The 57,671-nt window shown below is 39.7% G+C and carries 53 protein-coding genes and 1 tRNA gene (2 of these 54 cut by a window edge); 23 read left to right on the top strand and 31 right to left on the bottom strand.

Features of this window, described 5'->3' with window-relative positions; all coding sequences use genetic code 11:
* Nucleotides 1-1,264 precede the first annotated feature (1,264 nt).
* Nucleotides 1,265-1,981, top strand: coding sequence for a DUF6445 family protein (locus OCI93_RS09925; protein WP_261626305.1), 717 nt, complete (start codon nucleotides 1,265-1,267; stop codon nucleotides 1,979-1,981).
* A gap of 95 nt (nucleotides 1,982-2,076) precedes the next feature.
* Here OCI93_RS09925 and OCI93_RS09920 read toward each other — a convergent pair whose 3' ends face one another.
* The 5 genes from OCI93_RS09920 to pgi all read right to left on the bottom strand — a co-directional run bounded on the left by OCI93_RS09920 (nucleotide 2,077) and on the right by pgi (nucleotide 11,235).
* Nucleotides 2,077-3,612 (bottom strand): tryptophan halogenase family protein, encoded by a 1,536-nt coding sequence (locus tag OCI93_RS09920; protein ID WP_261626304.1) that lies wholly within the window; start codon nucleotides 3,610-3,612, stop codon nucleotides 2,077-2,079.
* 100 nt (nucleotides 3,613-3,712) lie between these two features.
* Nucleotides 3,713-6,343 carry a TonB-dependent receptor gene (locus tag OCI93_RS09915; protein WP_261592274.1) on the bottom strand — a complete coding sequence of 877 codons (2,631 nt, stop codon included), beginning with the start codon at nucleotides 6,341-6,343 and terminating at the stop codon, nucleotides 3,713-3,715.
* A 721-nt stretch (nucleotides 6,344-7,064) separates the two neighbouring features.
* The gene (gene pgl / locus OCI93_RS09910; protein ID WP_261592273.1) at nucleotides 7,065-7,772 is read right to left on the bottom strand and encodes a 6-phosphogluconolactonase; all 708 of its coding nucleotides are present in this window, start codon (nucleotides 7,770-7,772) and stop codon (nucleotides 7,065-7,067) included.
* Nucleotides 7,772-9,244 carry a glucose-6-phosphate dehydrogenase gene (gene zwf, locus OCI93_RS09905; protein ID WP_261592272.1) on the bottom strand — a complete coding sequence of 491 codons (1,473 nt, stop codon included), beginning with the start codon at nucleotides 9,242-9,244 and terminating at the stop codon, nucleotides 7,772-7,774. Before zwf ends, pgl begins: the two co-directional genes overlap by 1 nt.
* Before the next feature lie 353 nt (nucleotides 9,245-9,597).
* Nucleotides 9,598-11,235, bottom strand: coding sequence for a glucose-6-phosphate isomerase (gene pgi, locus OCI93_RS09900; protein ID WP_261626303.1), 1,638 nt, complete (start codon nucleotides 11,233-11,235; stop codon nucleotides 9,598-9,600).
* Between the two features lie 298 nt (nucleotides 11,236-11,533).
* Here pgi and OCI93_RS09895 point away from each other — a divergent pair, with 298 nt between their 5' ends.
* Nucleotides 11,534-12,565 carry a LacI family DNA-binding transcriptional regulator gene (locus OCI93_RS09895; protein WP_261592270.1) on the top strand — a complete coding sequence of 344 codons (1,032 nt, stop codon included), beginning with the start codon at nucleotides 11,534-11,536 and terminating at the stop codon, nucleotides 12,563-12,565.
* 11 nt (nucleotides 12,566-12,576) lie between these two features.
* Here the strand turns inward: OCI93_RS09895 and OCI93_RS09890 are convergent, their stop codons facing one another.
* On the bottom strand, nucleotides 12,577-13,662 hold the full coding sequence (locus OCI93_RS09890; RefSeq protein WP_261592269.1) for an AI-2E family transporter: 1,086 nt from the start codon (nucleotides 13,660-13,662) through the stop codon (nucleotides 12,577-12,579).
* On the bottom strand, nucleotides 13,655-13,885 hold the full coding sequence (locus tag OCI93_RS09885) for a hypothetical protein (protein ID WP_261592268.1): 231 nt from the start codon (nucleotides 13,883-13,885) through the stop codon (nucleotides 13,655-13,657). Before OCI93_RS09885 ends, OCI93_RS09890 begins: the two co-directional genes overlap by 8 nt.
* A 142-nt stretch (nucleotides 13,886-14,027) precedes the next feature.
* Here OCI93_RS09885 and OCI93_RS09880 point away from each other — a divergent pair, with 142 nt between their 5' ends.
* From OCI93_RS09880 to OCI93_RS09860, 5 genes are read left to right on the top strand one after another with little or no spacing between them, the layout of a single operon-like run.
* A complete protein-coding gene (locus OCI93_RS09880) occupies nucleotides 14,028-14,693 on the top strand; it encodes a hypothetical protein (RefSeq protein ID WP_261592267.1) in 666 nt (221 codons plus the stop codon).
* Between the two features lies 1 nt (nucleotide 14,694).
* On the top strand, nucleotides 14,695-16,149 hold the full coding sequence (bepA, locus tag OCI93_RS09875) for a beta-barrel assembly-enhancing protease (RefSeq protein ID WP_410007623.1): 1,455 nt from the start codon (nucleotides 14,695-14,697) through the stop codon (nucleotides 16,147-16,149).
* Nucleotides 16,150-16,197: 48 nt separating this feature from the next.
* Entirely contained in the window at nucleotides 16,198-16,548 is a 351-nt protein-coding gene (gene arsC, locus OCI93_RS09870; protein WP_261626302.1) for an arsenate reductase (glutaredoxin), read from the top strand.
* Nucleotides 16,545-17,096 (top strand): NAD(P)H:quinone oxidoreductase, encoded by a 552-nt coding sequence (gene wrbA / locus OCI93_RS09865; protein WP_261592265.1) that lies wholly within the window; start codon nucleotides 16,545-16,547, stop codon nucleotides 17,094-17,096. Before arsC ends, wrbA begins: the two co-directional genes overlap by 4 nt.
* Complete coding sequence (locus OCI93_RS09860; RefSeq protein WP_261626301.1) at nucleotides 17,093-17,533, top strand: DUF2069 domain-containing protein; 441 nt, start codon at nucleotides 17,093-17,095, stop codon at nucleotides 17,531-17,533. Before wrbA ends, OCI93_RS09860 begins: the two co-directional genes overlap by 4 nt.
* 26 nt (nucleotides 17,534-17,559) lie before the next feature.
* Here OCI93_RS09860 and OCI93_RS09855 read toward each other — a convergent pair whose 3' ends face one another.
* A complete protein-coding gene (locus OCI93_RS09855) occupies nucleotides 17,560-18,894 on the bottom strand; it encodes an ankyrin repeat domain-containing protein (RefSeq protein ID WP_261626300.1) in 1,335 nt (444 codons plus the stop codon).
* A gap of 216 nt (nucleotides 18,895-19,110) precedes the next feature.
* Here OCI93_RS09855 and OCI93_RS09850 point away from each other — a divergent pair, with 216 nt between their 5' ends.
* Nucleotides 19,111-19,278, top strand: a complete 168-nt coding sequence (locus tag OCI93_RS09850; RefSeq protein ID WP_261592262.1) for a DUF2897 family protein — start codon at nucleotides 19,111-19,113, stop codon at nucleotides 19,276-19,278.
* 34 nt (nucleotides 19,279-19,312) lie between these two features.
* Here the strand turns inward: OCI93_RS09850 and OCI93_RS09845 are convergent, their stop codons facing one another.
* Nucleotides 19,313-20,686: a YjiH family protein gene (locus OCI93_RS09845; RefSeq protein WP_261592261.1), complete on the bottom strand. Its 1,374-nt coding sequence runs from the start codon at nucleotides 20,684-20,686 to the stop codon at nucleotides 19,313-19,315.
* 68 nt (nucleotides 20,687-20,754) lie between these two features.
* A complete protein-coding gene (gene bamC, locus OCI93_RS09840) occupies nucleotides 20,755-21,816 on the bottom strand; it encodes an outer membrane protein assembly factor BamC (protein ID WP_261626299.1) in 1,062 nt (353 codons plus the stop codon).
* Between the two features lie 360 nt (nucleotides 21,817-22,176).
* Between bamC and OCI93_RS09835 the strand changes: the two genes are divergently transcribed.
* The 3 genes from OCI93_RS09835 to OCI93_RS09825 all read left to right on the top strand — a co-directional run bounded on the left by OCI93_RS09835 (nucleotide 22,177) and on the right by OCI93_RS09825 (nucleotide 25,000).
* Nucleotides 22,177-22,710 carry a glycine cleavage system transcriptional repressor gene (locus tag OCI93_RS09835; RefSeq protein WP_261592259.1) on the top strand — a complete coding sequence of 178 codons (534 nt, stop codon included), beginning with the start codon at nucleotides 22,177-22,179 and terminating at the stop codon, nucleotides 22,708-22,710.
* An 8-nt stretch (nucleotides 22,711-22,718) separates the two neighbouring features.
* Nucleotides 22,719-23,189, top strand: a complete 471-nt coding sequence (gene bcp / locus OCI93_RS09830; protein ID WP_261592258.1) for a thioredoxin-dependent thiol peroxidase — start codon at nucleotides 22,719-22,721, stop codon at nucleotides 23,187-23,189.
* Nucleotides 23,190-23,407: 218 nt separating this feature from the next.
* Complete coding sequence (locus tag OCI93_RS09825; protein WP_261626298.1) at nucleotides 23,408-25,000, top strand: tetratricopeptide repeat protein; 1,593 nt, start codon at nucleotides 23,408-23,410, stop codon at nucleotides 24,998-25,000.
* A gap of 7 nt (nucleotides 25,001-25,007) precedes the next feature.
* Here OCI93_RS09825 and OCI93_RS09820 read toward each other — a convergent pair whose 3' ends face one another.
* Nucleotides 25,008-25,469 carry a hypothetical protein gene (locus OCI93_RS09820; RefSeq protein ID WP_261592256.1) on the bottom strand — a complete coding sequence of 154 codons (462 nt, stop codon included), beginning with the start codon at nucleotides 25,467-25,469 and terminating at the stop codon, nucleotides 25,008-25,010.
* Nucleotides 25,470-25,829: 360 nt separating this feature from the next.
* Between OCI93_RS09820 and OCI93_RS09815 the strand changes: the two genes are divergently transcribed.
* Together OCI93_RS09815 and OCI93_RS09810 are read left to right on the top strand one after the other, a co-directional pair.
* Nucleotides 25,830-27,455, top strand: a complete 1,626-nt coding sequence (locus OCI93_RS09815) for a hypothetical protein (RefSeq protein WP_261626297.1) — start codon at nucleotides 25,830-25,832, stop codon at nucleotides 27,453-27,455.
* Nucleotides 27,456-27,514: 59 nt separating this feature from the next.
* Entirely contained in the window at nucleotides 27,515-29,503 is a 1,989-nt protein-coding gene (locus tag OCI93_RS09810; protein ID WP_261626296.1) for a fibronectin type III domain-containing protein, read from the top strand.
* A gap of 109 nt (nucleotides 29,504-29,612) precedes the next feature.
* On the opposite strand, the gene queE is transcribed toward OCI93_RS09810, so the two are convergent.
* Nucleotides 29,613-30,278, bottom strand: a complete 666-nt coding sequence (gene queE / locus OCI93_RS09805) for a 7-carboxy-7-deazaguanine synthase QueE (RefSeq protein WP_261592253.1) — start codon at nucleotides 30,276-30,278, stop codon at nucleotides 29,613-29,615.
* 122 nt (nucleotides 30,279-30,400) lie between these two features.
* Between queE and queC the strand changes: the two genes are divergently transcribed.
* Nucleotides 30,401-31,060, top strand: a complete 660-nt coding sequence (gene queC / locus OCI93_RS09800) for a 7-cyano-7-deazaguanine synthase QueC (protein WP_261592252.1) — start codon at nucleotides 30,401-30,403, stop codon at nucleotides 31,058-31,060.
* A 133-nt stretch (nucleotides 31,061-31,193) separates the two neighbouring features.
* Nucleotides 31,194-31,418, top strand: a complete 225-nt coding sequence (locus OCI93_RS09795; protein WP_261592251.1) for a hypothetical protein — start codon at nucleotides 31,194-31,196, stop codon at nucleotides 31,416-31,418.
* 17 nt (nucleotides 31,419-31,435) lie between these two features.
* Here OCI93_RS09795 and OCI93_RS09790 read toward each other — a convergent pair whose 3' ends face one another.
* The 9 genes from OCI93_RS09790 to rlmE form a co-directional block, all read right to left on the bottom strand.
* Complete coding sequence (locus OCI93_RS09790; RefSeq protein WP_261592250.1) at nucleotides 31,436-32,725, bottom strand: Glu/Leu/Phe/Val family dehydrogenase; 1,290 nt, start codon at nucleotides 32,723-32,725, stop codon at nucleotides 31,436-31,438.
* Nucleotides 32,726-32,835: 110 nt separating this feature from the next.
* Nucleotides 32,836-34,821, bottom strand: a complete 1,986-nt coding sequence (locus tag OCI93_RS09785) for a UvrD-helicase domain-containing protein (protein ID WP_261592249.1) — start codon at nucleotides 34,819-34,821, stop codon at nucleotides 32,836-32,838.
* A 135-nt stretch (nucleotides 34,822-34,956) separates the two neighbouring features.
* Nucleotides 34,957-35,041, bottom strand: a tRNA-Leu gene (locus tag OCI93_RS09780).
* A gap of 64 nt (nucleotides 35,042-35,105) precedes the next feature.
* Entirely contained in the window at nucleotides 35,106-35,456 is a 351-nt protein-coding gene (gene secG / locus OCI93_RS09775) for a preprotein translocase subunit SecG (RefSeq protein ID WP_261592248.1), read from the bottom strand.
* A 1-nt stretch (nucleotide 35,457) separates the two neighbouring features.
* Complete coding sequence (tpiA, locus tag OCI93_RS09770; protein ID WP_261592247.1) at nucleotides 35,458-36,207, bottom strand: triose-phosphate isomerase; 750 nt, start codon at nucleotides 36,205-36,207, stop codon at nucleotides 35,458-35,460.
* 79 nt (nucleotides 36,208-36,286) lie between these two features.
* Complete coding sequence (glmM, locus tag OCI93_RS09765; RefSeq protein ID WP_261592246.1) at nucleotides 36,287-37,627, bottom strand: phosphoglucosamine mutase; 1,341 nt, start codon at nucleotides 37,625-37,627, stop codon at nucleotides 36,287-36,289.
* Nucleotides 37,624-38,472 carry a dihydropteroate synthase gene (gene folP, locus OCI93_RS09760; protein WP_261592245.1) on the bottom strand — a complete coding sequence of 283 codons (849 nt, stop codon included), beginning with the start codon at nucleotides 38,470-38,472 and terminating at the stop codon, nucleotides 37,624-37,626. The genes glmM and folP overlap by 4 nt, the downstream gene beginning before the upstream one ends.
* A gap of 157 nt (nucleotides 38,473-38,629) precedes the next feature.
* Nucleotides 38,630-40,567, bottom strand: coding sequence for an ATP-dependent zinc metalloprotease FtsH (gene ftsH, locus OCI93_RS09755; protein ID WP_261592432.1), 1,938 nt, complete (start codon nucleotides 40,565-40,567; stop codon nucleotides 38,630-38,632).
* A gap of 68 nt (nucleotides 40,568-40,635) precedes the next feature.
* Nucleotides 40,636-41,265: a 23S rRNA (uridine(2552)-2'-O)-methyltransferase RlmE gene (gene rlmE / locus OCI93_RS09750; RefSeq protein ID WP_261592244.1), complete on the bottom strand. Its 630-nt coding sequence runs from the start codon at nucleotides 41,263-41,265 to the stop codon at nucleotides 40,636-40,638.
* An 83-nt stretch (nucleotides 41,266-41,348) separates the two neighbouring features.
* Between rlmE and yhbY the strand changes: the two genes are divergently transcribed.
* Nucleotides 41,349-41,642, top strand: a complete 294-nt coding sequence (yhbY, locus tag OCI93_RS09745) for a ribosome assembly RNA-binding protein YhbY (protein ID WP_261626295.1) — start codon at nucleotides 41,349-41,351, stop codon at nucleotides 41,640-41,642.
* Nucleotides 41,643-41,665: 23 nt separating this feature from the next.
* On the opposite strand, the gene OCI93_RS09740 is transcribed toward yhbY, so the two are convergent.
* Nucleotides 41,666-42,805, bottom strand: a complete 1,140-nt coding sequence (locus OCI93_RS09740; protein WP_261626294.1) for a serine hydrolase domain-containing protein — start codon at nucleotides 42,803-42,805, stop codon at nucleotides 41,666-41,668.
* A 148-nt stretch (nucleotides 42,806-42,953) separates the two neighbouring features.
* Here OCI93_RS09740 and OCI93_RS09735 point away from each other — a divergent pair, with 148 nt between their 5' ends.
* The 5 genes from OCI93_RS09735 (at nucleotide 42,954) to OCI93_RS09715 (ending at nucleotide 48,436) form a co-directional block, all read left to right on the top strand.
* Entirely contained in the window at nucleotides 42,954-43,706 is a 753-nt protein-coding gene (locus OCI93_RS09735; protein WP_261592241.1) for a hypothetical protein, read from the top strand.
* Nucleotides 43,707-43,778: 72 nt separating this feature from the next.
* Nucleotides 43,779-44,618, top strand: a complete 840-nt coding sequence (locus tag OCI93_RS09730; protein ID WP_261592240.1) for a MipA/OmpV family protein — start codon at nucleotides 43,779-43,781, stop codon at nucleotides 44,616-44,618.
* Between the two features lie 233 nt (nucleotides 44,619-44,851).
* Nucleotides 44,852-45,559 carry a response regulator gene (locus tag OCI93_RS09725; RefSeq protein WP_261592239.1) on the top strand — a complete coding sequence of 236 codons (708 nt, stop codon included), beginning with the start codon at nucleotides 44,852-44,854 and terminating at the stop codon, nucleotides 45,557-45,559.
* Nucleotides 45,560-45,569: 10 nt separating this feature from the next.
* The gene (locus OCI93_RS09720) at nucleotides 45,570-46,856 is read left to right on the top strand and encodes a sensor histidine kinase (RefSeq protein WP_261626293.1); all 1,287 of its coding nucleotides are present in this window, start codon (nucleotides 45,570-45,572) and stop codon (nucleotides 46,854-46,856) included.
* Nucleotides 46,857-47,089: 233 nt separating this feature from the next.
* On the top strand, nucleotides 47,090-48,436 hold the full coding sequence (locus OCI93_RS09715; protein ID WP_261626292.1) for a sodium-dependent transporter: 1,347 nt from the start codon (nucleotides 47,090-47,092) through the stop codon (nucleotides 48,434-48,436).
* An 18-nt stretch (nucleotides 48,437-48,454) separates the two neighbouring features.
* On the opposite strand, the gene OCI93_RS09710 is transcribed toward OCI93_RS09715, so the two are convergent.
* Nucleotides 48,455-48,907 carry a GNAT family N-acetyltransferase gene (locus OCI93_RS09710; RefSeq protein ID WP_261592236.1) on the bottom strand — a complete coding sequence of 151 codons (453 nt, stop codon included), beginning with the start codon at nucleotides 48,905-48,907 and terminating at the stop codon, nucleotides 48,455-48,457.
* Between the two features lie 134 nt (nucleotides 48,908-49,041).
* Nucleotides 49,042-49,785: a sporulation protein gene (locus OCI93_RS09705; protein WP_261592235.1), complete on the bottom strand. Its 744-nt coding sequence runs from the start codon at nucleotides 49,783-49,785 to the stop codon at nucleotides 49,042-49,044.
* A gap of 201 nt (nucleotides 49,786-49,986) precedes the next feature.
* Between OCI93_RS09705 and OCI93_RS09700 the strand changes: the two genes are divergently transcribed.
* Both OCI93_RS09700 and OCI93_RS09695 read left to right on the top strand, forming a co-directional pair.
* Nucleotides 49,987-51,558 carry a cation:proton antiporter family protein gene (locus OCI93_RS09700; protein WP_261592234.1) on the top strand — a complete coding sequence of 524 codons (1,572 nt, stop codon included), beginning with the start codon at nucleotides 49,987-49,989 and terminating at the stop codon, nucleotides 51,556-51,558.
* A 275-nt stretch (nucleotides 51,559-51,833) separates the two neighbouring features.
* Complete coding sequence (locus OCI93_RS09695) at nucleotides 51,834-52,127, top strand: hypothetical protein (protein WP_261592233.1); 294 nt, start codon at nucleotides 51,834-51,836, stop codon at nucleotides 52,125-52,127.
* An 81-nt stretch (nucleotides 52,128-52,208) separates the two neighbouring features.
* Here the strand turns inward: OCI93_RS09695 and OCI93_RS09690 are convergent, their stop codons facing one another.
* Entirely contained in the window at nucleotides 52,209-52,940 is a 732-nt protein-coding gene (locus OCI93_RS09690) for an MlaA family lipoprotein (RefSeq protein WP_261592232.1), read from the bottom strand.
* A complete protein-coding gene (gene ccmI / locus OCI93_RS09685) occupies nucleotides 52,941-54,203 on the bottom strand; it encodes a c-type cytochrome biogenesis protein CcmI (RefSeq protein ID WP_410007622.1) in 1,263 nt (420 codons plus the stop codon).
* 2 nt (nucleotides 54,204-54,205) lie between these two features.
* Entirely contained in the window at nucleotides 54,206-54,661 is a 456-nt protein-coding gene (locus OCI93_RS09680; RefSeq protein WP_261626291.1) for a cytochrome c-type biogenesis protein, read from the bottom strand.
* Nucleotides 54,658-55,230, bottom strand: coding sequence for a redoxin family protein (locus OCI93_RS09675; RefSeq protein WP_261592230.1), 573 nt, complete (start codon nucleotides 55,228-55,230; stop codon nucleotides 54,658-54,660). The genes OCI93_RS09680 and OCI93_RS09675 overlap by 4 nt, the downstream gene beginning before the upstream one ends.
* Nucleotides 55,227-57,191 carry a heme lyase CcmF/NrfE family subunit gene (locus tag OCI93_RS09670; RefSeq protein ID WP_261626290.1) on the bottom strand — a complete coding sequence of 655 codons (1,965 nt, stop codon included), beginning with the start codon at nucleotides 57,189-57,191 and terminating at the stop codon, nucleotides 55,227-55,229. Before OCI93_RS09670 ends, OCI93_RS09675 begins: the two co-directional genes overlap by 4 nt.
* Before the next feature lies 1 nt (nucleotide 57,192).
* Nucleotides 57,193-57,671 carry the 3' portion of a cytochrome c maturation protein CcmE gene (ccmE, locus tag OCI93_RS09665; RefSeq protein WP_261592228.1) on the bottom strand. It continues 1 nt past the right edge of the window, so only the last 479 of its 480 coding nucleotides appear in the window; the start codon is cut by the window's right edge — 2 of its three bases fall inside, at nucleotides 57,670-57,671; its stop codon occupies nucleotides 57,193-57,195.
* Nucleotides 57,669-57,671: the end of a heme exporter protein CcmD gene (gene ccmD, locus OCI93_RS09660; RefSeq protein ID WP_261592227.1), read on the bottom strand. The gene runs 201 nt beyond the window's last position; 3 of the gene's 204 nt are visible here — the last part of the coding sequence; its start codon lies beyond the right edge, outside the window; the stop codon is at nucleotides 57,669-57,671. Before ccmD ends, ccmE begins: the two co-directional genes overlap by 4 nt.

Below are 57,671 nucleotides of genomic sequence, written 5' to 3'. Positions count from 1 at the left end.
GCCCCAGGTTTGCCTGAGACTAAAGAAACTGGAACAATGTCGTTATACACAGCAGCTTGAATACACTTCTCTTTGGGCTTCGCTAGTATCTATTTCAAATAAACTGGGGGAACTCCAGAAGTTCTCCAAACAATGGGTTAAAAAGTCTCAAACTCAATTGATGGAATAACCCCCTAACAGCTGAAAAGTAACTCGCAGCTTTAGAAAAAAACTAAAGCGAACTAATAATATTATGAGGTAAACCGTCGCTTTTTTCGCTCAGGAAAAACTAGGCCGCAAACAAAAATAATCGCGAGTTTATTGATACGTGTAGAGCATTATTGTGTGGGGTCTATTTGTAATGGGCAGCCTATTGCACCTTTAAACTATTATGCTCACAAACTGCTACAGCACATACCAGAGCGTCTATCTAACCGCAAGAAACATGATGCTGAATTGATGATACTCATTCGAGGAGTCAAGTTGCACACCGTACTGTTGAGCGATGGATAAGAGGTATGGATATTCAAGGTGTTCGCCTTGCTAAAGCATGCTAAACAACCTGATCAGCTTTGAGTCGCTAATATTACCTATACTGGCACTTGGAGCGAGTTTGTTTATATTGCTTTGTGGTAAATGTTTTCTCTCGATATATTGTAGGTTGGTATCAACGGCAATGAATATGGCCTTATCCTTGATGCGTTAGAACAAACAATTTGGCATCGAAGCGGGCTCTAAAAACTAATTCATCATAGCAATAAGATAAACAGAGCAACTTGCTGAAACGATAAATAGATTATTTAATAACAGAAATTATCCTCCGTAATGGCGCAAGAAAAAATATTGATACTGTTGAATATGACACCTTATAATGGGTTAATTGGTTTAATCATAAACGTTTACTCTCTTCAATTGGCTATGTGCCACCAGCACAATATGAAGTAGACTACTATGATAATTTAATGGTGTCAGGTAAAGTGGTCTGACTTACACAAAACAGTCTCCGATGAAATCGGGGCTACCCAGTGTTTTAAATCGGTAAATTTGATAATGTTAAATTATCACCTTTTATATCCAGCTAAAATTTAAGCTGTTATATCAACTTTATTAATTAAGTGTTCTATTCTGAGGCAAGGAAACCTTGTCGATAGCAAGCTAAGGGTTTCGCTATTTATTTTTCTAAATAGCGAAATTTATAACGCAACTTACGTAAGGTTTAGCCCCTCTAAGTGATGAAGTATTACTTAAGATTGGTTTAATTTAGACATAAATCATAGAGAGCAGTATGAATGAGTTAAAAATACACAAAAATATCACTATTAATAAGTTAAAAGTGCCTGGAACCGATAAAAAGGTTTACATTATTGATAACTTTTTACATGATTTGGATAGTATTTTAAATTTTGCTTATAACATTGCTTATTTTAACCCTATGTTTTCTGATAACTCCTTTTACCCTGGCATTAGAGATCACATGCCACAACCTTACCTAAGGATCCTGAAAACTTTTTTCTTAGAGCATATACTTCCCGATTTAGGTTCACAGTATAATGAAGTAAAGCTTCACCGAAGTTTACTTTCACTTGTAACATGTAAACCAGAGCAGTTAATTATTCAACAAAAAATGCCTCATATTGATACTTTTGATCAACAGCATTACGCATTTGTACATTATCTATCTCAGCAAGATTTTGGTGGTACGAGCCTTTATAAATACAAGCCAGATAATATCATCGAATTTCACGAAGAACATTCACCTATTCTAGAAAAGATGGTTAACGACATTAAAAATACACCAGAAGAGCACTCTGGTTATATCAATAATAGTACAAGTATTTTTGAAAGAGTGCTCAAAGTTGATGCTAAGCCTAACCGCTTAGTTATTTATCAAGGAAACCTGTTACACAGTGCCAATATTTTATTAGATGATAACGGCTACAATAAAGATCCTAAATGTGGAAGGCTTGCAATTTCATCCTTTGCAACTCTTATTAAGGGCTAATTTAGGGTTACAGTTAATATATTATAACGTTTAAAGTACTTATAAAGCTGTATAGATGAGAAACATATTATATAATATTGTTTCTCATCTATGCATTAGATATTTTGAAGGCCAAACTTTTTTATCTTCTCTAATAAATCCCTATGTTTTGGCAGCTTATTTTTAAGAAACTCATCTATTTTTTCCTTTCTTTCAAAATATTCAGCCATGTCACTATCAGTGGCCTTTCTTTCCCCAATTACATCTGTGCTATAACCCATACCGTAGAGCACGAATAAAAAGTTTTCTAAATAAAAAACCTCAAACTGGCTAAAAAAATCGTCTTTCACTGGTACAAAGTCTTTCCAAAGGGTAAGCCTATCTTTTAGCGTTTGAGGAATAGTATGACTTTCTTTATTTTCAATCCAAAATGAGGAGTCGGTTCGATCAGAGATACAGTAATGTAGCTTGATAAAATCCACAACCCTTTGCCATGCATATTGCATTGAATGGTTAAAACGCTGCTCTAAATATTCAATTTGTGATCTATTATGTGGGAAACGTTGAGTCAAAAATTTAGCACAAAAGTCTGTAAGTAGAATAGATGTAGCTTCTAATGGCTCCAAAAAGCCTTGTGCCAAACCTAAAGCTACACAGTTTTTATGCCAAAACTTTTCTCTAAAGCCTACCTTCATTGAAATCTTTCTATAGCTAAGATCTTGGCATTTCTCGCCCAAATACTTATCAAATTTTAACTTCGCTTTTTCATCTGTGATATGTTTGCTGGAATAAACAAAGCCCACGCCTCTGCGCGAAGATAAAGCAATATCCCAAATCCACCCTGCTTGATGTGCCGTTGCAATAGTGTAAGGAGGAATATTGTCTTCAGGCTGCGTAGGAACTTGCACAACAAGTGCGCTATCTACGAGTAGTGAATCAGCAACACTGATAAAAGGAATATTAAGCGTTTTGCTAAGCAAGATTGAATCAAAACCAGAACAATCAATATAAAAATCGAATGCGAGTTCTCCATGTACATCTGTGATCAGATTAGATATAAATCCATTATTGTCACACTTTACAGCTTTTACATTCGCTAAAATATGCTCTACTTGGTATTTTTCTTTTGCATTTTTGGCAAGTAGCTGAGCAAATTTTCCAGCGTTTAAATGATATGCATATGCTAAGTCAGCTTGATATTCAGGTGTAGTAATATCTTTTGGCGCGAGTCCATGTTCACAAATTAGATGTTGAGATGACAAATTGTGCGCATAATGTTTATCCGTATTCTTCTGATTTAGCCAATGCTCTGTTAAAATCTTAGCATGACTTGAATTGGGGACATCAAACAAATGATGATAAAAATTTCCATCTCCATAAGTATTTTTATCCATCCAATTTACAAACTTAATTGACTGCTTAAATGTCGCATCACACTCTCGAATAAAATCGGTTTCACTAATTCCAAAGTTTAAAAGTGTTTGACGAATATCCGGTACAGTGCCTTCACCAACACCTATTGGAGGAATATCGGGTGATTCGATGAGTGTTACTGATACCCCCTCTCTTTTTAATAACTCTTTACCTAAGTGGTTTGCAGCTAACCATCCCGCCGTTCCACCTCCCACAATGACAACTTTTTTAATATCCATAAAACACCTAATGGCTATATGTAGAAACTATAAATGAACACTCAACTTATAATAATAAAAAAGCCCAGCAAATGCTGGGCTTTTCTAGTTACATTTCCAATTAGAAACGAACTGCTACGCCCACTTTGTAACGCGCTTCACCTTCAAAACTCCAAACTGGGAAGTCATTTAACAAGTCAGGGTTAGGTAACGTTGTTGACTCATGGTTGTTACCAAGCTGAACGCTATCTTCTTCTGTTAGATTTATACCTTCAAATGTAACATCTAAATAATCAGTCACTGAGTAAGTTGCACTGAAGTCTAACTGACCGTATGCCTTATGCTCACGGTTACCATACCAACCTGGTGCTTCACGAATAATAAATTCTGAACGCCAGTTGTAAGCTAAACGAGCAGAAAAGTTATCTTGCTCATAGAAACCAACTAAGTTGTACGTATTCTTTGATGAATCAGAGAATACACCCACTCTGTCTGGATAATTTTCAGCTGGAGCTTCTGTATCAGCATATGTGTAGTTAAATGAGTAACCAAATCCATTATCGAATGCATCTTGTACTTGGAACTCAATACCTTCGATTGAGCCACCACTACCATTTGTTGATTTACTGACAGTCCAGCAGTCATATACACCAGCACCACAAGGCGGTTCGCCTGCATCTGGGTTGTTTTGGTAAACAGGAATATCAATACCAATTTGCTGGTTAGTTTGTTGCTGCGTAGAAATAAATGAACTTACATCTTTAGTGTAATAAGTTAGGCTTAATAGACCATCAGCGCTAAAGTACCACTCAACACCAATATCTGCTTGAAATGCTTTAAATGGATTTAGACCAACATTACCAGATTGTAATACTTCATTAAGTGGACGGTTATCTGTGTAACCCGCTAAGCTTCGTGTTGCAAATAGGTCAGCATAGTTTGGACGAGAGATAACTTGTGCCGCTGAAGTACGTAAAATTACATCTTCAGTTACATCAATAGCCATATTGAAGCTTGGTAAAAACTCACTGTAATCAGCTTTATCGGTTGTTAACGTTGTCGCGTACTCACCAGTTGCACTTAGGTCATAGTAATCAGACTCAATATCTGTTGATATATAACGTAAGCCAACATTACCGCGAATACTATCATCACTAAACTCAGCCATTACATAAATTGCTGTATTCTCTTCCTCGACAGTTCCATACCCTTGAGGTCGTTGAGTATACCCTTCTGTCATAGCTAGAGAATCTGCAATCATGAGCTCCATATTTGGCTCAGGTAATACAAAACCACCACCTGCAGATACTGTTCCAGGGTAGTATTCAGAAGCGCTTCTCATTGGACGAAGGTCTGCATTTACGTTTGCGCCATTCTGGTCTTGCGTTACTTTATGATCAGCATAGCGGAAGCCAGTTTTAATACCGGTGATCACACCTAAATCTAACGGAATTTCAAAGTCTAGGTTGAGGTATGTTTCTTCATCGTTATCAGGGTTAAACTCTGGCGCCCAAGTTTGCGGCCCAATGCTTGCAGGAAGGATGCTTGCGTTATAACTCTTATTCGCAATATTGTAATTAACAACATCGCCAGTCATATCAATTGTGCCATTGAAATCTGCAGGATTAGTCGAGTACTCTCCAAAGTTTGCTGTCGTTACAGCACTTTCCGCCTCGGTTTTACCAATGCGGCCTTTGAAAATAAAGCTATCAGCTTCATATTGCCAATCGAAATCAATGGTATCTGATTCCATGCTTGCTTTACGTGCCCAAGTTTGGAAAAAAGCAGGGCCACTGCCATTGCCAGCATTTGTTACGTTTGCATATACACAGTTACCAGAAAGGTTTTGCTTTTCACAAGACCCTTCACCAGGGAAAATAATAATTTGCGTATTTGCGTTATTAGCACCTAATTCAAGGCTTGTTAAATTCAAACCTAATAGCAGTGATTCACTAGGTTGATACTGGAATGCAGCATAAAGTGCAGTTCTTTCTCGATCTTGCTGGAAAGTTGTTGGTGCCATCGCACCACTCCAACCACCTGAAGACTCGATACCATTACGCTGATAGTCAATTTCAGATTTTGCACCTGAGATTAAAACACCAAAGCTTTCGTCTTCATTTTTCCAGCTATACAATCCAGAAACTTCAGGGTCGGTTTTCTCGGAAACTGAGCCGTAGTCACCTTTAAGGCTACCAAATATTGTGTTTGCATCAAGGTCAAAAGGCTTACGCGTTTTAACAATTACAGTACCACCGATGCCACCTTCAACAATGTTCGCCTGTGAAGATTTGTATACTTCTAATCCACCAACTAACTCAGAAGGTAATAAAGAGTAGTTAAAGCTTCTATCAACCGCCTGTTGATCAAACCAACTTGTTGAGGCAATAGAATGGCCATCTAATAATGTGCGCGTTAATTGTGCTGATGCACCACGAATTGAAACTTGTTGGCCTTGACCGAATTGACGAGAAACACTCACACCTGAAATACGTGCTAATGATTCACCTACATCTCCGTCTGGAAACTTACCAACATCTTCAGCAGTCACAACGTCTACAACTGAATTCGCAAAGCGTTTGCCGTTGATGTTCTCTTTATTTGAAGCGCGAATACCACGCACTTCAATTACTTCAACATCTTCTTTTACTTGATTTTCGTCCGCAGCATAAGCAATGCCAGATACGCTCGCACTAAGTACAAGACCGACATTAACTGCTAGTAAGCTTTTCTTAAAATTATTAGCTAACACAGGATTCCCCTTGAATCATTTTGTTGGAATTTTATATCACTTCTGCCCAGTGATGATGACAACGCTGTCATCTAATAACAAACCATACACCGTAAATTACAAATTCGCTACATGTTTTTTGCTGAATTAATCAAATATTCTTCAACAATAAAAACAAAGTATTGATTTTATTAGCTTTAAAATTTACGTAGTTATGGTTTGTTACAAAACCAAGGGAAATATAGCATAAATACTTACTTTTTGGGGACAGAAATTTGCTTGTTAGAACAAAATAGAACCGATGTTATGACTTATATATCAATATTGTTCTATTTGCGAATAGATTCAGAAACTTTGGCAGAAGTGTTCAAGGGTGACAATACGCAAAATGACAACGCTGTCATTATAAATTTTCATGTGGCCTTTGTCCATTAGAATCACCTATTACCATACAAAAATAACCATAATCTCCAAAACAGCATAGCTCACCACTGCTCTAGATAAGCAAGTTTTTCCAAACAAGCCTGCTTTTAAAAGTAATACTGGCTGACAAAGTGTTTTCTATTTCAAAACCCTTACCGAAACCTGAGTTTAGATGTGTATTGTGAAAAAGGTTTGCGATGAGAGTGCTATCAATCAGATTAAATATGTAAGGAACTAGCTATAAAGAGCATTATGTTATTGAGGAAGTAGCAGCACCTTACCTATTAAGACCAGCAAAGTGCTATATTTTACAAATGTACTATGGGCACCAAAATACCATAAGGTCTATGTCTGAATGATTAATAACCGCACGTAGTGGGATATCAAACTCAGAGCCTGGCTGCTTAGCCAACTCATACATTGCACGCTTTTCTTCACCACTAATAAGAAGCACAACTTGCTTAGCATTCGCAACACCATTTAAAGTAAGTGTCATACGCTCAGTAATACTACCTGTCACTTCACTTTGTTTTGCATTAATAGCGCATACAATATCAGTTGTAGTTAAAGCTTTCTCTAACCCATCTGCATGAGGAAACAAAGAAGCCGTATGTCCATCAGGCCCCATGCCTAAGATGGTTACATCTGCCTTACCTAATGACTGATATTGTACTTCACATTCAGTTTGTCCTGCCTGCGCTGTTGTAGCAGAATTTTTCATAGTGACAAAGTGCGCTTTTGAGGCATGATTTTGTAAAAGTGTCTCGTTAATAAATGCTTCGTTGGATTTTTCATGACTTGCATCCACCCAACGTTCATCAACCATAGCAACCGACACTTTATTCCAATCAAGCGATAAACCCGATAAATGACGATATGCAGGTGCGGGAGACGAACCACCAGAGACCATTAATACGGCTTTGCCTTTTTGTTCAATACCAGCCACTAAACTTGACTCAAGTAGTGCTGATAGCGCAGATGTTAATTCTTCTTTAGAATCAAAAAATCGCTCAGTTAGATGTGCCATTATGCTTTCTCTCCTACATTAAACCAAGCATGTTTGTTTTCTTGTAATAATTCATCCGCATCTTCTGGCCCCCAAGAGCCTGCTCTATAAAGTGCTGGCGTGCCTTTTTCTTGCCAACGTTCAACAATTGGGTCAATCCACTTCCATGCTTGACGCACTTCATCACGGTGTATAAACAGCGCAGGGTTATTTGCGGCAGCATCTAACATTAAACGCTTGTAGGCATCAGAGTGAAAACTCGAACCATATTGTTCACTCAACTCGATATTAAGCGTAACAGGCTGCAATTGCATATCTAAATTGTCCATGCGCTTTGACATCAATGTAAGCTGTATTGTTTCTTCTGGTTGCAAACGAATAACCAAACGATTTGGCTGAATTGGGCCCACAGATTCATCGTAAACGTTATGAGATACAGGCTTATACTCTACTACAATCTCTGCACAGCGTTGCTTCATACGCTTACCCGTTCTCAAATAAAACGGTACACCTGCCCAACGCCAATTATCAATATGCGCTCGAATGGCCACAAAAGTTTCAGTAATACTTGAACCTTCAGCTAGCTCTTCAAGATATCCAGGTACTATCTTAGAATTTAATTCTCCTGGTACATATTGACCGCGTACCGTGTTTTCATCAACCTGCTCTGCAATAAGCGGGCGAAGCGCTTCTAGTACTTTAAGCTTCTCTGTGCGAATACTGTTGGCATTTAGCTTATGAGGAGACTCCATGGCAACCAAACACAATAACTGCAGTAAATGGTTTTGCACCATGTCTCTGAGTGCACCAGCTTTATCATAAAAGCCTGCTCGAGATTCTAAACCGACCGTTTCTGAAATGCTGATTTGAATATTATCTATGGATTTTGCATCCCATAAGTTTTCAAAGAGCGCATTTGAAAATCTCAATGCCATTAGGTTTTGTACGGTTTCTTTACCTAGGTAATGGTCTATACGAAAGATTTGTTCTTCTAAAAAATACTGTGCTATTTTTCCATTAATTTCTTCTGCAGACGCACCACAGTAGCCAATTGGTTTTTCAACAACAACTCGTGATGTATCTGTTATCAACTGCTTAGTCGATAAGATTTCACAGCAGGTGCCATAAACCGCAGGGGGAAGTGACAAATAAAATACTCGAGATTTATCAAGTGCATCTTGCGCTAATATTGTGCGTAACTCATCCCAGTGTTCATCAGGTTCTGTGACATTGACAACCACGGGAACTAGAAATTTAGCAAAGGCTTTCCAATCTTGACTATTAAACTCCCCTTCACCTAAAAAAGACTTCAATGCTTGCTCTGCTGTTTCGATATATTCTTGTTGTTTACTTTGTTCACGAACAGTTGGCAAAATACGAGAGCCTTCAGGAAGGTTACCTTCTTGATATGCGCGATACATTGCAGGCAACAACTTGCGCAATGCCAAATCTCCGCCGCCACCAAAAATTATAATATCAAAAGGATTAAGCATAAATTACTCTCTACAAGGTTAAGCGCAGCAAAGCCGTTCTTGTGCACTGACTGCGCATTTATTATTAATGTCTGGCAATACCATATCTTAGCTTACCAGAGCGCCGCATATTCGCGGTATTGAATTCGATTGTAACAGTTCAAGCCAAGGTTAGCTGGCAATTCAAACCTAAAAATCATCTTTGAAGAGTGGCCATTGGAAGAAATACATTAGCCAGAAAATGAGCCTTAGGGGCACTGTAATTCCTCTCACAAAAATACAGGCCCTAAGAACTCCAGCGCTACCCGTTCAAAGGTATTTTTTTTCACATCAAGTGAACTGGTTGCCTCTACTAAAAGGCTAATTTTTTTCAATTATCGATTGTTTTTATAGTAGCTAATTAAACCAGCAGTTGAGCTATCATGAGGGTAGTTTACATCGTTTTGGGTCAACTCTGCCTCTATCGCAGATGCTAACCCTTTTCCAAGTTCTACACCCCATTGGTCAAATGAGCAAATCTGCAATAAAATGCCCTGACAAAAAATCTTGTGCTCATACATTGCAATTAAACGACCGACAGCTTTAGCATCCACGGTATCTAACAAGATAGAAGTCGTTGGCCGATTACCTTGATGAATTTTATGTGCAATTACAGCGTCAATTTGCGTGCTTGTTTTACCTTTCGCTGTTAAATCTGCACGTATTTGCAACTCATCAACACCACTCATCATCGCTTCTGTTTGTGCAAAAAAGTTCGATAATAAAATATCGTGGTGCTTATCCATAACAACTTGCGGTTTAACCGATGCAATAAAATCTGCTGGCACAATATTGTTACCTTGGTGCAAATACTGATAAAAAGCATGTTGACCATTGATACCCGTCATGCCCCAAATTAGCGGTACTGTTGTATAAGGCACAGGTTCACCAGTGAATGTAACGTGCTTACCATTACTTTCCATCTCACCTTGCTGTAAGTAAGCAGGCAACATATGTAATGCCTGATCGTACGGTAAAATAGCTTGTGCTGTGTGGCCTAAAAAGCTGGTATTCCAAACACTTAACAATGCCATAATTAGCGGAATGTTATTTTCAAATGATGCGGCTTTGAAGTGCTCATCTACTTCAAATGCGCCCTCTAGCACCTCAACAAACTTATCAAAGCCCAAATATAAGGCAATAGGTAGGCCAATTGCACTCCACAATGAGAACCGACCTCCGACCCAATCCCACATGGTAAATACATTGTCATCAGCAATACCAAATTCACGGGTTTTTTCTAAATTAGTACTCACTGCTACAAAATGCTTAGCAATCGCATCTTGCGGTGCATATTCTAAAAACCACTTAACAGCTGAGCGCGCATTTGTCATTGTCTCTGAGGTTGTAAACGTTTTTGACGATACAACAAACAATGTTGTTTCAGCCTGCAAGCCATCAAGCACAGTTGCTAATTGCACCCCATCGACATTAGATACGTAGTGCACATTAAGTGTGTTATCTGCGTAATTTGAGAGCGCTTCGGTAACCATTTGAGGACCTAGATTTGATCCACCCACACCGATTGCCACAACATTTTTAACAGGCTTACCAGTATGTCCTACCCACTCGCCACTGCGCACTTTTTGGGTAAATGATTTTAACTTATCAAGTTCTCTATTCACCAGTGGCATAACGTCGTTATCGTCAACAAAAATCGCTGAATTACTTCTATTTCTTAACGCTACATGTAGTACAGCTCTATTTTCAGTGAAGTTAATTTTTTCACCGCTGAACATTTTATCACGCCACGCTGCTATATCAGCTTGTTCTGCAAGCGCGATGAGTTGAGAAAAACTTTCTTCATCAATAAGTTGTTTTGAGTAATCGAATAAAACACCAGGCATTTGACAAGAGAACTTTGCAAAACGTGAGGTGTCTTTGGCAAACAAAGTTTTTAATTGTTGTTGCTTCAATTTTGTTGCAGATTGCTCTAATGCCTGCCAGCTACTCAAATCACTACGGCAACTCATACTCATCCCCTAACATAATTTATGGCTCGCCACGCAGCTTATACACTGTTTAAACAAGCAAAAGACTATTCACAACGTCTACCATATGCCACAATGACAACGCTGTCAATTTTCTTATTTTCAATTTTACGATGTGAATAATAACGCAATTTATTCCTTTTGACACCGGTATCATTCATTTATTTATGATATTTAGGCTGCTATTTTTAATTTAGATTAGATAGACTAAGCTATTCACATGATCATTTAATGAATTTTGAGCAATTTTTAAAGCTCTCTCAAATAAAAGAATAAAAACATGAAAGTCACCATAAACGATGTCGCTAAGTTAGCCGGTGTATCAATGAAAACCGTCTCGCGGGTGATCAACAAAGAGCCTTCAGTTCGCAAAAAAACATATGACTTGGTAATGAGTGCTGTAAATGAGTTGAATTATCAGCCGAATATCGCAGCGCGAAACCTCGCAGGTACCTCTTCATTTGCTATTGGTTTAGTCTATGACAACCCAAATGCGTACTACGTGATAGATATGCAAAATGGTGTGCTCTCACGATGTAAAGAAGAAGGGTATGAACTGGTCATTCACCCTTGTAGTTATCATGACGATAATATGCAAGAAGAGTTCAAGACGATGATTAAGCGATCACGTTTAGCTGGGCTAGTTTTAACACCTCCTTTATCAGAGCAGCAGAGTATTATCGATATGCTTGACGAATTAGGTGTTCATTATGTGCGCTTGCTGTCAGGGCGGGACACTGATATAAATGAACGCAACAATTGTATTCTAGTAAATGACTATGCTGCTGCTTATGAGATCACTGAACATTTGATTTCTTTAGGCCACAAGCGCATCGCTTTTGTACTGGGTGACAAAGAGCACAAATCAACCTCAGAACGCCTAGCTGGTTATCATAAAGCATTAAAAGCACATAATATTGAGCGATCAGATTCATTGATTTACGAAGGGAGTTATTCGTTTGAGTCCGGCGTGAACGGAGCAAAAGAACTACTCAAAAATGGTAATCCTAATAATATTACAGCAATCTTAGGCGGTAACGATGAAGTTGCCGCAGGGGCATTGTTTGCAGCTAGATTAATGAACATAGATATTCCTGCGGAACTGTCTATTACAGGGTTTGAAGATTCCCCCTTCTCTCGCCAAACTTGGCCTAAGCTGACAACTGCCCATCAGGCTAATAATGTTATTTCTGAACACGCAGCGAGGTTACTATTTAGTAAAGCTCGTGGTTCAAGACAACAAGATAAAGATGTTAAAACTACTTTTACGCCAAGCTTAGTGGTACGAGAAAGTACCGGTTACGCAAAATAACAGAAAAGGCACTATTTAGTGCCTTTTTCAATCGCTCCATTCTCATCATGATGCTGAGTTGACCATGCATTAACTAACGCTTTAACCAGTGATGCCAGTGGGATTGCAAAAAATACTCCCCAAAAGCCCCATAACCCACCAAAAAATAGCACAGCGACAATAATATATACTGGGTTTAAATCAATCGCTTCAGAAAATAATAAGGGCACTAATACATTGCCATCAAGGGTTTGGATGACCCCATAAACAATAATCACGGTCCAAAACTGAGCTTCTATACCAAATTGAAACATAGCCACAGCTGCAACTGGAATAGTAACTAATGCGGCACCAACAAATGGTATCAAAACAGACAGCCCCACTAGTGCGCCTAATAACGCTGCATAACGAAGATCCATCACAGAAAAAGCCACAAAACTAGCACTGCCAACAATCACAATTTCAAATACTTTACCACGTATATAATTCATGATTTGATGATCCATTTCAGACCAAACTTGACTTATCAACCGACGTTCTTTTGGAATTAAGCTTTCTATACCCCGAGTTAACATGACTTTATCTTTGAGCATAAAAAAGACCAGTAACGGCACAAGTATTAAATAAATAAGCCAAGCCACTGCATCTTTTAGTGAAGTTAAAGAAACAGATACAATCATTTGTCCCAATTCAATGACTTTTGACTCTACACTTGCAACTAACGTTTTAACTTGCTCAGCAGAAATAAGCGCAGGATAGTCTTGTGGTAAATGAAGCAAGAATGCTTTGCCCTGTTCTATCATATGTGGACTTTCTTGAAATAGATTACTGGTTTGTTGCCAAAGTACAGGTACAATGCCTAAGAGCATGGCAAGGCATAACCCTAAAAACAGAAAAATAACTAAAGTTGTTGCCAATGCACGATTCGGCACAAATCTTTGTAAGCGTGTAACAGGCCAGTCGAGTAAGTAGGCAATAACCAACGCTATTAGCACTGGTACTACAAATGGGCCAAAGAAATATAATATAGCCACTGATGTGATCAACATCAAAAGCAAAGTAACCGAATGCGGGTCTGAAAATTTATTTTGGTACCAGGCTTTTACAATATCAAACATGGTTGGTGTTCACCTCTAGAAATGGCGCTATGCCTTGATGATGTGAAAAGATAAATCGATGTTGTTCAAGGTAACGTACTATATCACTAATATCTTGCTCCGTTAGATAATAAAATTGTACTTTTGTAGTTTGTTGTTGAGCCTGACGTAAATGCCACTTAAATTGTACAAATAACTGTGGGCATTTAAAAAGTGATAAGTCCACCTTATGTACTGCTGCCATACTGCTTTAAACCTCAGACCTATTCATGCTAAGCCATTATGTTAACATTAAGCTATTACAACTTAAAATATAGAACCAGTGGCTTGAACGCACACAATGGTTTATTCTTTTACATAGAAATACAATTGGAGTACGGCTTGTCATGCCTAAAGCAAATGGCAAGGCTTCTTTGCCTGCCAACCCCACACTTAAAGAAATCAACTGGTATAAAAAGCAGATAAACTGGGGCGAACTTCCCCCATTTTATCATATGATTGCGTCTTCTATCAGTGAGGCAGAGGGTATACTTCACCATGGCTTTGATAACGCAGTAAAACGAGTACTAGACAAGCGAAACTGGAACTTAGACCTACTCAATGGATACGAAGATGAAAATGGCCTCATTCATTGCGAAGAACGCCCTCGCCTAGCGCTTCATCAAGTATTTACTGACCGAGGTTTTGAATTATGGGCATGCCCATTTGCCAAAAATGTACAAATTGACCAATACATTAAAGATAATAAATTTATAGAATTTAACGTTTGGGACCCTCACTCTATGAAAAACTTAATAAGAATCAATCAACTACATAAGTTTATAGGCTTTTATTTTGAAAGGGGTGATGCGGCTGATAAGGCGCTAATTCTGCATGCCCACAAAGTTGTCCACAAAATAATTAATTTTTTACATGCTGAAATGAACATTGTCTCTATTGATGGGGTCACAATTAAAGATTTTTATATGATGTGTGAAAGAGATAGCCGAGCATGCAGTGACGAAATTGATGTTGCACGTTTAATGCTCGGTGAAGATATAAACAAGGATTAAAATGAGACTACCCCCTCTGCTTCATGCTGTTGTTGGTTCGGTGATGTTATTTACAAGCCAAATCAGCCATGGGCAAAGTACTTTAAAACTGCCAGATTTGGGCACCTCTGCACTGCAAGTGTTACCGATTGAGAAAGAGCAAGCGATTGGCGATGTAATGATGATGCAGATTGCAAGTCAACTGCCTTTAGTGCAAGACCCCGTACTTGATGAGTATTTAACAAGCCTAGGAAATAGACTAGTTGCTAATGCAAATGATGTGCGCTTTGGTTTTGAGTTTTTTTGGATAAATAATCCAGCCATCAATGCGTTTGCTTTTTATGGCGGCCATGTTGGCGTACATACAGGGTTAATTGCACAATCAGATAATGAATCTCAACTCGCTTCTGTACTTGGCCACGAAGTTGCGCACGTAACACAACGCCACTTGGCAAGACGGATGCAACATGCAAAAGACAATAGCGCCCTCACTTTGGCTGGTATGATTGCGGGTATTTTAACAACCATTGTAGCGCCTGATGCTGGTATCGCGATTCTTTCAGCAAATTCTACTCAAGCGCAGCTGGGCCAATTATCTCATAGTCGTAAAGCGGAACAAGAAGCTGACCGCTTTGGTATGCAAACGCTGTACGAGGCAGGATTTGACCCATCACAGTCCAGCGAGTTTCTTTCTAAGCTCTCAGCGCAAATACGGTATAAAACCAAACCACCGGCTTTTTTACTGACCCATCCACTCCCTGACTCTCGAGTGTCTGACGTACGTTTAAGAGCACAGCAATTTGAGCCTCGTTATGTGCCTGCTAGCTTAAAGTTTGAACTGGCCAAGAGCCGTGTACTGGCAAGGTATCAATTTGAAAGTATTCAAGCGCAGTCTTATTTTGAAAATCAGTTACGCCTAAATACTTCTGAACTTCACCAACTCGCTTTAGAATACGGCTTAGCGCTGAGCTTACTTGATCAAAATAAGCTTGAACAATCACAAGTTTTATTAGATAAACTATTAAAGCATGATGAAAATAATCTTTTCTATTTAGACGCTTATACAGACTTACTGATAGCACAACAGCGCCCCGAACAAGCGACAAAACTACTACAACTAAAACATGAGTTCCGCCCGAATAACCAAGTGCTCACATTAAACCTTGCCAATGCGGCAATTGAAGCTAAGCAACTCAATATGGCAGAAAAACTGTTAAAGCTATTTTTGCTTGAAAAACCAAAACATGCACTTGCAAAAGACTTATTGCTAAAAGTTTATAAAGAACAAGATGATAAAGCTGCATACCATGAAATGCATGCAAGCCTTCTTGCTCAGTATGGCGCATATTTGAAAGCCGCAGACGAGATACAACGAGCACTAAATCATACCGACGATAAAGAATCCGTTAAAGAAGCTAGATTAAAAGCATTACTAAGCCAATACCGACAAATGCAAAAAGAACTCGCGAAGCTTTAAGTCACAAGTTACATCAATTAAAATGCCTAAAAAATTTCAGGAATTATTATGTCAGTTACTATTTATCACAATCCACGTTGTTCTAAGTCACGAGAGACGCTTGCATTACTCGAAGAGCAAGGAGTCAAGGCCAATGTGGTAGAGTACCTTAAAACACCAATGAATTTAGAAACACTCAACGAGTTAATTCAACAACTTGGTTTTAGCTCGGCACACCAACTTGTAAGAAATAAAGAAACAATATACAAAGAACTCAATCTTAATAAAAACACCGACGAAGTTGTATTACGCCAAGCAATGATAAACAATCCAAAGCTTATTGAACGGCCAATTGTTGTTAATCAACAAAAAGCGGCATTAGGTCGCCCACCTGAATCAGTGTTGACCATCCTTCAATGATCACAGTTGTTGTTTTATATCACTCAAGTCATGGTTCAGTAGAGGCTATGGCAAATGAGATCAGTGACACGCTGGCCTTTCACGGTGCAGACGTTAGGCTCAGGACTTTTGAACAAAGATATAATTATGATCAAGTTATTACCAAACAAGACCTCATAGATTGTGATGCACTCGCATTTGGAACCCCAACTCGGTTTGGTATGATGGCAGCACAAGCAAAAACATTTTGGGAAACCACCAGCGATTTATGGCTAAAAGGCCAGCTGATAGACAAACCTGCCTGTGTGTTTTCATCCTCAAGTAGTATGCATGGTGGCAATGAAGCTACGCTTTTAAACTTATCATTACCCTTGCTGCACCACGGTATGATGCTACTCGGGGTTCCATATGATGTACCTGAACTGCTGGACACGACATCCGGCGGCACTCCCTATGGCGCAAGTCACGTCGCTGGCAAAGACAACTCAAACCAATTAAGTGAATGTGAAAAGCGTATCTGCCGTGCCGTAGGAACTAGATTATTTAACATAGCAAGTAAACTCAAATGACAAAACCCCAAAAAAAGCCCCTTACCCTTTTTTACCAACGACTCGCATTATTTGGTTATATTGGTCTACTCATCCTTATGCCAACTTGGTTATATATCTTGGCACCAAGAGAGGGCTACAGCAACGGCTTTATATTTGTAGTCTATATTTTACCACTATTACTACCTTTAAAAGGCATCATACAAGACAAGCCTTACACTTATGCTTGGGCTAACTTCATTGTAATGATTTACTTTATCCATAGTTTAAGTTTGCTTTGGGTATCCCCACAAGAAATGCTGTGGATCATGCTTGAACTCATTTTTGCAAGTTCAATGTTTATTGGCTGTACATACTATGCACGCCATAGAGGACAAGAATTAGGGTTGAAAATTCGAAAATTAAAAGATGAGCTTGCAGAAGAAAAAGCGGCTCACACTGTCAACAAAGACGACTAACGTCTTAGAATTAAAGTTGCGAGGTACTAACCTCGCAACAAAGTAGTCCAAATCAGTAATGCAAATAATATTTGTGCACTGACACTAAACCAACTAAGTGCACTAAGCCCTTTTAGTGACCATGGGTGAGACATATTTGGATATAACTGTCCTCGCCTAACACTGCGTGCCGATCCAAACAATAGCAAGCCAAGCGCAGTTGCAACTCCTACGAGTAAAGATTTATCTTCAATATACTCACTGAAAAATAACAACAATTGCACCGGTAATAATAAACTCACTAAAGCATAAAGAAAATGTACTTGCTTTATTTTCAGCCACTTACCTTGTTCAGATAGCTCTTTAACCCCTTTTTTTTCAAGTGTTTTCTTTGCAACAAGTAATGGTGTTTTCATCGCTAACCGATACGGACTTTGGCACTGAGCATCTTCTTTTGTGGCATCAACTCCGTGTTGAATAATCAATTCTATCATGCTTGCCAAGTTAGATTTAACCGCAAAATGCATCATAGTTTGCCCTTGTAAGTCAGTATCATTGATATCGTGATTTGGAAGTAGCTTTTCAACTACGTTAACAAACCCTTTTTCAATCGCCCACATTAGTGCTGAACGCCCTTGTGCATCACGCTCTGTACCTTTAGCCCCTCGCGTTAACAAGTTTATTAATTCCGGTTGCTTTACGTCATCAGAGGTAACTTGATTCAATAATGCCTGTTCAAGCAACTGCGCAACTTGCTCTTTGTCATCACACAGTAGCTCTAGCAACTGATAAAACTCTCCTTGTTTTTGTAATAGCCGTTCGGTAGCTATCGTCGCAGTCGCAGGCCTATCACTGATACAAGTGTCTATATTCGCTTCTACTGCTGCTCTAAATGAGACTTTTTCCCAAGTACTACTCGCCTCTTGTGGCGTTAATGTCATACCTGTGGTTAAACACCAAGTGAACACTTGTTCATATTTTAACGACACTAACAAATCAAAGAAATTAGGGTAATTGACGGCATCTTTTTGTAGCGTTAAGTCACTGTACTGCGCAAACCGCTCAAGCAGCATGACACTGAGCTCTTGACGTGTCATGCCTGATTGCTCTATATGCGCAAATAGCTGAGCAGTATAAGCTTGTTGCTGCTCATCATATTCATCAATATGTTGAAAGTAGCATGATTCAAATGGCTCAATGGGCTTTAGCCATTGCAAATAAAACAAAGGGGGTAATACGGTTGCTTCAACGCCTTGTTCATCTTTACTGGTAATACAATTTGGCCAAGCTTCAAGTGCATCTAATATGAATGCGCCGTTTTGCTCCACCAATCCACGCAGCAATAATGGATACTGAGACGGCCAAATTAAAACATGTTCCATGAGCAAGCTTTCACCTTTAAAAACCTAATTTACTGTCTTAATCAGACTAAGTTGATAAGCCTGACTGTTGGGTGAATGATACCAATATCATGTTAAAAATGCTTAATTAAATCTACTGCAATTGCCAGATAAATTTTCAGTTAACGCACAAACCCTCTACAATGGCATCATAGTGTCAATTTTATAAAAGATGACAACAAAAAATGGAGAATTATCGTGCAAGAACAATTAGAAACTTGGCATGTCATTTTGATCATTGCAGGTGTGCTTGGAGTAGTTTGGAGCAATATTGCACTGCTAAAATACTCAACTAAATTTGATTTAAGAAACAAACTAGATAAGCAAATTAAAAACAAAGATGTAGAGGACAAAGACGCGGATTAAATCAACTTCACTCCGCGTCAATATTATAACAAGATTAACCCACTAACCAATGTGCCATTAATGCAATCACAGGTAGGGTTACTAATGTACGTAATATAAAGATAACAAATAACTCGAATAAATTGACTGGTATTTTACTACCCAATAATAGAGCACCAACTTCTGACATATAGATCAGCTGAGTTACACTCATTGCAGCGACAATAAAGCGAGTAACATCACTTTGAATATTGCTTGCAGCTAAAATAGATGGAATAAACATATCCGCAAACCCAACCACTATCGTTTGTGCTGCTTGCTGTGCTTCAGGTACATTCAACAACTCTAAATACGGCACAAATGGCGTACCTAATACTTGGAAAATTGAGGTATGCTCAGCAACTATTAACGCAAGCGTACCAACTGCCATTACAACAGGTAATACGGCAAATAACATATCGAGTGCGTTACTAACTCCCTCTTGAACCGTACCTTTAATACCTGGCGCTTTTTGTGCTTTTGTCAAAGCAACATTTAAGGCATGCTTAAATAGCGTTTTTCCTTCAGGCACAGCTTCTGCGTCTCCATCAGGGGATGTATCATCAATATACGTATCTTTTTTAAATCTAAGCGGAGGTAGGCGCGGCACAATAATTGCTGCCACAAATCCCGCTAAACAGACTGTTAAATAAAATGGTGCAAATAAATGTTCAAGCTTGACTTGGCCAATCACAACTAAGCAAAATGTAATAGACACCGCAGAGAAAGTCGTACCTATAATCGCAGCTTCTTTTTGTGTGTAATATTTATCTTCATACTGCCTAGCAGTCATTAAAATACCGACACTGCCATCCCCTAACCATGAGGCAACGCAATTCACGGCGCTTCGACCTGGTACGCCAAACAATGGTCGCATTACCTTCGTAAGCAAAGTACCCACCAGTTCAAGCAATCCAAAATTAAGTAATAGCGGCAATAATAATCCAGCTAAGATAAATACAGAAAACAGCACAGGCAATAAGTCATTCAAAACTAATGCGCCAGTATGGCTTGAATGAATAATACTTGGACCAACTTTAAAATAAGTCATCAAAATAAAGACCATACCTAACAGGCGCGTCACGAGCCAAACCCAACTTATTTGAAACAAATGTCTGATCAAATCTATTTTCATCAGTGCAGCTGGCTTTAGCAGCTTAACCACCAAGCTCATCACACCTGTGATACATATTATCGTTAAGATCAACGTATCAATATAAGGACCCACAAATCCTTGTAACGCTTTAGCCATTACAGCAATAGGAATGGTCATCGCTTCACCGATGGCAACTGGCGTCATAAATAAAAATACACCAATTAGCGAAGGAACAATAAATGCAAAAAGTGTACGCCAATCAGGCGTCTCAGTGCGACTTGTTTGTGTTGTCATTATATTTAGCCTACAAAAACAAAGAAAAGAGCCTAAGCTCTTTTCTTATTGAAAAAACGACCAACTGATTAAATAGTTAGGCCCTTATCACGCAATACTTGTAATAATATTTGTTGTAACTGCGCCATAACATCGGTATCTAACACATTTCCTTGCGCATCTTTCCAAGTAAGTGAAGTACTACCATCATCGGTGGTGGCCACTGCTATCTTATAATCACCACTTTCTAGTGGCAACTGTACCGCTTCATCGCCCCAAATAGAATCCCAAACACTGTCATCAGGCTTCTCATAACGCGTTAATATCTCATTTGTTTCATCATCAATTTCAATGATTGTAAAATTCACACGCTCGAGGAACCCAGAAAACCTCTCTGTCACAATATCTACAGATTGCTCGGTAAGCAGAGCACCGTTTCCATCTTTATCAAAGCCAAGCTCTAGTGATAATACACCTTGCTGCTTCCTCATTTGTACTACTAATATTCGATACAGGTAATCGAACTCAGATACCACTTCGTTCACAGCCCTTGCTTCAAGTTGCTGTTTAAGCAACTCATTAAGTGCTACACCATCGCTTTTATAATCTAGCAGTTCAGCACGAAGTGATGCTGTTCTTTGGTGTTCTTTTTGCTCAACTATAAAACGAAATTTTTGCTGTGAGACTACTTCGTCATCTTCCCAAAACCAACCTTCTACTGGTTTTATTAAAGAATACCAATGTGTACTTACTGAGCCCTGAGCACGATTGTCATCACTTAATGATGTGTTATGGCTTGCCATAACACTATCAACCGAATTCCAAATAAAACCGACTAAATCTTCAATACCATCGTTTTTATCAAAAAACACGCGGGCCATTTGGTCATTTTCTTCAACCCAGCTGCCTTGTGCCACAGTTAACACTTGCTGCGGTGGACGATAGCCTTTCGCGTCTGGATCGCTTTCAAAACGCTCCACAGACATTGTATACATCGGATCTTGAGATGGCTGCTGTAGGTGTGCCGGCACTTTTACAGGCTCGTTTGCACGATAATTGCGTTCGTGATGCGCATCGTTTGTAAAAACACTACATCCAGATAAACCAAGTAATACGCCGATAGCCAACGTTTTTGGGATCCAATACTGCACTGATTATTCTCCTTAGCAGACCCGTTAATTTTTATTTCATTACTATGATTAGGGAATGCTGGTTTGGTTCACTGTCTGGTTAAAATATTCCAAAAGATAGCAAGTTCTTTTGAAATTAAAGGGTTAGTTATAATTAACCAAAAAAATTTGCAACTATGGTACTTTCCAATGGGCATAAACACAAGAAAGGCATAAAATTATCCATTCGCTTGTGTAATAAATTCTAAAACAGGCATGTTTAGCTTGATGTTCTGTGGTACCATTTTTGGTTAAATATCAATTATCCACTGTATTCTATATTCTTCATTGCGATTACGCTCAATGCTAAAAGAATACCGTCATAGAGGTTAGGTTTCATTAATGACTGCATTTGCCAATCAACAACTGGTATTAACCGCAATAGGTGAAGACCGCTCAGGGATAGTGAGTGAACTTACACAACTCGTGAGTGATTGTCACTGTAATATTATTGACAGTCGCATTGCAATTTTAGGTAACGAATTCACTTTTATTATGTTGCTCAGTGGTGACATGTCGGCCATAAGCCGCGTTGAGCATAGCTTGCCGGTAAAAGGTATGGAACTTGGGCTTTTAACAATGATGAAGCGAACCAGTTCCCACCAACAAGGCAATTTTTGTGCTGGCTATACGCTGGTTTATGAAGGCTTAGATACCCCTGGTACACTCAGTAAAGTAACACGCTTTTTTGCCGAGCAACAAGTCAGTATTTGCTCCTTGAAATCAGATACGTTCGAGCAAGGTGAACAAGTAAATATGCGCTGTGAAATAGAGTTTAATATTCCCAGTGACGTCAATGTAGATGAATTTAAGATCCGCTTTGAAGATCTTTCTCACTCGCTCAACGTAGATTATATTTTAAGACGAATTCGCTAAGGATTAACATGAAAACATTAACAGCTGGCGAGCAAGCCCCACTTTTCACTTTACAAAACCAAAATGATGAAGCCGTTTCTTTGGCTTCATTACTAGAGCACAATCAAGTGTTGGTTTACTTCTACCCAAAAGCACTAACACCTGGGTGTACGGTACAAGCCGAACAACTGCGTGATCACAAAGCACAACTAGGTGAACTCAATACCATTGCCGTTGGTATCAGCCCAGATGCGGTAAAAAAACTTAAAAACTTTGAAACTAAAAAAGAGCTAAATTTTGATTTACTCTCTGATGAAGATCACGCAATCGCCGATGCATTTGGTGTGTGGGGCTTAAAGAAGTTTATGGGCAAAGAATACGATGGTATTCACCGTCTTAGCTTTTTAATCGACCAAAGTGGTAAAATTAAGCATGTGTTTAATAAATTTAAAACCAAAGAGCACCATCAGGTAGTGATTGATTATTTAAAAGCTAACTAAACCAAATCGAGAAGTGTCCCTATTCTTAGGGCCACCTCCTAAAGCGCGGTTAAAATTAAGTGCACACTCATCGTTATGCCTATAACAAACAATGTAATTCAACTTTAATAATATAAGCAACGCACATTGCTTGCAAAAGCGCTCAAGATATTTTGTTTTAAATATGTTAATTTAAAGATACATCTGTAAACGAAAATATATAATCAATGCTGCGCTTTTTGCTAATTACATTTTTACTGCTTATGTGCCTTTCATCCGTACAAGCAAAGGTCTGCCAAAAATCTGAAAATAATATTACGGGTGATATTTTAACATGCAAACGCGTAATCCAAACACTGCCAAAGCACAGTGATGATGCATTTGAAGCAACGCTTGAATTGGTTATTCTCTATCGCCAAGCTGGTGACATTAAGCTGGCCGACCAAGCACTAAATGCATTACTAAAACAAGACCTGAGTACGCTTAATAAATATAAAACCACTAGACAAAAAGGCATTAATGCTTACCATCAACGTGAATATATTCAATCACTCAGTTACTTCCATGATGCTCAGCTGTTAGCATTGAAATTAGCTGATACCAGTCTAATTGGTAAGTCAGCCAATGATTTAGCGAATGGTTATCAAGCATTAGGAGACTTAGACACGGCTTTAATGTTATTGCTAGAAAGCTACCAAATCGCAAAACAGCTCAACGATATCCATCGACAAGCTATCACCCTTAATAACCTAGGCAATGTGTCCAGAGATATTGACCAGCTAGATGATGCCATATTGTCTTTTCGCCAAGCTCACCTGTTACACCAACAGACAGGCAACATCAGCAAAGCAAATCATACCATTATTAGCTTAGCTGAAGTGTTTTTTAAAAAGAGACAATTTGATAAAGCTGTGAGCCTTATCCACGATACACTTGAACCACTCAAACAAAGTGGTTCTCATGCACAAGTCTCTAGAGCATATTTACTATTAGCAGAAATTGCTATCGCACAAAATAACATTCAACAAGCGGCTCAATGGCTCACCGCCCAAAGCCACACTCGTCAACTTATACAAACCAATCATGTTGACCAACGTGCACTGCTGGTCGGTGCTAAATTGAAGCAATTAGAGGGCGATCACAACACAGCACAAAGTCTTTTGAAACAGGGCCTCAATGCCCATAGCCAGCAAAATAGTCAACTCACAGAGCTGTTTTATATCGCCTTGATCCAATCGCAATTAAAGGCAAATCAATTCCAAGACGCCACCGCAACCCTACAAAATTATAATAGCATGCTCAAAAACAGTCGTTTGCAAAACGAAAGCTTATACCAATTTCGCTTACAAAGGGCCAATATCCTAATGTCGCCAAAACAAGAAAGTAATATAGGACTATATGTTACAGTGTTTTCTACAATCGCATTTTTACTTGGCGTATTAATAAGTGGGATATATTTTAAAAAACGCCGCCAACGTTTAAGCGAAGCCAACGACTCAAATACACAATTAAATCAGCCAAATGTCCGCCTACTAATGGTTGAAGTCATGACCCTTGCATTAACTATCTGGGAACAAACTAGCGGAAAAACACGTATAGAGCTTGCTGAGCAGAGTAAAACATGGAAAGTAAATATTGATGATGGTCGGTTGCGCGTAAGAACATTTGAAAGGTATCTAAATATCAAAACGTTACCAAAAAAGCCACGCTGGAGAAATATTGTCGCAACAGCCAATTATGTGCTCCAGCACTGCCTAGTTGAACATCCACTAAGAGAAAAGCTTCAACAAAAAGTACATCAACTTGAATCAGTTGTGCTCAATATAGGTTAATTTAAACTTAACGGTTCTGATCACATAAATAACAAGCCAAAGATACGCCCATACTCGCGTTATATTGTTGATGATGACGGTCACCTTTAAATTCAAATGGCCCCTCAAAACGTGCAAACACTTTCATTTGTGGACTTAACGAGTCGCTGTAGTTAATCATATTGCTGCGTAATGATTGGCACATTTTGTTACCCATATCATAAGCTAATCGCCAATCGTCAAACTGTCCGCAATCAAGCATAGGTTCAGCAACATTACCTAATAGCTTTGCATTAAATGCATTACACACATTACTGCCTTCACTGCGTAAATATTTGAACGTACCAGCAAAGAGAGTCATTTTACCAAGTAAGACCGTTTGTGCCTTTGTACAGCTTTCATTATTTTGCTGTAGTTGTATTGTTTGCGAATTATGTCCATAACTGTACCCTGCGATAAGTAAAGCACATAAAAAAATAACCTTGTTCATCACATATTTCCTTTTTATGAGTTCAATTTTTAAGTTGCAAAACACACCCCAATTAACACAGTAGGAATCCATTGCAATAATCACACATTGTCGCAAACCTGCATTACTTGCACATAAAATTACGGGGCAAATGGGTAATTTTTGGTAAATATAAAAATAACATTATGATAGTTATACTTTTGTTTTATTTCACATGATAATTAGTAACGATAAATCCTCCATGAGCCACGCACCTTAGTACGTTTACCCAATTGACCCCTACATGACCCAGAAACTTTGTTCAATCACGTCAAAATTACCATCACTATTAAATTGCACTTGAATTTTCTGTGCCCATTATTAATGAAGGAATAGATCATAATGAATCGAACAATATTTAACCCCAATGCATTGAGTATTATATCCGCTGCACTTTTATTTAGTGGTACAGCTTTGAGCTCGATAGCAGCTGAGGCGAACATCAAGAAACAAGAAAATGGACAAATGCTGCCCACACAAGTGAGTGCTCAGACATGGCAAGCAATCTCGAATTGGTCTACGGACTCACTGTCTTTACTTGAGTTTATTGCTAGCAACGATGAAGAGTATGAACTAAACCACTATATAGAGTTGTTAACCCGAGATCACCGCGATGGTGAAATACTGAGGCAACTAAAAGAGTTGGATACCACTGTATTGGACTATTGGCCACAGGCGATGAATGAAGCCTCTCCTGAAGATAATTTTTTATTCACAAGATACATAATACAATATAAACCAGCACAATTTGTTCAATGGCTTAATCGGTACAAGGCCATCTCACTCTCTCAATACCTTGAGCAAAAAGCACCTCAACTCTTTAATGCATGGTATGAAGAGCATGCAGCCCCTAAACGAAAAGGGCTTTCAATCTTAGAATACAATAGCGCATTGCCAGCTGAAGTTTACGCTGAATTAAAAGACTTACTCAGTAAAGACCCTTCTGGTGGTACAAAATCACAATGTGCCTGTCAAATGATCACACCAGTTACAGGTTCAGGCCATGTTGTCACAAACTACCCTGCTACTCCAAGTAATTGGTCAGACTATTCAAGTGATAGCAGCGGCTTATCAAAACATAAATTAGATTTTAAAACCACAGCATACGGTGCTTTTCACTCAGGTGATGGGGTACGCTGGTCAAAACACAAAGCATATGGCTATGACTCTAGCATTAACCATAATTCTAGCGAGTTTTATGTGAAAATGCTGTGCACCGATGCAGGCGGCTTTGACTGTAACCAAAGCAACTCATGCACTGGCAATTTAGAAGTTCGTGGCACATATTCTTCAAGATACCATGTTAAGGGGACGGCTAAGCAAATTTGGTCAAAAGCAACCAACTCTCACGCAGGGGATGGTGCAAAGTTTGCTGTTGACTTACCAGGCTCCGCACCTGAAATAGTGTTATTCAACAAAGCGGGTGGTGCTGCTATGAGCTACAATACTGGATGGGATATCAACTCAGTACTTGGTGCTTTAAAAGCGGCTTTGGGTATAACTTCTGCCATTGTAAGTGACAGCCCAGGCAGTTTACTCGATGGTGAACTTGCCAGTGATCTCATCACCAATATTGCCGGCATGGTCACCCGCTCAGGTAATGAAAAAACGGTCAATAGCACGATGCGAGCACGCTTTGACTCATCAGACGTTAGTCCCTTTCTTTTGCAGCCTAATGAAGTGTACCACTTTACACTTGATTCAAGTGCGAGGGTAAAAGCCAGAGGCTATGGCGGTTATTCTGATAGTCACTTTGAGTACGGCAGCTCAGGTGCATTGATGTATGCAGCTAATCATTTCACCTGTGGTACAAATGTAACCCCTCCAACGCCAACCGGATTGTGGTTTTATGCTGACCAATCAGGACCAGATAGTAACGCCTCGTTACGCAGTGATGTAGAAAATTGGCTTTCAATACAGCTTAATAAGCCAGTTAGCGCAAGTCAGTCACAAGGTATTGTGCACTAACTTGGCACCTGTGTGGGGCCGCTATGTTGCTCCACACTTATCACCTACAAGGAATCATTATGAAACATTTCACATTGGCTGTGCTTGCATATTTTGCCATGTTGGGCTGTGAATATGCCTCAGCACAAGGTCTGAACCGCGATACATCAACATTACCCATTTTATTTTTTTCGGATGCGCAGCGCTATCAAGCAATATCACCATGGTATACCTTGAGTTATCAACAACAGCAAGTAGAGCTTACAACTTGCCCAGATCAATCATGTAAACAAAGTTTCAAGTTTAGCAATTTAAACCACGCCTGCTCATTTAACGAAAGCCATTATCAACCAAGCCTAAAAGGGCGAGCTGGCAATCTACAGCAGCAAGATACATACTCTCAACTTACGCTAGGGCACTATAATGGCAATACTTTGTATGTTAGCGGCAATCAAAGACGGGTAGTCTTTACACTTGATGTTACGAATCAACCTACTCACCTGCAATTTCAATTTACTGATGGTTTTGACACGAAGCTTAGCGAAAATCAACATTCTATCGAGCGTACACCCCAAACCTGCCGTTCAAAAACATGCTCAACCTATTGGCAAGCATTCAATGTCACCAAGGGCGGGCACTATATACCAGCTAGGTTTGCCACGACAGAAGATGGCGGTTGGCTAATTAAAAACTCACCAACGGCTGTCAAACTAGAGCTTTCAACTCTTATTGGCGAATATAAGCCGCCCGTCAAACGCTACCATCATGATAACCTTACCGTTACGAGCCGAATTATAGCGCAAGATAGCGCCATAGTTTTGCAAAAAAAAGACGCTTATCAGAAGATAAATTTAATTGATACACGCGTTATTGAATTTGCAGCAAGTCATTGGTTATTGAATCAAGGCGATACACTTCTATTAACCAACGATCATGCTGATATCGTCGCAACGACGAGTTTACTGTCCTTGGGGCTAAAACATGTAATAAACAGTGCAATAGGATTAGAAAGCAGCTTTATATTAGGTCTTGCTGCTAAGGACACAGAATTTCGCCCATTAACGCAACCTATTATCACTCAATACCCAAAGAAACATAACTCAAAGATGGTGGCAACACGACTTATTGAGCTTGACCGCAACCTCAATGCACACTTTGCAACCACCTTATATTTACCCGAATCTGAGCTTTATGATGCAACCATCGAAAAGCACCCATGGGGACTGTTAGTAGGCACTGGCGAAGCGACTACAACATCCACGACTCATACATACCAAACAAATCAATCATCATCAGCAATGCTTGGTTGTCCATTTATAGCTGATGGTTACGGATATGGCTTATTGTGTTGGAAGGCTTTAAACAATCCAACCCTAACCTACACCCCCAGCACAGCAAGCGGCATGATCCCAACTACAGTTGTAGATAATACCACTCCAACGCTCATGAATGAGCTTGAAAACAACCAACACGGAATAATTTTTCAAGATGCTGGCGTACCTGTAGACCCTGGAGGCTCATGGACTCACCCAGATAACATTGCAACGAGCAAAGAATATTTAGGCCTGGCAATTGCCATGTACCACACCCGTTGGAACTCACCCGTTGCCGCAAATATTATCTTCCCTGCTGGTAATCCAGCACAACCGGTCATGTTTCGAGAAGTTGAGTACCAAGCAGCAAATAGTAGCCACTTACCTCACAATATGTGTAATAACTTTGCGGCCAGCTCAGGTTACCCAGAGTATCAAGCAGCAAATGCTTGTATGACTCAATCTGGATTTGGCTTGTTCACCCTCAAAACACTGACTTTTGATCGCTGGCAAAGCAACAACTACTCCCCTAATCAAAGTGTTAGTGGGCAAGATAACAGCTGGTTCCCATGGTTTACTAATTTTGTAGGCGATCCACCTGTGACAGACATATTTGAAGGCCAAACAAGTATTGAGATGCTAAACCGCATTAAGCATAATGCCGCGCAGTACGACTATTTAGTACAAGACACTTACTTACAAGGGGCGCTTGTTAGCCAGTCTAAAGTTTTAGGTTATTATCGTACCCAGCCTTAGAGCTGTGTATTACTTTCTCTAAAGCTTAAGACTCATAAAAAGATAGCAGCATGCTGTTACCTGCTATCTTTTCTACCGATACTAATTTTTTGATTGTTTGCTGCTGTTATCAATTAATACCGATATATTTATGTACTTGTACTGACAGGCGCCAATTTTTCTTCATACAAGTGTCGATTGCAAGTTTTGTCGCTGAGGTTTTTTGACTGATTGGTTGTAAATAAACTAGCTTAGGTTTGACGCCTGTTTGTTCAAATAACAGTTCAAGCTCTTCAACATGCTTTTGCATTGCAACGGGGTGTTTAATCTCATCAGCACGCTGCATAGCACTGGCCAATACGTCATAACCACCACGCATATTAATTTTTGGCGATACGGTGACCCAAGTCTGCTCAGGTACTTTGATTTCAAAGGTACCACTGGTTTCAATTTGAGTACTATAGCCTGCTTCATGAAGTAATTCGCACACCGGCACTAAGTCAAACATACACGGCTCGCCACCTGTGATCACGACATGCTTTGCGAGGTAACCTCGTTGTTTAAACATAGCAAGTATTTGTTCTGGAGTCGCCTCAGCCCACCATTGTGAGTCTGCTTTTTTCTCAACCGTTTTATCCAAGGAAATACGATAGGTTGGGTTTATATCCCATGTTTGCTTGGTATCACACCAGGCGCAGCCTACAGGGCAACCTTGCAGGCGTAAAAAAATTGATGGTACACCAGTGTAACTAGCCTCACCTTGAATAGTTTCAAAAATTTCATTGATTTTGTACAAAACGGCTCCGTAACAACTTCAAAAACTCAAAAAATCGCCTTTGGAAATTGTTATTTCCTCAGCGGCCGTGTAGTATATCGCGCCCTGAAGTAAACCTCTATTAAAAATCGAGGCAAAGCCCTATGAGTGAAAAAGTCGTTGTCATTTATTCTGGTGGTATGGACTCATACACCGTATTAAACAAAGCCATTCGTGCCGGTTATGAAGTCTATGCGCTGTCTTTTAACTATGGCCAGCGTCATGTTAAAGAGCTAGAAGTGGCATCACAAGTGTGTGAAAAGCTAAGCATCGCGCACAAAGTGGTAGATATTTCAGCCATCAACCAGCTCATTGGCGGCTCTTCACTTACTGATGATATTGACGTACCTGAAGGCCACTACGAAGAAGAAAGCATGAAAAGCACTGTAGTACCTAATCGAAATATGATTTTACTATCATTAGCAGTTGGCTATGCAGTGTCTTTGAAGGCCAACAAGGTTTTTTATGGTGCGCATTCAGGAGATCACGCTATTTATCCAGATTGCCGACCCGAGTTCGTTAAAAAGATGGATGATGTCTGCAAAGTAGCCAACTACGAAGAAATTGACATTGTTTGTCCATATTTAAATAGCAGTAAAATTGACATTTTAACTGACGGTTTAAATATGGGCCTTGATTACGGTGATACTTGGACTTGCTACAATGGTCGAGAAAAAGCGTGCGGAAAGTGTGGTGCTTGCCAAGAACGCTTAGAAGCATTTCAATTAAACAACGCACAAGACCCACTAAGTTACGAAGCCTAGATATATTTACGGGAGCCTTCGACTCCCGTATCTCTTTTTTCAGTCTCTCATGACACAAGTCACTTCCTATCAAGCCTGATTGTGTTAAATTAATCATCAAGTCATGTTTGCGTCAACAGCAATGGAGGAAGTTATGTCTGGTACGACGATGATTGTATTGATTGTGTTTATAACGGTGGGTTTTAGCATAATCAGTAAAATGTTTAATCGGTATCTATCACATCAAAAATCACAACACAGTAAGCATAATGAAGCTTTAAATGCAGAGCTCAGAGCACTTAAAGAGCGCGTAGCCACACTTGAAAAAATTGTCACTGATGACGGCTACGTGCTAAAAGAACAATTTAAAAATCTCTAACCCTTTTGCATATGTGCTTATTCAGAATGTGAGAAATAATCTGCAGTCCCATGCGCCTCTAAAGCTTCAGAAAGCTTTTTGAGCGCTAACTTGTAGACTGAAACACGCATTGAATCATCACCTTGTTGATAATGTTGCCACGCCTGTTCAAATGCACTGTGCATATAATCTGCCAGCTTATCGTGCACTTTTTGTTCAGACCATGCTTCTCCTTGGCGATTTTGACACCACTCAAAAAAACTCACAATAACGCCACCTGCATTAGCCAGAATATCAGGAATGACTTGAGTGCCCTGTGCATTCAGCTGCTGGTCGACATCTGCGGTTATTGGGCCATTAGCTATCTCTACAATATATTTAGCATGAACTTGATCAACATTATCTGCTGTTATAACCCCTGCCAATGCAGCAGGTACTAATAAATCAACATCAAGCGTCAATAGCTCATCATTGCTAATACGAGTATGCTCCCTATCTTCACAAACTGAGTGCTGGCAGTAAACTGCTTTCAATGTGTTACTGCGCTGCTTTTCCTCATATACGCTTTCTATATCGAGCCCCTGTTCACAATATATGCCACCTTTAGAGTCACTAACGGCCACTATTTTATACCCAGCACCTTGGAGTAGCCGTGCGCAATGATATCCCCCATTACCAAAGCCTTGTACCGCAACTGTTTTGTCCTGAACCTGCCAGTCTAATTTGTTTGCTAATGCTTCAACACATAAAAAAGCACCTCGCCCAGTGGCGCTATCTCGTCCTAAGCTGCCACCAAACGCAACTGGCTTACCAGTGATCACATCAGGACATTTTGTGCGAGTTATTTTTTCGTATTCATCCATCATCCATCCCATAATACGAGCATTGGTATACACGTCAGGTGCTGGAATATCCAATTGAGGACCAATAAAGTCTGCATTAGCTCTAATGTAAGCACGTGCTAAACGTTCTAACTCCATCGGGGAAAGCTGCTTTGGATCAACAGTAACCGCGCCTTTTGCACCACCAAATGGTACATTCACCACTGCACATTTTAACGTCATCCAGAGCGCTAAAGCCTCTACTTCATTTTGATCGGCATCTTGATGAAAACGAATACCCCCTTTGGTGGGCCCAAGTAAATCATTATAACGACAACGATACGCTTTGAAATAAGCGGTATCTCCACTGTCTTTTCTAATTGCAATATTACTTGTTAGAGTACTCTGCGGCTGATTTAGCGCTTCCAATATAGGATTAAATTGTGCGTTATTTTTCGCGATATTATCGAGTCTAGTTAATGCATCTTGCAAAATATTCTTAGCCATTATTATTCCTAGATATTTTAATAAATATTGGTACGGTGACACTTCAAGAATAGTTTAATAATGGCAAAGATAAACGGCTTAGTAGGTCTATATTCAGTAAATTTTAAGGATCACGGTTCAATTTCTAATTCATCTAAGAATCGACATGGTTTATCGTTTGGTTTGAATAAAAACACCTGTTGCTTAGCCCGTGTTAAAGCAACATAAAATAAACGCCGCTCTTCAGCATAAGGGTAGGACTCCTGCTCAGGTAACATTGCATTTAACAGAGGCCGAACACGCACTTGAGCAGGAAAGCCACTCTTGCCTTCATGTAGACCCATCAAAATACAAAATTGTGCCTCTTTACCCTTAGAGGCATGAAAAGTCATCGCTTTGATATTCAAACTTCTAAACATCTCTCGAAGCTCAGTTAAACGCTGTTTGGTTGGCAGCTGCTTATGAAAACGCGCCAATAAAAATACACTAGACTCACCGTTACGGGCAACCTGTGCAAGTGAACTTTCCAAAGCCATATCGTCACTCTCTACCAGTTTGACAACAAATGCAGCAATGGACGAACAGGTATAAGCAGTAAGCTGCTTAAATATTTGTGTAGGATTTGCACAAACGAATTGACTCGACACATCCAATATTGCTTGGGGGTAACGAAACGTTTGATCCAACACATCTACAGTGGCCACTCCAAAATACTCGCTAAAATGAGTCGTCAATTTAACATCTGCACCGCTAAAACGATATATAGATTGCCAATCATCACCAACAGCAAAGAGATAACGCTTTTTCGATTTACCAAGCAAAGTATGTAATAGCTTTGCCCGAATTGGCGACAAGTCTTGAAACTCATCCACCATGATATGCACCCAAGGCACAACAAATTGATTGTTTTCTATATAATTGATTGCTTTAGCTATCATATCTTCAAAGTCGATAGCTTGCTCACTTTCCAAATAAAGTTGATACTCCCCGATAATGGGTTTAATGCATTCAAGCAACTCACTGCAGTCAACTTCAACTTGAGGTAACTTAGACAGCAAACGTGAGTTTTTGTAATGACTTATAAGCGTAGCAATATGTTTGACTACGACTGAACATTTTGGGGAGTTTAAAAACGCTACTGCATCACCTACCGTGATATGACACTCTACCTGACAAAACTGCTTAAATATAGTGTGATAGCTAGGCTGTAAGCAAAGTGCTTGTAAAGTATCGAGGATAAACATATGCTTTTGTGTTTGATCACTCACCAAGTCACTAAGCTTTGGTTTTTGGCCTTCAACCATTTCAATAATATGCAAACCCAAGGCATGAAAGGTCATACAACTAAAACTTTCACCCGCTCTTTTTTTAAGCTCTTTTGCAGCTTCACTGCCATATGCCAGTAATAACACTTGCTTAGCATTAGCTGCTGCACAGTGCACTAAAAACTGTGCACGCGCCACCATCACACTTGTTTTCCCAGTACCTGCACCAGCCAATAATAACTGCCGCTCATCTTGGACAATACATGCACGCCTTTGAGCTTCTGTGAGAGGCAGCTTCTCAACATTATCAAAAAAGTGCTTAAATTGGTGTGCCTGATAATTAATGTATGCATGACGGAAACCTGCAATATCGGTATCTTGCCATTGTTGGATCTCTTCAAGCGTATAAAGTGCCTGTCGCAAATCATCAGGCAAAGTAATGATAGGTTGCCAACTTAACCATTGAGGTACTATTTTCGCTACAATTTCACGCACTCTTTTAAGGTTTCCAAAAGATAGATACTGCCGCTGTAACAACTGTTCAATTTTACCAATAGTGTTGATAAGGGTATTACCATGTTTTGCTATCCAAAACTGCTGAAAATGCACATTGACTTCGTTACATCGCGCCACAGTGACATTATGTATGGTCTTATTGCTTAAGGTAATTTTAACACGAAATAGAATGATACCTGATGAAATAGAGGGTGGGCAGAACATCTCTTCCCATAGAAAACAATGACTACAGGTAGTGCTAACTAATTCCAGTTGCTTTGAATTAGCATTTAGGTGGGTGTATTGTGCAAATACCCCTTTTGCTGAAAAGTTACTTAGGTTCAATTGTTTATACACTGAGAAGTAATGGCTGCGACAGTATTAACAGGTCTTTGAGTAATGTAAAGCGCACTCTAGAGCACTTAACTGTATTAGCTCATAAGCTAAAAAAGAGATATAAAAAAACCAGCTAAAAGCTGGTTTTTTTATATTTGGTGCGGATGGGGGGACTTGAACCCCCACGCCCGAAAGCACTACCCCCTCAAGGTAGCGTGTCTACCAATTCCACCACATCCGCTTTATTTCGACATGACATTTGATTGAGGAATCAAATAGCCGAGTAACTTAAGGCTACTACTCTATTAATTTGGTACATCTGATGTATTATCATTATCAGAAGACACAGGTACGTCTGACGCTGCGGGTGCTACAGTTGATGCAGCCGGTGCTTCAAGATTCTCCCACTCGTCGGTCTTTTTAATTTGACCTGCGGTGAGGTTACCCAAAACAATACTTAAAACAAAAAATACAGTCGCTAAAACGGTTGTAGTTTTTGTCATAAAATTACCTGCACCTGATGAGCCAAATACTGTCGCTGATGCGCCTGCACCAAACGACGAACCCATATCCGCGCCTTTACCTTGTTGAACTAACACCATACCAACAAGTGCTAAGGCAACAATTAAGTAAACAACCAATAATATTTCGTACATTTTATACGTTCCCTACTGCACTTTTACAGATACTCGCAAAAGCATCTTTTTTCAGACTCGCTCCGCCGATTAAACCGCCGTCAATATCTGCCTGTGCAAATAATAATTCACTATTCTTTTCATTAACACTGCCACCATAAAGAATACGCAGTGCGTTAGCAACTTGCTCATCGTAAGCTATGAGCATGTCGCGAATAAACTTGTGTACCGCTTGCGCTTGTTCTGGAGAAGCTGTTTTACCAGTTCCGATAGCCCAAACGGGCTCGTATGCTATCACAGAATCATTTAATGCCGCTATACCTAATTTGCTAATAACTGCTTTTATTTGCTTGGCAACAACTTGTTCTGTTTTGCCAGCTTCACGTTCAGATTCTGTTTCACCAACACATAATATTGGTATTAAGCCAAATTCTTGAGCTTTAGCAAACTTATCAGCTACTTGCTGATCTGACTCTTTGAAAATACTTCGTCTTTCAGAGTGACCAACTAAAGTGTATTTTGCACCTAGCTGTTTAGCTAGTTGTGCATGAATCTCACCAGTAAAAGCACCTGAGTCAAACTCTGAAATAGTTTGAGTTCCGGCCTCAACATTTTCACTTAATACTTCACTAAGCAATAATGCGGGAGGAAATATAATAACATCCACATTTGAATTACTATACTTTTTAACTTCATCACACACTTGAGATACTAACTCCACAGAGCCATTCATCTTCCAGTTACCTGCAACAATAGGCTTACGCTGTGCCATACGATACTCCGCATCAGAAAGCGGGTGAGATACTAACTTGCCTCACCCTGATTTACAAGAAATAAAATAAAAAATAAGATTAATTGCTCACAGATTCAACAACTTCAGCAATTTTAGTTGCAAAGTCGATAACTTGCTTCTCTTGTTCGGCTTCAACCATAACTCTGATCACAGGTTCTGTTCCCGACTTTCTTAATAACACTCGACCTTTACCCGCTAATTCTTGCTCTACCTCTACAACGGCTTGCTTAACAATGTCCTGCTCGGTTGGGTCATTATTAGTCTTGTAGCGAACATTGATCATTTTCATTGGGTATTTTGTAAAACCACTACCCAAGTCCTGCAATGTTTTGTTCTGTGACACCATGGCAGCCAATACTTGTAAACTAGAGATAATACCGTCGCCTGTGCAAATAAGGCCAAGATTCAATATATGTCCAGAGCTTTCACCACCAATGGTCCAGCCATTTTGATTAAGTAGCTCCATGACATAACGATCACCTACTTTGCTTCTAACAAAATCTATTCCTCTTGCCTTGAGCGCATTTTCAAGTCCCATATTAGACATAACCGTACCCACAACGCCACCATTTAATGTGTCATTCGCATGCGCTAAACAAGCAATAATATAGACGATATCGTCACCATCAAATACTTGACCATTGTGGTCCACCATCATGACTCGGTCGCCATCACCATCGTACGCAACACCTACATCAGCTTGATGTTCTAATACTTGACGCTTAAGACTATCAACATGTGTTGCACCACATTCATGATTAATATTTAACCCGTTTGGCTCGCATGCATGGCAAATTACGGTCGCCCCCAATTCGCGCATAACTGCAGGTGCAATATGATAAGTGGCACCATTTGCACAATCCAATACAACCTTTAAACCTTCAAGGGATAAGTCTTTAGGAAATTGGCTTTTACAAAACTCAATATAACGGCCATCAGCATTTTCAAGACGACGCGCTTTACCTAATTTCTCTGAGGTAACACAGGTCATTTCCTCATCCATCATAGCTTCAATTTCAAGTTCAACACTATCGGCTAGCTTTAACCCGTTACCACTAAAAAATTTAATGCCGTTATCATGATACGGATTATGTGACGCGCTGATCACAATACCCGCTTCTGCTCTAAAAGTTTGTGTTAAATATGCTACAGCTGGGGTTGGCATAGGGCCTAGTAGCACCACATCAATACCAGCAGCAATTAAACCCGCCTCTAAAGAGGTTTCTAATAAGTAACCAGAAATACGCGTATCTTTACCTATAATTACTTTTTTTGTGCCAGTTTTCGATAAAACTTTACCAGCAGCCCAACCTAATTTCAGCGCAAACTCTGGTGTAATTGGGTATTGCCCAACTAAACCTCTCACTCCATCTGTACCAAAATATTTTCTAGTTGTCATATGGTTACTCCATTACGCGCTGCGTGCCATACAGTAAGCACGTCAGCAGTTTGTTGAACATCATGAACCCGTAAGATGTGCGCACCCTGCTGTGCACACAACAATGCCCCCGCTAAACTCGCAGCAAGCCGCTCACTGGTTTCTCTATTTAGTAAATTACCAAACATAGACTTTCTAGAAAGCCCTGCTAACAATGGCAGTTTGAAAGACTTAAAAGCCCCAAAGTTACCCAACAACTCAAAATTGTGGGATAAGTCTTTACCAAAGCCAAAACCCGGGTCGAGTATAATGCGCTCTTTAGCGATGCCGTATTTGTTACAAACTAGCAGCCGTTCGCTGAAAAATGCCTTAATATCTAAAATTAATTCATTATAAGTTGGCTTTTTTTGCATCGTACGTGGTTGGCCTTGCATGTGCATTAAGCATATTGGCACATCTGGGTAAGCAGCAGCCACTTGCAATGCATCTGGTTCTTGTAAGGCCCTTACATCATTTATAATATCTGCGCCAGCTTTGATAGCTTGTTGCATCACTTGTGCTTTACTGGTATCAACAGAAATAATACAGTCGCTATAGCGACGTATACCCTCTATCACGGGTATCACACGCTGCAATTCTTGATCGCAAGCAACATCTGGCGCACCAGGGCGTGTAGATTCACCACCAATATCTAGTATTGTCGCACCTTGTTGAATTAAGGATAAAGCCTGTTTGACAGCGATGTCACTTTGATAGTAAGTACCACCATCTGAAAAAGAATCAGGAGTTACATTGACGATCCCCATAATCTGAGGCGTATCGAGGCAAAGTGTACGGCCTCTAGGTAAACGGATTGTAGTTATCATTGTTTTACTCAGCTCAGAGTAATATTAGTTAGTACCAAAGCACTTTGCTTGGCAAATTAACAATTATGCGAAACAATATCATCGCGATAATTCAATTTAGCGGATATGAAAAAGCCCCGACATCGCGGGGCTTTGCAATATAGTGCTATTTTAACCGTTATTCAGGCCTATCATCAAGCTCTGAAGGGGTCTGAGAGTCATCTGCAGCCTTTTTTTCCTCATCTGATGATGACTTTTCAGCCTTTTTGTCAGATTTACTTTCCGGCTTGCGGTCATGTGCATCACGTGGAGGCCTAACTTCTGAGCGCGTCATCAAATCATCAATCTGACCCGCATCAATCGTTTCGAACTTCATTAATGCATCTTTCATGCTATGCAAGATATCCATATTATCTTTTAGAATTTGCTCTGCGCGGTCATAGTTGCGAGTAACAAAGTCTTTAATCTCAGAGTCAATTAACTTTGCAGTCTCATCTGACATACCAGCAGTTCTATGCGAACCACTGCCCATGTACATTTCACCTTGCTCTTCAAGATACATTTGCGGTCCAAGCTTACTACTTAACCCCCACTGCATAACCATTTTTTTGGCGATATCAGTTGCACGTTCAATGTCATTACTTGCACCTGTTGTTACTTTATCTTCGCCATAAATTAACGCTTCTGCAATTCGACCACCATATAAACTAGAAAGCATTGACTCTAGATGTTCTTTAGAATGGCTCACACGGTCTTGTTCAGGTAAGTACATAGTCACACCCAAGGCACGACCGCGAGGAATAATAGAAACCTTATAAACAGGATCATGCTCTGGCACTAAGCGACCTACAATGGCATGCCCAGCTTCATGATAAGCAGTCATTTCTTTTTCATGCTCGCTCATCACCATTGACTTACGCTCAGCACCCATCATGATTTTGTCTTTTGCAGCATCGAACTCGGCCATACTTACTTTTCGTTTGTTACCGCGAGCAGCAAATAAGGCAGCTTCATTGACTAAATTTGCAAGGTCAGCACCTGAAAAGCCTGGAGTACCTCGTGCAATTAGTGATGCTTCAACATTATCGTCTAGTGGCACTTTGCGCATGTGTACATTCAATATTTGCTCACGACCACGGATATCTGGCAAGCCAACTACAACCTGACGATCAAATCGACCTGGGCGCAATAAAGCTGGATCTAAAACGTCAGGCCTGTTGGTTGCAGCAATTACTATGATACCTTCATTGCCTTCAAAGCCATCCATTTCTACTAACATTTGGTTTAAGGTTTGCTCACGTTCATCATGCCCTCCCCCCATACCAGCACCACGTTTACGTCCAACCGCGTCAATTTCGTCAATAAAAATAATACAAGGTGCTGCTTTTTTAGCTTGTTCAAACATATCACGAACACGCGATGCACCTACACCTACAAACATTTCAACAAAGTCTGAACCCGAAATAGTAAAAAACGGTACTTTCGCTTCACCAGCAACCGCCTTAGCAAGTAAGGTTTTACCTGTTCCTGGTGGGCCTACCATCAACACACCCTTCGGTATGCTACCACCTAATTTCTGGAACTTTGATGGGTCGCGTAAGAAGTCCACTAACTCTGTGACATCTTCTTTTGCTTCATCACAGCCAGCAACATCTGAAAACGTGGTTTTAACTTGATCCTCACTCATTAAACGAGCTTTGCTCTTTCCAAATGACATTGCGCCCTTTCCACCGCCACCTTGCATTTGACGCATGAAGAAAATCCACACACCAATAAGCAGTAGCATTGGGAACCAAGAAATAAAAATGTTAGCCAAGAATGATTGCTCTTCTGGAGCAACACCTTTGACATTGACATCATTTTTCAATAAATCATTGATAAGATCTTCGTCATACATTGGCATGATAGTTTGAAAACGCTCACCATTTCCTTTCATTCCAGTAATAGTACCGGATGAACGATCGATGTTAACGTCTCGCACTGCGCCGCTTCGCACTTCTTTAACAAACTGCGTGTAACTGGTTTGACGATCTGTTAAATCGCCGCTATTGAAACTCTGAAAAACGGTCATAAGCACTACTGCTATCACCAACCAAAGTATTAAGTTCTTCGCCATATCGCTCAAGGGGTTAACCTCTTGTATCCAAAATTATTTAAATTCATTTTTTGTGCCCTTCAACTGTACTACAGTTTGTATCCTGTCGCCACTATATATACTTCACGTGAACGAGGGCGAGAGGCTTTTGGTTTTCTGATTTTAACTATGTTAAAACATTTACGAACCTCTTGCACAAACTGATCAAATCCTTCGCCCTGAAAAACTTTCACCGCAAAGGCACCGTTTTTGCCGAGCACCTGATGGCACATATCTAACGCCAATTCGACCAAGTACATACTTCCAGCCTGATCTGTGGACATGTTACCGCTCATATTAGGAGCCATGTCTGAAAAGACAACATCAATATTTTTACCACCAATGCGCTCTAATAACGTATTGAGCACTGCCTCTTCACGAAAGTCACCTTGTAAAAAATCAACACCAGCCAGAGAGTCCATAGGTAGAATATCACATGCAATAACTTGCCCATTTTCATCCACTTGCTCTGCTAAGTATTGCGACCAACTACCGGGAGCTGCCCCCAAATCAACTACGCTCATACCTGGCTTAATGAGTTTATCCCGCTGCTGAATTTCTTCTAGCTTAAAAACTGCGCGAGAACGAAAACCACGCTTTTGTGCTTCATGAACGTATGGGTCGTCCACATGTTCCTTTAACCAGCGCTTTGAGCTCGCTGAGTGCTTTTTATTTGCCATATTAACTGCAACTCATTAGTAATATTGTCTAGATGGCGGTAGAATATGAAAATTCAAGCCTATATTTAGTAAATTGTACCAATATGACTTTATCAAATAAACAAAAGCAGTACCTTAAAGGGTTAGCACATCCACTTAAACCTGTAGTTTTACTCGGTGCGAATGGTCTAACCGAAGGCGTACTCGTTGAAATTGACCAATCTTTAAACATTCACGAACTTATAAAGATAAAAGTGCCGACTAATGATCGCGAAACAAAACAGCTTATTTTTGATGCTATTGTTCGTGAAACAGGCGCTTATAAAGTGCAAACTATCGGTCATATCATCGTGCTATATCGCCAAAGTGAAGAAAAGAAAATTCAATTACCACGTTAATTACTTTCTTTGTGCGCCATTGTTTATTGCTTTGGCGCCATTTTATATTTTTTGATTACTTGTGAAATAAAATCCGTCGTTAATTGATTAATGGCGCCGCTCTCAGCATTAAGTAGCAAGCTGAAACCTACGTTTAACGCTGGAATTGCGACTATATCAGTTCTATATCCCTGCACCCAACCACTGTGATACATAATATATTCTCCATCATAATCGTACATGCGCCACCCTAAACCGTAAAATGCATCGTTCACGTGATTGCGCCATATTCGACGCCGCAGTTCTCTTTTTGTATATGTATATGGGCGACTTTGTATCGTCAGCGCTTCTAAAGATAATACATGAGGAAATAGCCCTAGCTGTGCTTTTAACCACTGTACCATATCTTGTGCACTTGCATTGATACCCGCCGCTGGTGCAACTTTATAATAGTGAGGTTTAAGTTTGGCTGTATGCCAACGCTTTCGCCCCAACACATGAGGTAAAGCATAATTACTATCTTTTAGCATATTATCAATACCCACCCCACCGTCATTCATTTTCAATGGTTTAAAAATAAACTCCAGCAACCAACGCTCATAAGGCATCCCTGTCGCGTGCAAAATAACGTCTGAAATAAGGCTAAACATCGCATTTTGATAACCATAACATTGTCCCGGCTTGCAAATACGCTTAACTTTAATCAAACGCTCAATAATTTGCTCATAGGGCATTCTCGATTCAATCAAATTATCGTAAGCATTGGGCACTAAGCCACTTGAATGACTGAGTAAGTGATACACTTTTAGTGAATGATAATCTGTATCTTTTATATATGGCAGGTAATCACTCACATAATCATCTAATCGAAGGTAATGTTGGCTCGCAAGTTTGGCACTTAACGAGCCCGCGAACGTTTTTGACACAGATGCCAGCCGAAAACGGGTATTTTCATCAACAGGCAGCCCTTTACGCACTTTAGTGTTGCCATAACCCTTTGCTAATGTGCCAAGTTCACCGTGAACAATACTTAATGCAGCACCTGGAATTGATTTTTCTTTCAGTTTGCGCTCGACTTGCTTAGAATAGCTGTTCAAAAATTGGTGCCACTGCTGCTTTGCGTCTTCTAATGCATGGACTTTTGTCGTAAATAGCCAAAATACAACAATAACTAAATACTTCATAATGACCCTATAAACTCGAATTGAAGAAAGTTTATCACGAAGTTAACCGTTATTTGTATTGCCAATTAAGACTTTAATTATAACGTGAGGTACTTGGATGCGTTTTTTGCTTATACTTTTTATTTTAGCTTTGTCTTTTGGCTGTTCGATGACCAAAAAGATGGCACCAAAACTTAATGTGCCGCCTAAGCCTATATTAAGTAAAGAGGTTTACCAACTCAGCTACGGTACTGAACTAGACTCAGCCAGAATCAAGTCTGTGCAACTGCCCGCTCACCCTATCCAAAAAAACAATACCGTGCGTATTGTTGATAACAAAGTTGCTATGACTGATACATTACGCGCACACCTTGTATACACATTGAAGCAACAAGGTCTGAAAGTAGTTTCTAAAAGTAGTGCTGACTATGTTCTAAATGTACATCAACTAGATTTAACATTCGGTCCAAATAATACCTATATACTAAATAAGCCAAAAACTTCACACACGCTTTATGAATTAGTTACTCAAAAAGCACCCAGCTATCAATGCAGTAATATTATTGCCAGTGTAAGCATGAGGTTGACACATGTCGCTTCATCCGATGTTGTTTGGTTTGCTAAATCATCAATCGATAGTGCAAGTTTTCAAGGTATTCCTCTACAGTTTAGCTATACCAAAGAAGAAAAAATCGCAAATGAGCATGATATTATCTCATTTATCGTAGAACAAAATACTGAACAAGCCAGAATTGCGCGTACTAAAGTACCAGTAGAAATACCAAAATATCAAATAGAACACACTATTAGCGAGCCGCAAAAAACAGCTGGCGCTTGTTCTGAAACTGAAGTGAGTGCACTTAGCAGTGCAATGCACCAAACGTTAAGTACAATATTGATTGATAAGATAAACGTGCTTTAGTTGACACTTTTTTACAGTTCCCTGCCTGACATATCAATATAATATTCACCATCAATGTGGTTGGTGAATATTATGTCCCGAACTCTCCGTTTAGTAACCCTACTTATCTGTCTATCCAATACTGTACATGCAAGTAATCGGCTTTACGCAGATAACACTTTTAAACCGAGTGAAAATTTCGTCTTTGATATTAGCTTTGGAGCTGGGTATGTGTTTGAAGATTCATACCTAGTGGGTTCACAAGCCCACCAAGAAGGCGTCGAGTTACTGAATATAAATGTCTATGTAAACTATGGCAATTGGTACTTTGATGTAGATCGCAGTCAACTGTCAGGTGGTTTGGTGCTTGGTTACAGCGCAATAGAAAAATACGATTGGGGGTTAGATTTAATTTTAACTCAAGCACAAGATGGCTTTAGTGAAAATGGTTTTGACTTATACCGGTCGAACCAAATACCTGAGCTAAAAGGAATTAATGAACGGCAATTTGATATTACCGCAGGATTACGTTTAAGCAAACGCTATGGTGGCAATCAATTATCATTTGAGTTACTACAAGATATTAGTAGTACTCACAATGGCTGGGTATTAAGTACATTCTTTAGCAAAATAGTACCATGGCAAAATTGGGATTTTAGAACAGCTATCGGTATTAACCTATACTCTAATGATTTTACTGATTATTATTTTGGTATCGCCCCTGATGAGCAAACGATTGAACGCCTGACATATAACCCCAAAGGTGCATATAGCTTAGTGTATGAATTACATACAGAATATCCTATCGCCGAACGCTGGGTATTTTTAGCTGGGTGGATGTCAACTTGGTTTTCAAAGCAAATTTACCACAGCCCCATTGTTCGCCAAAACCATCAACATAAAGCCAAACTTGGAGTACGTTATGTATTTTGAAACTCAGCAAACCTCTGTATTGCGAAATTATAACTATAACGGCACTCAATTAAGCTTGGAGAAATAATTTTTCAGATCCAATATTTTAAGTATTTTACTTGGTTAACTAACTTTTCCTAAAGTTCAGTTTAATTTTATAAAGTGACAGTTGCGGATGACTAAGGCAGAATTGGTAACAACCTTGTGATCCCGCGAGCATCATTACTAGAACAATTAATAAACAGGAGTTAAAAATGGATAATTATGGCACGATTCTGCTAGTAGAAGATGATGAATCTCTTGCTCAGTGGGTAGCCGATTACTTAAATAACCAAGGTTATACTACACATGTATGCGAACGTGGCGATAAAGTCGTAAATATGGTCAGAACCCTCAATCCTGATATTGTTTTACTTGATGTTATGCTGCCAGGTCAAGATGGGATCAGTGTGTGCCGTGAGCTGCGTCAATTCTATCAAAAACCGATTGTAATGCTTACCGCAAAAGATGAAGAAATGGATGAAGTAATTGGTTTAGAGGTCGGTGCCAGTGACTACGTCATAAAGCCTGTGCGACCAAGAGCTTTGCTTGCAAGGATCAAAGCCATGTTGCGCGTATCAAATGACGCAACGACGGCAAATCATACCAATGACAATTTAATACGTGTTGGCAACCTAAATATCGATACTCAAGCACGTAAAGTCTTATTACAAGGTAGCGAAGTCAATATCTCAAGTGCTGAATATTTACTCCTGCACTTTTTAGCCTCTAATGCTGGCGAAGTGGTTTCTCGCGACGCCGTGTTCAAGGCAACCAAAGGACGAGAATATGATGGGCTTGACCGAAGTGTTGACGTGCTCATTTCTGCACTTCGTAAAAAATTCGATGACGACCCACAGCACCCAGAAAAGATTAAAACAATTTGGGGGAAAGGCTATTTAATGGTACCCAGCGCATGGTAAAGGCCGCAATGTGAGAAAACTTTACCTTTACCTGCTTGCCAGTGCCCTTGTTTCAATTGTCGTACTTGGTTGGCTCATTGATATTTTTAGTGAACAAGCATTAGAAGTAGAAGATAACTTTGGCTGGCAAAGTACATTGGCAACGGGTGCAGCAATTCAAGCCGCACGCCAAGCACCCGAGCAACGTGCAAATTACATTCAGACTTTAAGTGCAGATTATGAGTTAGCAATTAATTATAAAAAAGGTAATATGCTCGCAGTTCCTACAGAGCTTAAAGCCCAAATGCTAACAAAAAAAGGGTTAGTACTTGAGGACCAGCAAGGTTTCTATTTGCTCAAAACCAACCAAGCATTGCTGCCTGATTACTTAGAGCTACGCTTAGAAAAGCCACCTGAACGTCTGGATAATGATGCGCTTTTAACTTTACTATTTTACGCTGGTGTGTGCACATTCATGTGGTTTATTCTCTCGCCACTGGCCAAGCGTTTATCCATACTAACTGAGGCTGCTAAGCAGTTCGCCAGCGGTAATTTCAGTGCTCGCATTGCTACAAACAAGTTCACCTATATTAAAGATGTAGAACTTACTTTTAACCGCATGGCAAGCCAGATTGAAAAGCTTCTTGCTGAAAACAAACTGCTGGCTTCTAGTCTATCTCATGATATTCGTACACCTGTTGCTTGTTTACGATTCGGTCTGGACGCCGCGCTAGACGAACAAGATGTGAGCAAAATACATACTCTATTATCACGCATGGAAAAAGACCTAGATCAAATGGAAGATATGCTAGCAAGCTACCTATCTTTTGCCACCCTAGAACAAAAATCACATTTACTAAAGTTTGAGGTCACTGGTGCAGGCGATTATTTTAGCTCTTTAACCGAGCAAGTGGCGCCTAAATTTCAAAACTCTGGACTGCGCATTGAGCACGAAGTTGAGCATCCACTATCTATTAAAGCCGATTTACACTGGTTGGCACGCGCGGTAACTAACTTACTAACCAATGCAGCTGATTTTGCTGAGCACTCAGTGTTAATTAGGGTTGTTAGTGATGAACACAACGTACTTATTCATATAGAAGATGATGGGCCTGGTATTGCACCACAGAACTGGCATAAAGTATTTAACCCATTCTTTCAGGAGCAAACTCACCGTAATCGCGCACAAAAGAGCTATGGGTTAGGTCTGGCTATTGTCGCCAAAGTCGTTGATTGGCACCATGGGCACGCCACAGTCTCACAATCTGATATTTTAGGTGGTGCCAAGTTTACTTTAATTTTACCTTGTAAAGCCTAGTAAGCAGCGTAAAGTAATTATCACACATACATAATAGCTGGCTGTTAATTAACTGAAAAATAAATAACTTATCCCTAAAGTGCCTACAAAGCTCTGGAGGTTTAATGTTACAACCCTTTAATTGAAGAAAAACTGCGTTAGATCATGGCATTCTAATTACAATTAGCGCTTTTTATTTGTCATTATTTACAGTAGATTGTCAGCCGCCGTAAAAAATAGAGAAGTATAAAAATATGAGCAGTGTGCGCGGAGAATTTAGTTCTCGCTTTGGTTTTATAATGGCAGCAGCTGGGTCGGCTGTGGGCCTAGGTAATATTTGGGGCTTTCCTACTCAAACCGCTAGTAATGGCGGGGCCGCATTTGTATTAGTTTATTTAGTGTTAGCATTTTGCTTAGCTTACCCCGCTTTAATGGCTGAGTTGGTCATTGGCCGCCATGGCCAAGCTAATGCCGTATCTTCATTACAGAAACTTTCTAAGAATGCTTTTAATAAACGTTTCGCATTCGCGGTGGGTTTTGGCGGTATAATTTGCGCAGGGTTAATTTTGAGCTTTTACGCCATTGTTGCTGGGTGGATGTTTACTGCAACCTTAGAACCCATTACTAAACTTGCAAATATGCCCGATGCCACCGTGTGGTTAAGTAACCAATCACTTGCACGTGATTTAATATTTACTTCTATATTTGTGATACTCACCATTTCTATTATCAGCAAAGGCGTTGAAAATGGAATAGAGAAATGGTCCAAGCGTCTTATGCCTGCACTTTTAGGGATTTTATTTTTACTGATAGCATATGTTCTGATACAAGACGGGGCAAGTGAGGGCTTAAAAGCATACTTGGTTCCAGATTTCTCATCAATTTTAGACCCAGAGCTACTAGTAAGTGCGCTTGGCCAAGCGTTTTTCTCACTCTCTCTTGGCACAAGTGTGATGATCATCTACGGCTCATACATCAGCAGACAAGAAAACTTAGTTTCTCTAGGTGCTTATGTAACCCTTATTGATGTCTTTATCGCATTTGTTGCTGGCTTATTAATTATTCCTGCAATGTATGTAGCCCAAGCGCAAGGGGTTGAAATATTCAGCGCTAACGGTCAACTCTTATCTGAGGACACTTTAGTCTTTCAAGTACTACCCGCACTATTCGATAGTATGGGCGATGTCGGGCTATTTGTTGGGTTTGCATTTTTTGCACTTATGAGCATTGCCGCTTTAACGTCATCGATTTCCATGTTGGAAGCACCAGTATCCTACGCAGTTGAACGATTTGCTTTATCACGTTTGCAAGCCACTTGGGTGATCGGTGGCCTTATCTCTGTAGTTAGCTTCACAATCATCTTTAACTTTAGTGACTTATTTGGGTTTGTCGTGAGCTTAACAACACAATTTGGTCAGCCACTGATTGGTATGTTATGTTGTGTTTTTGTTGGCTGGATATGGCAAAGAAACAACTTGCTCACAGAAATAAAAAATGGCTATCCAGAAGCTGATAATAGCTTTTTTTGGAAAGTATGGCCTTGGTATATTAAGTTTGTCTGTCCCGTGGCAATCGCCTTAGTGTTTATACACTCGCAATAAATACTGGTGAGCGCTTGATTATTCAAGCGCTTTTTTATATCGCATGTCATGATGAGGTATACCATCTTCCAAATATTCCACTCCCTCAAGTTTAAAACCTAGAGACTCATAAAAAGGCAATAAATAAGTTTGCGCGGATATTACTATTTCATCCTGTGCAAAATGGGTGTTACACACATCCAATGCCTGTTTCATTAAAGGTTTTGCCAGCCCCTTACCTCGTTCGGTTTCAACAATTAGTACCCGCCCTATTGCACATTCACTCATCGATTTTCTGTACACTCGTGCATAAGCTTGAACATCGTATTGTTGAGATAAAAATACATGTCTTGTTTGTTCATGCTTATCAATTTCATCTAACTCTGGATACGCACATTGCTGCTCAACAACAAATACATCCACCCGCGCTTTCATTAAGTTAAACAACATATCTATTTCAAGTTCAGAGAAAAGTTTAGTCTGCCAAAGCATTTAATAGCTCCTGTTATACAAATTGCATTAAATAAATGATCAATGTCGTAATCAAATTAGGAGCTGTTGATCTTCATCAAAACTCAGTGATAAAAAAACCCAGCATTGGCTGGGCTTATAAATAACGAGTGCATTTAAGCAAATAAACGCTCTAATTGGTCGCACAACTGCGATAAATTCACTTGGTCATGTTCAATGGTTAAATCCACATAACCGTCACTTCGGAACGCTCTATCTAACTCAATCAGCACATGAGTTCGGTGTGCTTCTGGTACAAAAGATAGCTCTACCTCTTGAATACCAAACAATGATTTACTGTGCGGTCGATATTCCAATTCCTGGTAACAACCTGAAACCGTATGGAAATTACTCGCCCTAAGCTGCCCTTTTTCAACATCAGCTTTAACAAGACCAAAACCCAATTTCTCCATAGCTGACATACACGTTTTAATCGCATCATTAGGGTAAATATGCAGGGTGTCTCTGTCTGTAGGATCAAGTGCTAAATCGATATCTAGGCCCGTTTCTAACCAAACATGACAATGATTATAACCCGCGTTCAGCTCAGTGATTGGCGTCTCAGAATGAAGTCTGGCCTCAAAGGGTATCACCTTAGTTTGACCTGAAGCTATGTCAAATTGCTCGCCAATCTTCCACGTTTCAATTACATGATTGACAAAATAATGACCGTCATCATTTTCAACTTTTACACGTGTCATTAGTGCCATTTCTAAGCCACTCACTTGTTGGCTAACATCCCCACCTTCTATGATAATCTTGGCTTGAAATTTTTGTCCGGGGTATAAATGCTCGGTTTCTAAAACTGTATCTACTGTTGCCGCACCTATACCAACAGATGCGAGGATTTTTTTAAACATTATTTCTCCTGTGAGAATGTTCCTTTATCGCATCTTAACCACATTTATCGCCGATTGTCAGCGAAAATTTTCGTTATCGTCCGTATTATTATTGAGTTAACGCAAAACATGGCCTGTTTTTTTGATAAGGAAGAAAAATTCAATTTATAAATCAGATAGTTCTGATACACTTAAGCTAGATAAAATCAATATATACATACTATGGAACTTTTGTTTTTTGCTGCAGCATTTGCCTGTGGCTTTTCAGTATATCAATTAAAGCTACCACCTCTTATTGGTTTTTTGATGGCTGGGTTTATTCTTAACCTACTTGGCTATCGTAGTACAGAGCTATTAAATCAATTAGCTGATTTGGGTGTTACCTTGCTGTTGTTTAGCATTGGTCTAAAGCTTAAAATTGGTAACCTTGTAAAAGCACAAGTTTGGGCACCAGCAACCCTCCATATAGTTTTGAGTAGTACTTTTTTTGCAGCACTTTTACTTTTACTTGGTTCATTAAGCTTACCGCTATTTACTGATTTATCGATGTCCAGTGCCCTATTAGTCGGTTTTGCATTTAGCTTTTCAAGTACCGTATTTGCTGTAAAGGTACTTGAAGAACGAGGTGAAATGGCAAGCCTACATGGCAAAATTTCTATTGGTATACTCGTTATGCAAGATATCTTTGCTGTCGTATTTTTAGCTATTAGCACAGGTAAAACACCCAACGTATGGGCTTTGGTATTACTCATATCCTTGCCTCTTTTTAGGCCAGTTATGTTTTGGGTATTGAATCGCTCTAAACATGGTGAGCTATTGCCACTGTTTGGATTTTTCTTTGCATTGGTCGTTGGCTATCATGCTTTTGAATTCGCAGGCTTAAAAGGAGATCTAGGCGCGCTTATTATTGGTATGCTCTTCGCCCCTCACAAAAAAGCAGGTGAGCTATCAAAGTCATTAATGAATCTAAAAGATATCTTACTCGTAGGGTTCTTTTTAAATATTGGCCTTAATGCCAATATGAGTTTTGATGCCTTACTTATCGCTTGTTTACTTACCCTTGTGTTACCAGTAAAAGTTTGTTTTTACTATATACTGACAAACTTGTTTAAACTACGAGCTCGGACCTCATTACTCAGTGCATTTACACTATCAAATTACAGTGAGTTTGGTCTGATCGTTTGTGCTGTTGCAGCCAGTAGCGGTGCCATTGCAGCAGACTGGCTAGCCGTCGTAGCTATCGCTGTATCAATTACCTTTGTGATAGCTTCACCACTGAATAAACGCGCCAACGGTGTTTATGTAAAACTCGAACCATTTTTACTGAAGTTTGAAAGCACTAAAAGGCTAGAAGAAGAGCTGCCCGTTAACTTGACCGATACACGTATTGCTATTTTCGGTATGGGCCGTATCGGCACTGGGGCTTATGAAACAATTGAAGCCACTCATCCTGGATCAATTGCTGGAGTTGATATTAAGCCCGAAGTAGTTGATAGGCATGTACAAAGAGGCCGCAGAGTATTGTTAGCAGATGCAACCGACCCTGATTTTTGGCAGCGTGTAAACCACTCTCGTGTTGATATGGTCATGCTCGCAATGCCCAAGCATATGCAGAATATATACGCACTGGAGCAACTAAAAGCATCGGGTTTTAAAGGTCAAGTTACCGCTATTGCAAATTATCCCGATCAACAAAAAGAACTTGAAGAAATGGGTGTCGATTCGACCTATAACTTTTATCTTGAAGCTGGAAGTGGCTTCGCTGAACATGTAAAACAGAATTTATTTTCTTAATGTAAAAGTTTGTTATCAGTACCATAAAAGGTACTGATAACTATTTTTATTTGCTCATCAATATCTTACTTCTAGATGTCTAAACCATTTTATGTAAGCCACTTTAAAACGTTCATTACTCGATTTACAAAGCTTTACATCCAAGTTAGTAATCTGCCCTAAAAACAGAGTACACTGTTTTCAACTTGAAAGGTGTAAGTATCTATTTTTAACACAAAAAATATGATGGACGCTGTTAACTATGACAATTGGATGTTTTCCGGGAGAAGGCTATTATGCTAAAAAATAAACAGGTAAATCACTTCGCTGCGGTTGTTGATGATGTACAATCTGGGCCATTTTCTGAACTGCAAGGACGTCTTGATGAAATTCAGGATAACGGAATGACAGCGCTGACAATGCGAAGCATTCTTTTTAATAAAATGCTCGACTTACACAATGTGCCTGATGACCATTTTTTAAGAAATGAGTCTACAGCGAAAAAATTAGATGACCCATCCGTTTTAGTAGAAAAGCTCAATAATCTTGGTTTTGTTCGCAAACAAAAACAAAATGGTGTAATCCACTAGTAACTAATTTATGGGAGCCTACTCTCCCAACTATAATAGGCTGGCACTGCCCGTCGCCAGCCTATCTCCTTTAAATCTCAATTATAAATTTTCTAAAAAATCCTCATCGAAATCTTCCGGCTCTTCTTTAATTGGTGGATTACCATCGTAAAGTTCGTATAATTGCCTTTGGAAATACACATCTTTTACAAATATATAAGGGTCCAAAGACTCATGTAGCAACTTTTCTTGCGCCATTAACTGCGCTCTTGTTTCAATTGCTTTGAATGCAAATACAGCAATTGTTTGTGGTGTTGTTAAAGCAATTTCAGGTAAAACGACATTATCAACTACATCTCCGGTTAAATTTCTTAATGTTGATGGCCCCATACCCGGAAGCATTAAATAAGCGCCATCCCCAACCCCCCAAACTCCTAACGTTTGTCCAAAATCTTCATCATGATGCTTAAGACCTAAACTGCTGGCTACATCAAACAAGCCTAGCACTCCAACGGTTGAGTTGATCAAAAAGCGCGCCGTATTTATTCCCAAACTTTCTGGCTTTCCTTGCAAGGCCGCATTGATAGCATCGGTAGGCGTTGTTAAATTTGTCGTAAAATTCACTAAGCCAGTTCGCACTGGCTGTGGGGTTATAGCAACATATCCAACGGTAACGGGGCGCAAAATATATGAATCTATCACATCCATATTAAAATCATATATAGGTCTATTGAGTGTTTGCAATGGATCTCGATCATCCTGTTTCTCGATAGGAATACTACTACATCCACAAATTACAACGGCTGCAAAGGCAGCTAAAAATGGCTTAAACATTTACTTTCCTGTGCTTGATATAATCCGATTAATCTCTACAAAAGCCTCTTTGCTGTTCTCAGCTAATGAAATTATCTGACTTAACCCTTCCAGCTCACCTTCTTGTGTCATCACACTACTATCTTTTGATATACGGGCAGTTATAACAACATCCTGATAATTAGAAAGCTTTAAGCTTGGCATCATAGCCATACTATCGTCTAAGGTGACAGTCAAAGGCAAGTTAAAATTTGTAAGCTTCGCTACTGCAAGTGGCATAGCGGGTCCATCTACCGCTTTAGCAAAAACAAATAAAGTGCCTTGCTCTGGCAACTGTGTTTGTAAGGTACTATCCAGCGCCACCTTAACGGTTAAACTTATAGGCTTAGCCTGCTGTACCGGTGTTATTTTTTCTTCAATTTGTGCAATACGCTGTTCAATCATGGCATATCTAGGGTCATTTTTTTGCATGTTAGCAAGCAGCACTTCAAAAGCGGTTTTTGCCTCTAACCAGTCTTGTTTTTCATAAGCAATTAACGCGAGCAAAGAAATTGCGTCGATATTTGTCGGCTCACTTTTTAGCACCTTAGCAAGTAAACGCGCAGCGCGATTCATGCCTGCTTCAGAGCCTTCAATCAGTAGCACTTGGCTATAGTTGATTAAAATATTATGGTTATTGGGGTCCATTTTTAATGCTTTATCAAATGCCTGTTTAGCCATTTGATAATCATTCAATGACATAGCAACACGGCCTAGCAACATCCATGCTACAGCGTCATCGCCACTGTTAGCAAGCTTAGTACGCAAACCTAAAGCGAAAGCTTGTAATTCGTTTGCTGATAAAACCTCACCTTGTTGTAATACTGCTCGTTCCCCATACTCTGGTAGTTTTTCTATTGCATCATACCAATTTTCGATTTGTTGTTGACTACCCATAAATTGATAAAAAACCCCACTTACAGCTAGTGTAAATAGCAAGCCTGTGAGCGCAAATATGCGGTTATTACCTTTACTATTTAACTGCTTTTCAGGAGACAACTCATTAAGCAAACGGCGCTTTAATTCTAAAATCGACTCTTGATATAACTGTGTATCAATTCTTTGGTTATCAAGCTCTACTTGTAGTTCATTAAATCGCTGTTGATAAATATCAATGCGCTGCGCATTCGCTTCATTGTCAACTTTTAATACTTTCTCACGACGCAGAAATGGCACAACAACAAACAATATGGCCAATAATGTGAGTAACGCAAACATACCCCACATTTGCATAATACCGGTCATCACTATTGCTCCCTACGCTGATATTGCTGAATTAATTTTGTAAGCTGTTGCTCATCTTCTGGGCTCCAAGTTTGCTTACTTGATGCCTTCTTATGCCTAAATACAATAACCCCAAAGCCAATAATAACGATTAGTATTGGTAACACCCAAAGAATGATTGTAGCAGGGGTAACTGGTGGCTGATAATGCACAAAGTACCCATATCGGTCTATCATATAATCAATGACTTCTTGCTTACTCTTACCTTCATTAACTAAGTTCAAAACCTTATCACGCAGGTCTTTAGCCACAATCGCATCTGAATCTGCAATATTTTGATTTTGACATTTAGGGCAGCGTAGCTCGTGTGTTAGCTCCCTAAATGTTGAGGCACGTTCTTGATTTGAAAATTCATATTTGTCTTCTGCTGCGAAGCCTGAGCTACACCATAACAAAAGTAATACCATCACAATTTTCATTGCGTTAACTCCATGATCTTAGGTGCGAACTTAGCTCGCCAAACACGTTGATTAATATCGCCTGTATGATGCAGCAAAATCGTTCCTTGCTTATCGACTAAAAATGTTTCGGGGGCACCAGATACGCCTAAATCTAGCGCTAGAGTTCGCTCTAAATCGAGAATATTAAATTGGTAAGGATTACCAGTTCTAGCCAACATAGTCTGCACTTCGACACGTAATTTGTTTATATCGAATCGATCACCAAAATCGGGGTCATAAGCTTGTTCATAATACAAACCTACAATTTTGACCCCCTGCTCTTTTAGCTCAGTCAGATAGCTTAATTCTGCAACACAAGTTGGACACCAAGTTCCCCAGACATTGAGTAAGTATACCTCGCCCAACAAATCTTTATTTTGCCACTGCTTTTGACTATCCATTAAATCTGGTAACGTAAAGCTTGGCATTGTATGCCCTATTCGCCCAGTTTGTAGCTCACGAGGGTTACCAAACAACCCCTGATATAAAAACACGCATAGCAATGTAAAAATAAGAAACGGAATTAATCCAAGCAATTTACGATTCATGCATTGGCTCCTTGCTTACTATCAAGCATCGAGCCCTTTCTATATCGTTTGTCAGCTACCACCATAAAGCCTGCTAAAGCGATTAATAACCCACCTAACCACATCCAACGTACGTATGGCTTGTGATAAATACGCAACGACCAAGCTCCTTGGCTTAACTGCTCACCAAGAGCCAAATACAAGTCTCGAAAGAAACCGTCGTCAATCGCTGCTTCTGTCATAAATTGCATACCAATGGTGTATAAACGTTTCTCTGCATATAACTCGGTAACGACTTGATTATTTTTTAAAACCGTTACAACTCCTGCATGGCCACTATAATTTGGTCCAACAATTTCTTTAACACCCTCAAAACGATAAACGTATTCATTCAACGATGCAGTATCTCCCGGTTGCATGCGCACTGAACGCTCAACTGAATAAGCGGAAGTTAATGTGACACCAGCAATCACAAAAGCAATACCAACATGACCTGACACCATTGCCCAATAACTCAAGCCTTGACGTTTGAACCCTTCTGCCAAGTTCTCGGGTAAAGATACTTTTTGCAAAATATCTAATCCTGTTGCCAGTACAATCCAAACCGCCAGCGCAGTGGCTAAGAAAGTCAGCGGTTTAACCACTTCATAATTACCAAATAACCATGCAGATGTAATAACTATTGTTACTACGAATACCACTAGCCATTTTTTAACAAGTAATGAGAGTTTATTTTGCTTCCAGCGAAGCATTGGCGCCAAGCCCATTAAAATTGCAAAAGGGACGATTAAAATGGCAAACATTTGATTAAAAAACGGTACTCCAATAGAAATTGAGCCTAAACCTAACTCTTTGTGGATCATAGGAAGCAAGGTGCCCAAAAACACCACTAAAGTAGCAACAACAAGAAATATATTATTGACCCAAAGCGCCACTTCGCGTGAGAAGAGTTGATATCGGCCTTCACTTTTAACCTGCGATACACGCGCTGCATATAACGCTAAACTGCCGCCAACCACCACGCCAAGAAACAACAGTATATATAACCCTCTGTCAGGGTCAGTCGCAAAGGCATGTACAGATACTATAATGCCCGATCGAACGATAAAGGTGCCCAACAAACATAAGCTAAAAGCCGTGATAGCCAATAACACGGTCCAAGACTTGAATACGCCGCGTTTTTCAGTTACAGCGAGAGAATGTAGCAGTGCTGTTGCCACAAGCCATGGCATCAAAGATGCATTTTCAACCGGATCCCAAAACCACCAGCCGCCCCAGCCAAGTTCAGCATACGCCCACCAGCTACCAATGGTGATGCCTAGTGTCAAAAAAGCCCAAGCAACAATAGTCCAAGGTCGAGACCATTTAGCCCAGGTATTATCTAATTTACCTGTCAGTAATGCCGCAATAGCAAATGAAAAAGAGACAGAAAGTCCAACATAACCCATATACAGCAGAGGCGGGTGTATGATCATACCTGGGTCTTGCAATAGTGGATTTAAATCTCGACCTTCCACTGGATAATAAGGCAATAAACGCTCAAATGGGCTAGACATCCAAAGCGTATATAACATAAACCCTACGCCTAGAAACCCTAAAACACCTAACACTCTTGCACGCAATACCCAAGGGATAGAATTAGACATCAAAGCGACAACAGCAGTCCATGATGTTTGCATTACGAGCCACAGTAAAATAGCACCTTCGTGCCCACCCCAGGTCGACGTGATTTTATAATACCAAGGTAAGGTACTACTTGAATGATGCGCTACATAAGCGACAGTAAAATCATCGGTTAAGGTAACATAAATTAAAACCGCAAAAGAGAACAACACAAACACACACTGGCCGACAGCTAATGACGGTGCAGCCCGCATTAAGCGCAAATTACCTGTGTGTGCACCCCATAGTGGAAAAATACATAACAATAAACTCAGTGCCATTGCTAGGACAAGTGAAAAATAACCAATTTCAGGGATCATATTAGTTCTCGTTTCCTAAGTTGTACTTTGGCTTCTCATGCTTAATACCCTTAAGTGCTTCAGCGACTTCTGGGGGCATATATTCTTCATCATGTTTAGCCAGTACCTCAAATGCCTCAATAACATTGGTTTCAACCAATGTACCTTGAGCGACAATACCCTGACCCTCTCTAAATAGATCAGGCAAAATCCCATGGTAACGGATAGTCACTGTAGGGCCTGTATCTGCTAGTTTAAAGCTCACATCCAAGCTATCTTCATCTCGCTCAACAGTACCCGGAACAACCATGCCACCAATTCTTAGCTTTTGACCAATAAATGGCTTCTCGTGACTTTCACCTTTACCATTGATTAGTTCACTTGGGGTATAAAATAGATTGATGTTTTCTTGCAAAGCATACAACATCAAACCAATCGCCGACCCAACACCAAAAACTATAGCAACGACGGTAAGTAGACGTTTCTTTCTTCTTGGATTCA

Origin of the sequence: Pseudoalteromonas holothuriae, assembly GCF_945859825.1 — a bacterium.
Lineage (GTDB): Bacteria > Pseudomonadota > Gammaproteobacteria > Enterobacterales > Alteromonadaceae > Pseudoalteromonas > Pseudoalteromonas holothuriae.
This window is presented reverse-complemented; position numbering and strand designations above follow the sequence as displayed.

Excerpts from the sequence above, each read along its gene's own strand:
- OCI93_RS09925 (WP_261626305.1), top strand. The coding sequence starts at position 1,265 with ATGAATGAGTTAAAAATACACAAAAATATCACTATTAATAAGTTAAAA.
- OCI93_RS09920 (WP_261626304.1), bottom strand. The coding sequence starts at position 3,612 with ATGGATATTAAAAAAGTTGTCATTGTGGGAGGTGGAACGGCGGGATGG.
- pgl (WP_261592273.1), bottom strand. The coding sequence starts at position 7,772 with ATGGCACATCTAACTGAGCGATTTTTTGATTCTAAAGAAGAATTAACA.
- zwf (WP_261592272.1), bottom strand. The coding sequence starts at position 9,244 with ATGCTTAATCCTTTTGATATTATAATTTTTGGTGGCGGCGGAGATTTG.
- pgi (WP_261626303.1), bottom strand. The coding sequence starts at position 11,235 with ATGAGTTGCCGTAGTGATTTGAGTAGCTGGCAGGCATTAGAGCAATCT.
- OCI93_RS09895 (WP_261592270.1), top strand. The coding sequence starts at position 11,534 with ATGAAAGTCACCATAAACGATGTCGCTAAGTTAGCCGGTGTATCAATG.
- OCI93_RS09890 (WP_261592269.1), bottom strand. The coding sequence starts at position 13,662 with ATGTTTGATATTGTAAAAGCCTGGTACCAAAATAAATTTTCAGACCCG.
- OCI93_RS09885 (WP_261592268.1), bottom strand. The coding sequence starts at position 13,885 with ATGGCAGCAGTACATAAGGTGGACTTATCACTTTTTAAATGCCCACAG.
- OCI93_RS09880 (WP_261592267.1), top strand. The coding sequence starts at position 14,028 with ATGCCTAAAGCAAATGGCAAGGCTTCTTTGCCTGCCAACCCCACACTT.
- bepA (WP_410007623.1), top strand. The coding sequence starts at position 14,695 with ATGAGACTACCCCCTCTGCTTCATGCTGTTGTTGGTTCGGTGATGTTA.
- arsC (WP_261626302.1), top strand. The coding sequence starts at position 16,198 with ATGTCAGTTACTATTTATCACAATCCACGTTGTTCTAAGTCACGAGAG.
- wrbA (WP_261592265.1), top strand. The coding sequence starts at position 16,545 with ATGATCACAGTTGTTGTTTTATATCACTCAAGTCATGGTTCAGTAGAG.
- OCI93_RS09860 (WP_261626301.1), top strand. The coding sequence starts at position 17,093 with ATGACAAAACCCCAAAAAAAGCCCCTTACCCTTTTTTACCAACGACTC.
- OCI93_RS09855 (WP_261626300.1), bottom strand. The coding sequence starts at position 18,894 with ATGGAACATGTTTTAATTTGGCCGTCTCAGTATCCATTATTGCTGCGT.
- OCI93_RS09845 (WP_261592261.1), bottom strand. The coding sequence starts at position 20,686 with ATGACAACACAAACAAGTCGCACTGAGACGCCTGATTGGCGTACACTT.
- OCI93_RS09835 (WP_261592259.1), top strand. The coding sequence starts at position 22,177 with ATGACTGCATTTGCCAATCAACAACTGGTATTAACCGCAATAGGTGAA.
- bcp (WP_261592258.1), top strand. The coding sequence starts at position 22,719 with ATGAAAACATTAACAGCTGGCGAGCAAGCCCCACTTTTCACTTTACAA.
- OCI93_RS09820 (WP_261592256.1), bottom strand. The coding sequence starts at position 25,469 with ATGAACAAGGTTATTTTTTTATGTGCTTTACTTATCGCAGGGTACAGT.
- OCI93_RS09815 (WP_261626297.1), top strand. The coding sequence starts at position 25,830 with ATGAATCGAACAATATTTAACCCCAATGCATTGAGTATTATATCCGCT.
- OCI93_RS09810 (WP_261626296.1), top strand. The coding sequence starts at position 27,515 with ATGAAACATTTCACATTGGCTGTGCTTGCATATTTTGCCATGTTGGGC.
- queC (WP_261592252.1), top strand. The coding sequence starts at position 30,401 with ATGAGTGAAAAAGTCGTTGTCATTTATTCTGGTGGTATGGACTCATAC.
- OCI93_RS09795 (WP_261592251.1), top strand. The coding sequence starts at position 31,194 with ATGTCTGGTACGACGATGATTGTATTGATTGTGTTTATAACGGTGGGT.
- OCI93_RS09790 (WP_261592250.1), bottom strand. The coding sequence starts at position 32,725 with ATGGCTAAGAATATTTTGCAAGATGCATTAACTAGACTCGATAATATC.
- secG (WP_261592248.1), bottom strand. The coding sequence starts at position 35,456 with ATGTACGAAATATTATTGGTTGTTTACTTAATTGTTGCCTTAGCACTT.
- tpiA (WP_261592247.1), bottom strand. The coding sequence starts at position 36,207 with ATGGCACAGCGTAAGCCTATTGTTGCAGGTAACTGGAAGATGAATGGC.
- glmM (WP_261592246.1), bottom strand. The coding sequence starts at position 37,627 with ATGACAACTAGAAAATATTTTGGTACAGATGGAGTGAGAGGTTTAGTT.
- folP (WP_261592245.1), bottom strand. The coding sequence starts at position 38,472 with ATGATAACTACAATCCGTTTACCTAGAGGCCGTACACTTTGCCTCGAT.
- ftsH (WP_261592432.1), bottom strand. The coding sequence starts at position 40,567 with ATGGCGAAGAACTTAATACTTTGGTTGGTGATAGCAGTAGTGCTTATG.
- rlmE (WP_261592244.1), bottom strand. The coding sequence starts at position 41,265 with ATGGCAAATAAAAAGCACTCAGCGAGCTCAAAGCGCTGGTTAAAGGAA.
- yhbY (WP_261626295.1), top strand. The coding sequence starts at position 41,349 with ATGACTTTATCAAATAAACAAAAGCAGTACCTTAAAGGGTTAGCACAT.
- OCI93_RS09740 (WP_261626294.1), bottom strand. The coding sequence starts at position 42,805 with ATGAAGTATTTAGTTATTGTTGTATTTTGGCTATTTACGACAAAAGTC.
- OCI93_RS09735 (WP_261592241.1), top strand. The coding sequence starts at position 42,954 with ATGACCAAAAAGATGGCACCAAAACTTAATGTGCCGCCTAAGCCTATA.
- OCI93_RS09730 (WP_261592240.1), top strand. The coding sequence starts at position 43,779 with ATGTCCCGAACTCTCCGTTTAGTAACCCTACTTATCTGTCTATCCAAT.
- OCI93_RS09725 (WP_261592239.1), top strand. The coding sequence starts at position 44,852 with ATGGATAATTATGGCACGATTCTGCTAGTAGAAGATGATGAATCTCTT.
- OCI93_RS09715 (WP_261626292.1), top strand. The coding sequence starts at position 47,090 with ATGAGCAGTGTGCGCGGAGAATTTAGTTCTCGCTTTGGTTTTATAATG.
- OCI93_RS09710 (WP_261592236.1), bottom strand. The coding sequence starts at position 48,907 with ATGCTTTGGCAGACTAAACTTTTCTCTGAACTTGAAATAGATATGTTG.
- OCI93_RS09705 (WP_261592235.1), bottom strand. The coding sequence starts at position 49,785 with ATGTTTAAAAAAATCCTCGCATCTGTTGGTATAGGTGCGGCAACAGTA.
- OCI93_RS09700 (WP_261592234.1), top strand. The coding sequence starts at position 49,987 with ATGGAACTTTTGTTTTTTGCTGCAGCATTTGCCTGTGGCTTTTCAGTA.
- OCI93_RS09695 (WP_261592233.1), top strand. The coding sequence starts at position 51,834 with ATGCTAAAAAATAAACAGGTAAATCACTTCGCTGCGGTTGTTGATGAT.
- OCI93_RS09690 (WP_261592232.1), bottom strand. The coding sequence starts at position 52,940 with ATGTTTAAGCCATTTTTAGCTGCCTTTGCAGCCGTTGTAATTTGTGGA.
- ccmI (WP_410007622.1), bottom strand. The coding sequence starts at position 54,203 with ATGACCGGTATTATGCAAATGTGGGGTATGTTTGCGTTACTCACATTA.
- OCI93_RS09680 (WP_261626291.1), bottom strand. The coding sequence starts at position 54,661 with ATGAAAATTGTGATGGTATTACTTTTGTTATGGTGTAGCTCAGGCTTC.
- OCI93_RS09675 (WP_261592230.1), bottom strand. The coding sequence starts at position 55,230 with ATGAATCGTAAATTGCTTGGATTAATTCCGTTTCTTATTTTTACATTG.
- OCI93_RS09670 (WP_261626290.1), bottom strand. The coding sequence starts at position 57,191 with ATGATCCCTGAAATTGGTTATTTTTCACTTGTCCTAGCAATGGCACTG.